This is a genomic window from Silicimonas lutimaris, from assembly GCF_047314965.1.
Taxonomy (GTDB): Bacteria; Pseudomonadota; Alphaproteobacteria; order Rhodobacterales; family Rhodobacteraceae; genus JAVJUV01.
In genome coordinates this window covers 222,230-277,805 of sequence record NZ_JBLBVK010000055.1, presented here as the reverse complement: position 1 = coordinate 277,805, position 55,576 = coordinate 222,230, and the positions used below count along the sequence as shown (strand labels likewise).

Sequence of the window (55,576 nt, the reverse complement as noted above, 5' to 3'; positions counted from 1 at the left end):
CCTCGAAGCCCAGTGTCGAGGAATGCGTATAGACCGCCACGGCGCCCTCGAAGAGGCGCCAAGGGCTGACGGGTTCCGTCACGAAACGCACACGCTCGGGCAATTGGGCGTCGTCGAAATGTCCGCGCCGCGCACCGGCCACGGTTTCGGGATGGGTCTTGATCAGGATCGGCAGGCCCGGATGTTCCTCGGCTGCGAAAGCCAGCATTTCGTTGAACTCGGCCGTCCCCGCGCCCATCAGCGCCGCGTCGCCTTCGGTCTGGTCCAGAACGACGACATAGCCGGGCTCGGGAACGTCCAGTTCCGGGTCGGTGGCCGAGTACTTCCCAAGATGCCAGTACCTTATGGTATCGATGGCCGCGCGCGCCCGGCCAAGAAGCGCACTGTCGTCCAGTGAATGCGTTGCGAGCAGTTTCTCCAGATCCGAAGGCTGTGAGCCGTCGAAATGAACCCCGATCCGGTCAAGGCACAGCCCCATCGGCGCTTCGCCCCGGACACGTCCGGGATGGACAGATCGCAGGAAGGCGTCCTCGACCGTCAGAACAGGCGCATCTCGCCATTCGGCCACGGCCTCGCCGCGCCACGCGGTCGGCGTGCGGCCCCAGACACCGACGAAGTCCTCTTCCCCCGGCAGGCCCACCGAGACGTCCCAGCCGGCAAGGTCCAGGATGCGCTTCAGCCGGCCTTCTGTCAGGAAGCCGCCCGAGTAGACACAAAGCCGCCGCCTGTTGTCAGGCGGCGGCGATGACGCGATGTCTTCCGTCAATTGCTGAGGTTCTGTACCGAAGCGGCGGTTCCGACCGGCGCGACAATAGCCTGCAGCACCTTGTTGAACTGGGTGTACGGAGCTTCGGTGACATAGACCGTGTCCTGGTCGCGGATTTCGAAATCGCGCGCCACGAACACGCCGTTCGGCGTCGTCAGGTCCAGGACATAGACCATGCGCTGCGTTCCCATCAGGTCGAAGCGGTTCAGAACCCGGTTGGCGATTTCGGCCGGTTCGTCCCGGAAGACGAAGATGCCGGTCGGGTCAGCCAGATTGGTATTGATGCCGCCGATGGTCGCCAGCGCCTCGATGGCGGAAACCGTCTGCGTCTCGAAAGGGACTTTTGCCTGAGCGCCGGTCGCGCCAAGCGCGGTATAGAAGCGCTCGTCTTCTTCGACCAGGATCCGGTCGCCCGCACGCAATGCGATATCCAGACGCGGATCCTCGTAGAGATCCTGCAGCCAGATCGTGCCCTTGTGGCCTCCGCGGATCAGCGTGATCTGCGTGATCTCAGGCGGCAGCGTGATGCCGCCCGCTTTCGCCAGCATCGCCGTCAGGGTACGCGTCGGACGCTCGATCGGGTAAACGCCCTGTGCACCGACGCCGCCAATCAGCGAAACAGTCGCGCCATCGCCGGCCAGGCGCTTCACGATGACCTGAGGGTCGGGGGTCTGTGCTTCCAGTTTCTCGGTAATGATGCGGCGGATCGCTTCCGGGGTGTTGCCCGCCGCGCGGATGCGTCCGGCATAAGGCACGAAGATGAAGCCGTCGCCATCGACCTGGATCTCTTCCAGCGCCGAGGCATTCGCGCCATCGACCGCCAGAAGCCCGTCATCGACGTTCTCCCAGATCATCATGCCAAGTGTGTCACCGGGGCGCACCGTATCCGATCCCAGCGCGCCGGCGTTCAGGAAGCCCTGCGAAAAACCAAGCGCCGGATCATAGGCCGTGGCCCGCGTGACGTGATCGTCCGCTGTTACGACGAACGCGTTGCCGTTGCGCTCGAACGATCCCGAGAAGATTTCGTTCTTCGTTGGACCGGAGCGGGGAAGGCCGCAACCGGAAAGGATGCTCGCGGCGACGCAAATGGCGACCCACCGCGAACGGGTGTTTTTTGTAACTGTCACTGCTCGGTCTCCTCGACCTTTTTTGCCTGCCTCGGCTATTTTGCAGGAAGCCTAGATCCGCGTTTCGCGATTTTCCAGTTTTACGACAGTCTTCTACAAGACGATGCGAAGGTGTTGCGGTGCCGCCGCATCTGCCCTGTCCGCCCCAAGCAGCCGTTCGGTCGGGCTTTCGGCGTCAAGCATGAGGTCCGGCAACTGGCGAAGCAGCTTTCTCCGGCTTCGGAAGGCATAGAACCCACCGGGCACCTGCGAGGTCGCCAGCAGGAAGGCGCGATAGGTCAGGTAGGCGTTACGGTCGGGTGTTTTCGGTGCCCGAAAAAAAGCCTCTGCGGACTGTTCCGACACGAAGTCTTCCCGCCGATAGACTGCCTCGCCGAAGGCCTTCAGCGGCAGTCCGCGCCACAAGGCCTGTTCGGCGGCGGTGGAGTTCACGGTGACAGCGCTCCGCGCCGCATCAAGAAGCCGCGCCAGCTTGCCGCCCGAGACGAAATGCACCCGGCCCTGCAGCCCGTGATCGCGGGCGAGGCGCCGGATGAGCGGACGAAGCGGCTCGCGCCCGTCTTCCAGCGGATGCGCCTTCAGGACCAGGTGGTGATGTCCGGGCGCGCCGGCCGCGAACCCCCGGAAGACCGCGTCCAGGAACGCGGCCTGGCTGTCGAATGGCCCGTTGTCACGGAAATTCGCATCATGGGCCAACTGCAGCAGTACCACGTGATAGGGAAACCCGCCCAGCCGGATGCGCTGGGTCGCCAGCCAGCGCCCCAGGCCCCGGTATGGCATCTCGAGAAGCCGGATCATGTGAAGCCTGAATTCGCGCCCGACACCGGGCGCGCGATGCGGCCGGAAGTTGGGATAGTGCCGGGCACCGCTCATCAGCAGCCCGTGATAGACCGCTCCCCAGAAAATATGCGCCTGCATGTCGCCCCAGCGGTCCGGGGCCTCGGTCAGGATCTGCCCTCCGGAGCGAAGCGCGCGATCCATCTCGTCAAGGCTCAACCTGGCCGTCGGGGACGCCGCATTCGCGCCGCCGCGCTCATAGGTCACCCAGTAGGGGCGCAGGTACCCCTCTTCCAGAACATGCGGCGTGAGTTCCCGTGCTTTCGCCAATTCCAGCGCCGCCCGATGCACGGGCCTCGTCGCGCCGTAACATACGATGTCGGTGATGCCATGCGTGTCCAGAAACAAGCCCAGCCAGCCAGGCCAGTCCTCGGGCGAACCTTGATAAGGAACATACCCGGGACCCCGCCAAAGCCGCTGATCTCCCGCGTTGAAACCAACCCGCCAGACCTCTGCGCCGGCGCCGCGCAGCCTTGCGGCCAGCCCCGCGAAGAAGGGTCCGTGCGGTCCCTGAAGGAAAAGAAAGCGCCGGGTGGGGTGGCGTGTTTGCATGGTCATGCCGCTGTCATAGGCAACAGCGCGCGTTCTGTCACCTGTGCGCGCGGCTTGCGCCGCCCCGGGAAGCGCATTACCCCGGAGACAAGAGAAGGAGAGCGGCCATGTTCACCGGAATCGTTACCGACATGGGCGAGGTTCTGAGCCTCGAACAGGCAGGCGACCTGACCGTCAGGATCGCGACATCCTACGACATCGACACGATCGACATCGGCGCGTCGATCGCCTGCGACGGCGTCTGCCTGACGGTCGTCGCGCTTGGCGTTGACCCGAAACCATGGTTCGAGGTGCAGGTCTCGGCGGAAAGCGTGTCGAAAACCAATCTCGATACCTGGGCCACCGGTCGGCGCATCAATCTCGAACGCGCACTGCGGGTCGGCGACGAACTCGGCGGTCACATCGTCTCGGGGCATGTCGACGGCGTCGCCGAGATCGTGGCCATGCGCGCCGAGGGCGACAGTACCCGCTTCACGTTCCGCGCGCCAAAGGACCTCGCGCGTTTCATCGCGCCCAAGGGCTCCGTGGCCCTGAATGGCACGTCCCTGACCGTCAACGAGGTCTCGGGTACGGATTTCGGCGTCAACATCATCCCCCACACCAAGGCCGTCACCACTTGGGGGGCTTCACGGGTGGGCGATCGGGTGAACCTCGAGATCGACACTCTGGCGCGCTACGTCGCCCGTCTGGCCGAGGCCGGATGAGCGGTCTCGGCCATAACAACGGCCCCACGATGGAGCGAGGCGGTTCATGGCGCCGCTACACCTGGACACGGGCGCGGGCCGAGCTTCTGCCGACCCTCCCGATCGAGGTTGCGCGCCGTCGCGTCAGGCGCGCGCAGGAACTGGGCATAGATTACAAATCCTATGCGGGCATCCGCGCCGCTACGGGCCGCGATATCGTGGCGCTCCTGTTCTCTTCGAACGCCCTCAGACTTTTGCGGGACAGCCGGATCGATGCCGCCCGTTCGGATCGGCTGGCGTCCCTTCGCCAGGTCGATTTCCTGGCCCTCGTTCATCCCCCTCACGATCCGGCGCGCACTGCCTCCGCCAACCCGATCCTGCTGGCTGCGGACAGGGCCCCCGGCCTGATCGAGACATGGTCCGAGACCCGCAGGCGCATTCATGCCCTGAAGGGAGGCATTCCCGCGGATGGCATCGTCGTGATCGGCGAGACCCATCTCGAACGCGGCTGGTCCGAAACGGCCCGGCTTGCGGGCTATATCGCCGCCGACCGCTACTTTCTCTGACCTCCGCACCGGTGCAGGGTGGGCGTGCGCAAACGTCACGTCCAAGCCGACCCCTACCTCTGGTCATCCTGCACACCATGGGCTAAGTGCACACCCTGAAAGCTGCCCCGGAACGCACCATGAGTTACGAGAAACCAGGACCCGTCGAAGAGAACTGGCGCGAAGCCATCTCGCCGGTCGATGAGATCATCGAAGATGCCAGGAACGGCAGGATGTTCATCCTTGTCGACCACGAGGATCGCGAGAACGAAGGCGACCTCGTCATCCCGGCACAGATGGCGACCCCCGAAGCGATCAACTTCATGGCTACCCATGGCCGCGGGCTGATCTGCCTGACGCTGACGGGCGAAAGGATCGACGCACTGGGCCTGCCTCTCATGGCGTCTCACAACTCGTCGCGTCACGAGACCGCCTTCACCGTCTCGATCGAAGCGCGCGAGGGCGTCTCCACCGGTATCTCGGCCCACGACCGGGCGCGCACCGTCGCTGTTGCGATCGATGCTGGCAAGACAGCTTCGGACATCGCGACCCCTGGCCACATCTTCCCGCTGCGCGCGCGCGATGGCGGCGTTCTGGTCCGCGCGGGCCATACCGAAGCGGCCGTCGACGTGGCGCGCCTTGCTGGCCTGAACCCCTCGGGCGTGATCTGCGAGATCATGAACGACGACGGCACCATGAGCCGCCTTCCCGAACTCGTCGCCTTCGCTCAGCGTCATAACCTCAAAATCGGCACCATAAGCGATCTGATCGCTTATCGCCGCCGTCACGACAATCTCGTGGCGGTGACGCGCGAAGACACCGTGACGTCGGAATTCGGCGGTGAATGGCAGATGCGCGTTTTCCGAGACACCGCGCACGGCGATGAGCATATCGCGCTGATCAAGGGCGATATCTCGGGCGATGAGCCTGTCCTCGTCCGCATGCACGCGCTCGACCCGATGATGGATGTCGTGGGGCTGGGGCCAAAAGGCCGCCGGAACGAATTCGGTGACGCGATGAACCTTATCGCAGCTGAGGGCAGGGGCGTCCTCGTCCTTCTGCGCGACACCACCATGAAGCTGGCTCCGGCCGATTCCGCCTCGCCCCAGACGCTCCGCCAGTACGGGCTTGGCGCTCAAATCCTGTCGTCTCTGGGGGTGGGGAAGATGATCCTCCTGACCAATTCGCCGAAACCGAAGGTCGTCGGCCTTGATGCCTACGGTCTCGAAATCGTGGGCACCCGCAAGGTATCGGAGCTGGGCTGATGGCAGGACATTCCGACAACGATCTCGGTCTTCCCGAATTCGCCGACCCGGTGAAAGTCGCCATCGTCATCGCGCCCTACTACAAGGCCATTTCCGAGGCCCAGCTGGCATCCGCCCGCTCGATCCTCGACGCTGCCGGTGCCGCGCACGAGACGATCGAGGTCACGGGCTCGCTTGAAATCCCGACTGCCATCGGCATCGCCAACCGGCTGTCCAACTTCGATGGCTTCGTGGCGCTGGGCTGCGTGATCCGCGGCCGCACCTCGCATTACGACGTTGTGGTCGAGCAATCGTCGCACGGCATCATGCTTCTCGGACTTCAGGGCCTCTGCATCGGCAACGGCATCATCACGGTCGAGAACATGGAGCAGGCCGAGGAACGCGCCGACGCCAAGCGCCTCGATACGGCAGGTGCCGCCGCCTCCGCGACGCTCCACCTGATCGCGCTTGCGCGCCGCTTCGGCGGTCAGCGGCGCAAGGCAGGCTTCACGCCCGGCGAATACCGGATCGCGGGCGACAACGACGGACCCGCCAACGCATGACCACCTCCAAACGCCAGATGAAATCCGCCGCGCGCCTTTACGCCGTGCAGGCGCTCTTCCAGATGGAGGCCGCCGGCCAGACCGTCGATTCCGTCCGCCGCGAGTTCGAGGATTTCCGCTTCGGTGCCGAATACGACGGCGAGCAGATGGCCGAGGGCGATATCGACCTCTTCCGCCAGATCACCGACGACGCGGTCAACTGGCAGGCGAAGATAGACAAGATGACCGACCGCGCGCTTGTCGCCAAATGGCCCATCGACCGCATCGATCCGACGCTGCGCGCGCTCTTCCGCGCCGCGGGCGCCGAACTGACCCAGGGTGAGGCGCCTCCGAAGGTGGTGATCAGCGAATATGTCGACGTCGCCAAGGCCTTCTTCCCCGAAGGCCGCGAGCCGAAATTCGTCAATGCCGTGCTGGACCACATGGCGCGCGAGGCCAGGCCGCAGTCGTTCTGAATAGGCGCTCTGCTGCCCATAGGAATACCTCTGACAACAAGCGATTGACGCTACCATGAACTCACCCGAATATCGCAGTGATTTCTGGAGGAGCATCACCCTGTCCGGTTGGCTTGAGAGCTTGGTCGAGACCTATGGTACCTTGGCCGTCTTCGTTGGAACCACCCTCGAAGGGGAGGCTGTCGCCATCGCGGGGGGCGTCATGGCGCACCGCGAGCATCTCTCGTTCTGGCCCGTCGCGCTGGCGGCGGCGACAGGCGGATACCTCTCTGACGTGGTGATCTACAGCCTCGGACGGAAATACAAGGATTCTCCCCGGCTGCGTGGCGCCCTCGAAAATCCCAAGGTGGCCCGTGTCGTGGCGAAGCTCTCGCTGAACATCGTCCTCTTCGCGCTGATTTTCCGGTTCATTCCCGGAATGCGGACGGCGGGGCCTGTCGCTTTGGCCACTCTCGGTATGCCTCCGCTGCAATATGGGTTCTACACCGGTCTCGCCGCGTTCGTGTGGGGCGTGACCGGCGTTATGCTTGGCTACTTCCTTGGTCACTCGGTCGAAGCGCTCTTCGGCGAACTGCATCGAATCGAGCACGCGCTGATCGCCCCGGCAATCGTGGCCGTGGTACTCGGCGGGGCGGTCTACCTCTGGCGGCGGCACCGACGCGCCACCCGCGAGGTCTGACGGCTGCCGGGGTTTCCGCTCCGCGTTAGTCGGCGTCCGTTCAGGCAGCATAGACGGTAAAGGCGGTGATTCACCGTGCGAAACTGATACCGCGCGCCGTCGTATCCCTGCTTGTCCCCGGAATTTGGCTTTTCCCGGCGCGTGCGTCAGGCCGGCATATTGTCGAAAAGGGCCTTGAGCGGACTCCAGCCGATAGCTTCGACTGCGCCAACAATTCCCCGTAATGGTCAAGTTCGTGCCGCAATCCGGAAATCTACGTTGGGTCAGACAAAAAAAGGGGCCGCCCAAACGAGGCGACCCCAAGATGCTTACAAAATTACTCGTTAACAACCTCTGAAGTGTCACCTGGCACGGTGGCACTTTTGAGGCGTCTTCCGACAGTCTTCAGGGCAATTTGATGAGGCGATTTCGCCATAAAGCACGCCCCGGCGTTTGGAAGAGGATTTTGCATCGATCCCGCCGGGGCGCGTGAAACGGGAGATACCCAACACTCACTCGAAAAGCTTACGCAACGTAAGGTTGTTTATGCAATACCATGCGCACCAAAAAGGAGAGTTGACTGCGCTGGAAAGGGATTTCCGGCAGTTTGAAATTTTGAGATTTTTGCGCAGATTTCCGATGTTTGTCGATTTTTCTAGATCCATAGTTAAAAATCGATTTAACCTTGTCCAGTAAGCACACAACGAACGGCATATCGCGACAGGGAGGAAGCCATGAAGCAGATCATTTGTGCGGCCGCAATAGCGGCTTTCGGAGCGGGAGCGGCGATGGCCGAGGAATTGCGGATCGGAACTGCAACCCTCGGTGGCGCCTTCTATCCGATCGGGCAGAGCATTTCGAACCTCGTCAACAAATACGCAGAAGGCGACATTTCGATGGTGCCGGTTGTGACGGCAGGATCGGTTCAGAACCCGCGGCTCATCGCATCGGGCGAAGTCGAGCTTGCGATTACAAACAACAACCTCGCCAGACTGGCCGTCGCTGGCAAAGGCCCCTACAGCGAAGGTGCGCTGGACATCAAGGCAGTCGCCGCTCTGCACCCGTCGGTGCTGCACATGATCACTCTGGAAGGCTCCGACATCGAGACGTTCGAGGATCTCAAAGGCAAGCGCGTCGCCGTCGGGCCGGCGGGCGGAGGAACGCTGGGTTTCCTTGATTTCCTTTTGCCGCTGCACGGTATGACGACCGATGACATTACGCCCAGTTTCCTCAGCTACGCGGATGGCTTCAGCCAGTTGACCGATGGCAATATTGACGCGGCGCTGGCGTTGTCCGGCTATCCGGCCGGCGCGGTTATGCAGGCCGCCGCTGGTGCAAAGCTGAAGTATATCGGTTTCAGCGAAGGCAAAATGGAAGAGGCTCTTGAGAAGAACTCGGCCTATAGCGCTGTGACGATCCCGGCTGAGGTCTACGGCACTGCGGAAGCCGGCACGGTGATTGGCGTGAACAACATGCTGATTGCGCCTGCAAGCGCCGACCCCGACACGATCGAGGCGGTTGTTCGAGCGATTTTCGATAACCTTGACGAGTTCAAGGCCGAGAATGCCAACGCCAAGCAGATCGATCCAGAGGCATCGAAGACCCTCTCCGTCCCACTGCACGAAGGTGCGGCACGCTACTTCGGGGACTGACCGGTTGCCGGAGACGCACTCCTCCGGCTTGAGGCGGAAGGCGCTGACCGAACCGGGCTTCTGGCTCGCGGTGACCGCCTTCTGCCTCGGCGTCTTTCACCTCGCTGTCGTTTCTGGAATTCTCCAGATGTCGACGCTGCCCATGCGCATCATCCACGTTGCGCTGGCCTTCTCCCTGTTGTTCGCGATCAAGCCAATGTCCGAGCGGATGAAAGGGACGGCGCTCGATCTTGCGGTCAAGATACTTCTGATCCTCGCCATTCTCGGCGCATCCTGGTGGATGCTGACGCGGTGGAAGGCCATCGCCTTTAGCGGCGGAATGACCCAGCCGGGAGATTTCTGGGCCGGGCTCGTGATCCTGATCGTCACCTTCGAGGCCGCGCGTCGCGGCATCGGCCTGATCCTCGCGGTGATCGCACTGGTCTTTTTCTCCTACGCATTCATAAGCCCTCTGCTGCCCGGCGTTTTGGAAGGGCGCGGCTACGGCCTCAATCGCATGGTGCTGTTCCTGACGACAGACACGGCGGGTGTGTTCGGCATCCCGATCGGGGTTGCCGCCACCTACATTATCGTCTTCACGATATTCGGGGCGCTCTTGTCGAATTTCGGAGCGGGCGACTTCTTCTTCGAGGTGTCGAGACGGGCAACGCGGGGCCTGCGAGCCGCCAGCGCGAAGTCGGCGGTGCTGTTTTCAACGCTTATCGGGATGGTCTCCGGCTCCGCAGCAGGCAATGTCGCTGTCACCGGGGTCGTGACAATTCCCCTGATGAAGCGGGAAGGCTACGCGCCCCATCAGGCCGGCGCGGTCGAGGCGGTTGCGTCGACGGGCGGTCAGCTGATGCCTCCGGTCATGGGTGCCGCTGCGTTCATCATGGCGGAAATCGTCGGCGTTCCCTACACGCAGATCATGGCGACAGCCATCCTGCCGGCGCTCATGTTTTTTGCCTCGGCCTTCATTATCGTGCATCTGCTGGCCGTCAAATCCGGCATTCAACCCAGCACGGCCGAAACCGCAGACGATCGGCCCCTGTCGAAAGTCCTCTGGCAGGGAATACCTTTCATCGCGGCCTTCGTGACGCTGCTGTCGCTGATGCTCTTGGGGTATTCGCCGTTCAAGGCTTCGCTCTGGGGCATGGTCGCTTTGCTTGCCGGAGACATCGTCCTGCACCGGAAGATCGACGGTAGCTTTCTGAAGCGTGTTGCAACCGGCATTGCCGAAGGAGCTCAGAGCGTTGTGACTATCTCCGCGGCCTGCGCGGCCGCAGGGATCATCGCCGGCACGCTCGGCATAACCGGCCTCGGCTCCAAGATCGCGGTCTTGATCGAAGCGGCATCCGGCGGATGGCTGTTTCTGGCGCTTCTTTTCACGATGATCACGTCGATTGTCCTCGGTATGGGCCTGCCCACCACGGCCGCCTACCTGATACTGGCCACGGTCGTGGCGCCTGCACTGGTCAAGCTCGGTGTGCCCGTCCTGACCGCGCATTTCTTCGTCTTCTACTATGGGTGCATATCGACCATCACACCGCCCGTTGCCCTGGCCGCCTACGTGGCCGGCGGCATCGCAGGGGCCGACGTCAACAAGGTCGGCTGGACCGCCGCCGCCTATGCGCTGACCAGCTTCGTCCTGCCATTTGCATTTGTCTTCGCTCCGTCGCTGACGCTGCACGGCAATGCGATAGAGAACATGATGGCCGTGGTCACCGGTTTCGCGGGGATCGCCGCCGTCGCGATTGGTCTTGTGGGCTGTGTCAGCAAGCCATTGACGTGGCCGCTGCGCATCGTGGCGCTTGTCTCTGGCGGATGTCTTTTGTTTCAGGGCTGGGGCTCGGCGCTGATTGGCGGCGTCTTGCTGGCCGCAGTCGTGATCGCCGACCGGCGCCATGCGATGCAAACCAAGGAGGTATGAGCGATGAGGGAATTCCGCAGGATCGTCACTGGCCACGATGAGAATGGGAAATCGGTCGTGATCAGCGACAGTATCGCCACCCAATACCTCGAGCGGCCAAACCGCCCGGGCGTGCGCCTGACGAATTTCTGGATCGAGCGTGGCAGCCCGGCCGAGTATGATGGCCCAACCGAGACCTGCACCGGCGATTTCGTTCTGCATCCACCGCCCCTCGGCAGCACCTTCCGCTGTGTTGAGTTCCTGCCGGAAGACACGAAGGTGCTGGCCACGCTGGACGGAAGATCGGCATTCGCCGAAATGGGCGCCGGCGACAACATCGTCGAGGGCGCGCGGCATCCATTCCATCACCGAACCAACAGTCTTGACTATGCAATCGTCCTGACCGGCGAAATCTGGATGGTGATGGACTCCGAAGAGGAAGACACGCTGCTCAGGGCAGGCGATGTCGTCATCCAGCGCGGCAACAACCATGCATGGTCAAACCGAGGGACGGAGCCGTGCATTATCGCCTTTGTCCTGATCGACGGTGTGACCCGAAGAGATGCGCCAGAGGCCGATCAGAAGGGAATTCCGCGCCGGTGACGAGGACCGCCGGAGAGTAGTGGGATCAAACACTTTGGACAGGAAAGCGTGTTTCTGGGGCGTCCCGGCCAGAGCCGCGCATCCTTCTCAAATTCGAAATCGCGCAAGCAATCCGTGGTGATCGGATCCGAGCAGAGGCCTCTTTTCGACCTCCGCACCTGAGGTCGACGGAACAAGCACGTGGTCGATCGCCAGCGGGACCAGAGGGCTGAAGCGGGGGAAGGTCACAGAGATGCGACCGACAACCCTCGATCCGGCAGCGCGTTCTATTCGCGCGACGCTGTATCCACTGCGTACCATGTTGAAGTCTCCGCCAACCACGATCTCGCCGTCGAGTTTGGAAATCACCTCTTCGATCCCTTTGGCCTGTGACCATTGCTTGTATGGGAAGGGCCAGCGCAGATGTACGGATGCGACCCAGATCTTCTTGTGACCAAGGTCCACCCGGGCAAGTGCGAGATTGAGATCGGGGTAGCAGCGGGTCTCGACCTCCGAGAGTTTGTGCCGCGTCAGGACGGCGACGCCCCTTGGTCCGTTGCCTCGGCAAATGATGCTGCCCGGGTACTCCACAAGCAGGCTCTCCAACGCGTTCAGGTTCCGCTCCGACAGTTCCTGCAAGGTGACGAAGTCAGGAGCGGTTCTCGCTATGTCGGACCGGACCATCCCGGGCGTGGCGTTCGAGAAAAGCAGGTTTTTCTGGTACAGCGAGTACTCACTATGACCGACCGACCTCGGCAGGGTCGCCGTGGCCAGTTGGGGGATGGCGCTTCCGACCGCGGCTAGAGCGAGAATTGCTCCGAATGCGGTTTTGCCTTTTGCCGGCAAAAGCAGCGCCACGGTTCCGGCCATGATCGCAAGGTGAAGGCGAAAGACCGCCAAGGCATCCGCCAGAGGCAACCACTCGCCGAGATAGCTGAGCAAGAAAAGCGACATGGCAACGCAGCCGAAAGCGTACAGCAGTACGACCGCCGACAAGCGGCGGGTCTTCCGGGAAACGGTTGCCGGGGACGAGAACGACGTCCAGCCGTTGACGGCAGAGGAGAGGTTTCGGGAGACCTGTGCGTACATCTGGCAGTTTTCTTCAAAAGCGGCTGTCGGTGCTCTCTTGAAGGGAGCCGCGCAGAGAGACCAGTCGGCTTTGGTATTGTGTCGCTCTCTTTCGTAGTGCGTGTCCCGCGAAGGTATTGGCAGAGCAGGATGGGGATCGCGCGGAGCCGGTGAACGTCCAACCGGCCGCTGCCTTGATCCGGACTTAACCTTCGTTACCGCGCGCACCACATCTGGTTGCGCGAAAGAGATGGCGCATACCGTTGCCATACGTTTTGCCGACGGATTGCATACGCTTTGCAGACCGGTGCTTGCGCCCGGAATCTCGAAAAAACAAAGGGTTAATCCTTGAAAGGGGGTTGCGCGACGCCCCGACAGCGGACGTTGCGCCCGCTCAGCAGTTTGGCACGTTCACGGCCAGTCCGCCGAGAGCGGTTTCCTTGTATTTCTCGCTCATGTCGGCACCGGTCTGGCGCATCGTCTCGATAGCCGCATCCAGCGGGACAAAGTGCTTTCCGTCGCCCCGCATCGCCAGCGAGGCCGCGCTGACCGCCTTGATCGCACCCAACCCATTGCGCTCGATACAGGGCACCTGGACCAGCCCCTTCACCGGATCGCAGGTCATGCCCAGATGATGCTCCAGTGCGATTTCTGCTGCGTTTTCAACCTGCTCCGGTGTCCCTCCCAGGACAGCGGCCAGTCCTGCGGCGGCCATGGCGCTGGCCGATCCCACCTCTGCCTGGCATCCGCACTCGGCCCCGCTGATCGAAGCGTTGAACTTGACCAGTCCCCCGATTGCCGCGGCCGTCAGTAGGAAATCCCCCAGTCGTTTCTCGGAAGCGCCGGGCACATGGTCAAGCCAGTAGCGGATCGTCGCGGGCACCACGCCCGCCGCCCCGTTGGTGGGTGCGGTCACCACCTGGCCTCCGGCGGCGTTTTCTTCGTTCACCGCCATGGCATAGACGCTGATCCAGTCGTTGATCGTGTGCGGTGCATTCAGGTTCATCCCCCGCTCAGCCTCCAGCGCGCGCCGAATTCCAGCCGCCCGCCGACGCACTTTCAGCCCGCCCGGAAGGATGCCATCCGTCTCTAACCCTTTGTCCATACAGGATTTCATGACCTGCCAAATGCGCGACATGCCGCGCTCCAGTTCAGCCGGACCCATCCGCGAAAGCTCGTTGGCACGCTTCAGTTCGGCCACGGTCTTTCCCGTCGCCGCGCACATTTCCAACATCTCGGCCGCAGTCTTGAACGGATAGGGCACCGGTGCGCCGTCGTCCGTGTCTTTGCCCTCTGCCAGCTCCTTTTCGCTCAAGACAAAGCCGCCGCCCACGGAATAGAACGTCTCCTGAACCGTCACGTCGCCCTGTGCATCCGTGGCCATCAGGATCAGGCCATTGGCATGACCGGGCAGGGGCGGACCATAGTCGAAGATCAGGTCGGCTTCTGGGTCAAAGGATAGGGCGTCGAACCCTTCGGGTGAAACGTGTTTCGTCTCCTGTATTGCCGACAACGCGGACTCAGCCTTCTCGGCGTCGTAGCTATCAGGCAGAAACCCGGCCAGTCCAAGAATTACTGCACGGTCAGTTGCATGTCCCACGCCGGTGAAGGCGAGAGACCCATGAAGGGAGGCCCTCAAGCCCGACACGCGAAACGGCGACACTCGCAACTGATCCAGAAAACGCGCTGCCGCCACCATTGGCCCCATTGTATGCGACGAGGATGGACCGACTCCGATCTTGAACATGTCGAAAACGCTTAGAAACATCAGGCTGATCCATCTTGCGGGCTTCGAGATTGATGCCCTTTTTCTCGCAGTCAAGGACGCTGGTAAACGGCGTAAAGCGACCCATTTTCGCCCTCGTTCCGTCCTTCTTCGGCCCAGTGCCCCGGTTATTCAACCTAAAGATGGTTCACTAGGATTTTTGCTGCATGTCGCTTCTCGAAGATGTCGCCGATGGAATGGCCCAGAGGGCCGTCAAACTCGTTCTCAGCACCGGGAACGACAGTCTCGAACGACGCGTCGCCGATGAGATCGGTGCCTCATCACCGACTTTGCAGGAGGCATTCCTGACCGCCATGCGAATTCGAAAGGCCGAGGCTCGCGGTCACGCTCTCCTGGACAAGTACGAAAGGGGCGAAAACATCCCGAAAGCAGCGATTTCGGCGCAACCTCAGGACAGCGGGCACTGACGTCGGGTCAGAAGCCTCCCTGAGCCAGCCAGACGAGAACGATACCGATCGCCATGGCCCCGAGGCCGATCGTGCGTCGGGTCTCGATCGGCATCTCCGAAATGAGTTTTATCAATTCCTCGAGACGTGAAGGGGCCAGTGCGAACACCAGCCCCTCGAAAACCAGTACAAGGCCAAGGCCGAGTAGAACAAGTTCCAAGCCCGTCCCTCGTCAGTTCGCGTTTGGAGTGCCGGAAAGACCTGCGCCGTCGAGGAATTCGAAGAATTCGCTGTCGGGCGTGATGACCAGCGTCGAGTTCGAGCCCTTGAGCGCGTTCTCATATGCGGTCAACGACCTATAGAACCGGAAGAATTCTTCGTCGGCGCTGTAGGCCGCGGCAAAGATTCCGTTCCGCTCGGCATCGGCTTCACCGCGAATGATTTCGGCTTCCCGCTGTGCGTCAGAGACCAGTTCGACCACGGTACGATCGGCCTGAGCCTGTACGCGCTGCGCGGCTTCTGCGCCCCGCGCGCGTTCATCCGTCGCCTCACGTTCCCGCTCGGCCCTCATCCGGTCGAACGTTGCGCCAAGGTTCTGGTCCGGAAGGTTGGTTTGCTTGAGGCGCACGTCAACCACGTCCAATCCGAACTCGGCGGCACGGCCATCGGCGCGAACCCTGATGCGGTCCATAAGGGTAGAACGCTCTGCGGAAAGAATGGTGTTCGACGTGACGCCCTCGGCACCTAGCACTGCCCGGATGTTGTCATTGAGCACGTCAGCAAGTTGGCTCTCTGCTTCGCGCAGGCCACCAGCGCCGACAGCTTGGCGGAACCGGACCACATCGGCGATCCGGTACCGAGCAAACGCATCGACCACGAGACGACGGTCATCCGACGGCGTTACCTCGATCGGAGGTGTATCGAGCGACAGGATCCTGTCGTCGTAACGCACGACTTCCTGGATGAACGGTATCTTGAAAGCCAATCCGGGGTCTTCCTTGACGGCCTTGATCTGACCGAACTGAAGGACCAAGGCCTTTTCGCGTTCGTCGACGATGAAAATGGAGGACAGAACGCCCACAACGGCTACGAAAAGCGCGCCGACCAAAAATGTTCCGCTACGCATATCAGTTGCCTCCCGTTTGTGCGGTGCCGCGACGGAGTTCGTTCAGCGGCAGGTACGGCACAACGCCCTGCCCACTTCCTCCTGCACCTTCGTCCAGAATGATCTTGTCGACATCGCCAAGCACCTTTTCCAGGGTTTCGATGTAGAGCCGGCGGCGGGTCACGTCGGGAGCCTGAAGATATTCTTGAAGAACAGCTGAGAAGCGGCTGGCTTCACCCTGTGCTTCGTTCACGACGCGAGCACGATAGGCTTCGGCCTGTTCGAGAACTTGCGCAGCTTCACCTCGCGCTCCGGCGAGAACCCTGTTGGCATAGGCATCCGCCTGGCGTTCAAGACGGTCGCGCTCCTGTTCGGCAGCCTGAACATCGCGGAAAGCATCGATAACCTCGCCCGGCGGATCAGCCTTGGCAAGGTTCACACGTACGATGTTGATGCCGGCGTCGTAGCTGTCGAGCGTTTGCTGGATCAGTTCTTCGGCTCGCTGCGCGGTTGCTTCCCGGTCCCGGTTGAGCAACGGGGCCAGCTCGCTGCCCGCTACAATCTCGCGCATCGCGGACTCTGACACAGCCTGTACGGTCTGACGACCGTCACGCAGATTGAACAGAAAATCCGCAGGGTTCTTGATGTTCCAGACCACCTGGAAGTCGATATCGATGATGTTTTCATCCGTGGTAAGCATCAGCCCGTTCCCACCCGGGGACCCGGAGCGGCCCACGCCGATCTCCTCGGTTTGCTGGGTCGTCACAGGAATGACCTCATAGGTCACCACGGGCCAAGGCGCAAAGTTCAGACCGGGTTCACCGATTGCGCTGAACTCACCGAGGAACAATTCGACCGACTGTTCTTCCGGCCTCACCGTGTAGAAGGACGAAAAAGCCCAAAGGCCAACAAGGATCAAAGCTCCGAGCCCAAGTGTACCACGGGTCAGCTTCGGTCCGTCGCCTCCGCCGCCGCCGTTTGGACCGCGCGGAGTGCCTGAACGGCCGCCCATCAGGACCTTCAGCTGCTCCTGGCCTTTCTTCATGATCTCGTCGATCTCAGGGATCTGCGGGCCGTCCTGACCCGGACGTCGTCCCGGCCTGCGGTCGTCGTCATCCCCGCCGCCGCGGTTTCCACCGCCGCCACCCCAGGGTCCACCGTTGTTACTGGCCATTAAGGTCGTTTCCCTTCTCTGGTCTCGTTCTTTCTGGTCTTGGTAGGCTAACTGTAGCCTTCGAGCCGCTTTTTCAAGCGGTTCTGACCGGCGAATGCATTGTCACCAATTCTTCGGACATTGTCGGGTGAACCGCGACGGTGCGGTCGAAGTCCTCCTTTGTCAGGCCAGCCTTTACCGCAATTCCTACCATTTGGATCAATTCGCCGGCATCTGGCGCGACGATGTGACATCCCAGGACTTTGCGGGTGGCCTTCGAGACGATCAATTTCATCAAGACTCGATCAGGCCGCTCGGCAAAAGCTGTCTTCATCGGCCTGAACGAGGTGCAGTACACCTCAATTGGCTCCTGTTCGCGGGCCTGTTCCTCTGTCATCCCGACGGTCCCCAGCTCCGGCTGCGTGAAAACAGCAGATGGGACCAGTGCATGGTCCACGGCCGTGGGGTTGTTTTTGTAGACCGTCTCGGTGAAAGCCATACCCTCGCGGATGGCAACGGGCGTGAGCTGGATACGGTCGGTCACGTCGCCGATGGCATAGATGTTCTCAACGGACGTTCTGGAATATGCGTCGACTTCGATCGCGCCGCGGCGATTAATCCCGACACCAAGGTCTTCGAGGCCCAGGCCGTGGCTGTTCGGTGCGCGACCCGTGGCGAAGAACACATAGTCGAAGACCCTCTCGGTCCCATTCGTCGCCTTTACCCAGACGGTTTCGCCGGGCGCGCCTGCCTGCTTGTCCTCACGGTCGATGCCCAGTTCCTCGACGGGCATCGTCATGCCGCCTTCAGACAAACGTGTGGCTTCGGCTGTCATCTCGACGATATTGGTTCCGAGGTGCAGGTCGATCCCGCGCTCGCGCATCATTTCCGCTACCAGACCACGGGCTTCTTCATCGAAACCACGCAGGATCTGCGCGCCCCGATAGTATTGGGTCACTTCGACACCGAGGCCATTCAGGATGCAGGCGAATTCGCAGGCGATATATCCGCCTCCGACGATCAGGATGGATTTCGGAAGGGAGTCGAGATTGAAGATGTCGTCCGAGACCACGCCAAGATGCGCATTTGGCATGTCAGGACGCATCGGACGGCCGCCTGTGGCGATCAGGATGGTTTCCGCCGTTGCCGTCGTGCCATCCGAGAGACGAATGGTATGGGAGTCTGCCAACTTTGCGCGACTGTCGAAAATCTTGACGTTCGATCCGTTCAGCAGCCTGCGATAAACACCTTCCAGTCGATCAAGTTCGCCATGCAAACGGGTGCGGAAACCTGCCCAATCGAAGGCGCCCAGTTTCGCGTCCCAGCCGTATTCCCGCGCCAGTTCAGACTGCTCCCGGAACTCGGAAGCGAAGACCATGAGCTTCTTGGGTACACACCCGCGAATTACGCAAGTGCCGCCCATGCGGCTTTCCTCGGCGAGAGCGACTTTTGCTCCCGTCGCAGCCGCGGTGCGCGCCGCCCTGACGCCTCCCGAGCCTCCGCCGATAACAAACAGATCGAAATCGTAGGGCATGAAAACCTATTCTGCTATATTGAGAAAGACGTTGTCGTCACCGGCCGTACCCACGCGGGAAGTTTCGTTCTCGCCCGAGTTGATGTCGCGCATCTCGACTTTCCCGTCTCCATGCCCGGTGATGATCACGTCGCAGATGTCTATGAACAAGCCGTTCTCAACGACACCTGGAATCTGGTTGAGGATCAGCGACAGTTGTCGGGCATTTCCGATCCGGCCGAGCTTCAGGTCGATGATGTGGTTGCCCTCGTCGGTGATGAACAACTCGTCGCCCTTCCTCCGGAATGTGCCGGTGTTGCCCATGACGTCTAGACCCTCGAGCATTTCCTCGAGAAGGCGTTTGGTGGTATTCATGCCAAATCCGATGACCTCGACGGGCAGAGGAAAAGCGCCCAGCGTTTCAACCTTTTTGGTCGCATCCGCGATTACGATCATGCGGTCGGATGCCGTTGCCACAATCTTTTCCTGCAACAGCGCGCCTCCACCGCCCTTGATCAGATTCAACTCGCTGTCATACTCATCGGCGCCGTCGATGGTCAGATCCAACCATCCTGCATCGTCCAGAGTAGTGATCGGAATGCCCAGCTCAGTTGCCAGACTGGCCGTCGAGCTGGAGGTCGGAACGCCGGTAAATCTCAGGCCCTCCCGATCTTTGCGCTCCGCAAGACACTTGACCAGCCATGCTGCGGTCGAGCCTGTGCCTAGGCCGACTTTCATGCCGTTCTCAACAAAGGCCGCAGCGCGCTTTGCCGCCGCGAATTTGGCTGTATCTACAGGGGACATTGGCTGTGTCATGGGGTCTCTCCGGCAGCTGACGCGTGCCTTATAGGAAGAATGACAGGGAAGGGCGAGAGGGATGGGCGAGATTTCACTCGCATCCCTCAGAATGCTTTGCTAAAGACCGCGCCCAGTGCGGGTGTGGCGAAATTGGTAGACGCACCAGATTTAGGTTCTGGCGCCGCAAGGCGTGGGGGTTCAAGTCCCTCCACCCGCACCAGACTTCTAGCAAATCTGAGGCATGGCCTCGTTGGGACAGACGTTCACCAGATTGATTTTGCGCGTGTGCGGTTGCCTGTTGCTGGCGCCACTAGCCAATGTCTCTCGCCATGCGTGATGCGAGTAATTGCGGCCATCTGAAGGAAACTCCGGCATTGCCGGTTTCGCCTTGCGCCCTCGCTTTCTCTTGCCTAGAAGGGCCGCTGATTTTACGCCCACCCGGAATCCGTCCGGCCGGGCCATCGAAGAGGTAAGACATGCAGGTCACCGAGACCCTGAACGACGGGCTGAAGCGCGGTTACAACATCACTGTTACGGCTGCCGAACTGGAAGCGAAGGTCAACGAGAAGCTGGCCGAGGCCGCTCCCGAAATCGAAATGAAGGGCTTCCGCAAGGGCAAAGTTCCCATGGCCCTGCTGAAAAAGCAGTTCGGCCAGCGCCTGCTGGGCGAGGCCATGCAGGAAAGCGTCGACGGTGCCATGAACAAGCACTTCGAAGAGTCGGGAGACCGTCCTGCGATGCAGCCCAAGGTCGAGATGACCAACGAGGACTGGAAAGAAGGCGACGATATCGAGGTCGCCATGTCCTACGAAGCTCTGCCCGAAATCCCGGAACCCGATCTTTCCAAGATCAAGCTTGAGAAGATGGTCGTGAAAGCTGACGACAAGGCGATCGAGGAAGCGCTGGGGAATCTGGCGGAGAACGTACAGAACTTTGAAGATCGCAAGAAGGGCTCGAAGGCGAAGGACGGCGATCAGGTGGTGATCGACTTCGTCGGAAAGGTCGATGGCGAAGCGTTTCAAGGCGGTTCTGCAGAAGATTTCCCGCTCGTTCTGGGATCGGGGCAATTCATACCCGGCTTCGAGGAGCAGTTGGTCGGTGTGAAAGTCGGTGAAGAAAAAGCCGTCGAGGTCACCTTTCCGGAACAGTACGGCAATGCCGATTTGGCAGGAAAGGCCGCGGTTTTCGATGTGACAGTTAAGGGTGTAAAAGAGCCGAAGTCCGCTCCGATCGATGACGAATTGGCGAAGAAGTTTGGTGCTGAAGACCTTGAAGCCTTGAAAGGGCAGATCGCGGAGCGCCTTGAATCTGAGTATGCCGGTGCTGCACGGGCGGTGATGAAGCGCGCGCTTCTCGATGCGCTCGACAAAGCGGTCAAGTTCGACCTCCCGCCGTCACTTGTGGAGGCGGAAGCTGCTCAGATCGCTCATCAGCTTTGGCACGAGGAAAACCCGGACGTGCACGGGCACGACCATGACAAGATCGAACCAACCAAAGAACACACCACCCTAGCGGAGCGCCGCGTGCGCTTGGGTCTGCTTCTGGCGGAAATCGGTCAGAAGGCCGCAGTTGAAGTCAGCGATGCCGAGATGACCCAAGCGGTTATGAATCAGGCTCGTCAGTATCCTGGCCAGGAACGCCAGTTTTTCGAGTTCGTGCAGCAAAACGCGCAGATGCGTCAGCAGATTCAGGCGCCGTTGTTTGAGGAAAAAGTCGTCGACCACATCTTCGAGCAGGTTTCCGTGAAGGAGAAAGAGGTGTCGAAAGACAAGCTTCAGAAGGCTGTCGAGGCTCTGGAAGAAGAGTGATCCTCGGGGAGTGCCCGAACATCTTTATGGATAAGGCCGGCCGATTGTGTCGGCCTTTTTCGTTTCAGGCGAACCGCCCGGCGCCGACGTCAACTTTGGCGGCAACGGATTGCAGGCTGCGCGGAAGGAAGGGGTTTGGTGCTCCAGCGTCTACCCATGAGGAGTACCTGCAGATGCGCACAGCCGTCAGAAGATACAGTGCGAACAGCATGAAGGGTGTCAGGCGCTCAAGAACAGGGAGCAAATTGATAAGTGTCACGTCGTATCCTCCAGAACCCACCAAAGAACTATCGATGACACCTTTAAAGCAGCCATTTGTGCCGGATTCGTGATCCGGCCAAGGTGATTTCAGGAAGATTCCCGGTCGTCATTTGTCAGAAGAGGCCGGCTTTCGCCCCAATTGCCGCTTCTTGCCCGAAATGGCACTGCAATTGTTCAGGATTCTAGGACAATTCCCGAAAGCGCGTAATTTTGATCTGATTTAACGAGTTCTAGGGCACTTGGGTTTGCCAACGAGCTATTGATGTTCTTGCACAGAAACTGATGCCGCGTTGGAATCGCAACTGCATTTCTTCGGGTTTACAGACTTTGATTTCGAGTTGCAGCGGGGGCTGCCATCAAATTCTCTGCGCGCCAAACCAAAAAAAAGGCCAATCCGTTTCGATCAAGACAGCGGGTCGCCCCTGAACGCTTTCAGTTTGATTCCGGCATCTTCAAGTCCGTCGCGGACGGACTGTGCAAGGCGGACCGCAGCGGAACTGTCACCATGGACGCAAATGGTATCAATTCGCGTCTCAAGGCGTTGTCCATCGCCAGTCAGGATGGCCCCTGCCTTGACCATGTTGACCATGTTTCTTGCTGCCTCTGCAGGGTCATGGATCATCGCGCCGGGCAGGCGACGGTCGACGAGTGTGCCGTCGGAGTTATAGGCACGATCTGCAAAAATCTCTCCAGCCCATTTGCAGCCAAGGTCTCGGCAGACCTCTTCCATCCTGGTGGCGGCCAGACCCATGATGATGATGTCAGGGGCAACATCCAGCGCGGCCTCATAGCAAGTCCGGGCCATCTCGGCATCGACGCAAGCCATGTTGGAGAGCGCCCCGTGCAATTTGAAATGCCTGACTTCGCCGCCGACGGATCGTGCCATCGCCTGCGCTGCTCCGACCTGATAGCGGACCTGGTTCGCAAGTGTTCCAAGCGGGACTTGCATACGGTTACGGCCGAACCCCATGAGGTCTGCAAAACCAGGGTGTGCGCCTATTCCCACGCCGTTTTCGGTGGCCATAGCCATCGTTTTGGCCATCGTATCGGGATCGCCGGCGTGAAACCCACAGGCAATGTTGGCCGAGGTGACGATCTTGAGGAGGCTGGCATCGTCACCCATTGTCCAGGGTCCGAAGCCTTCTCCCATATCGGAATTGAGATCAACGGAGAGTGTCATCCCCGAAGAATGACCGTGTCATTTAGGATTTGGCAAGTGGCATAAGCCTGTCACCTTTGGTCACACTTCGAAACATTACCAAGCCTTCGAGCGATTCCCGCTTTCACGGAAAAATGCGCTGGCCTAGGAGAGAATTGGTCGCTTCGTCGGAAGGCGAAGGTCTGTTTCGCCGGTCGTCGGGCTGCCGGGGATGCAGTTTCTCCTCTTTGGGCCCGATGCTGTGATCATGAACTCCGACCGGCACCAATCGACGCAATCCTACTCCAACCTGATCTTTCGGGCCGTTCACGATGCGTGGGAAACCCTGCGGAAGGAAGGTCCGGGGCAGTTTCAATTCTGGTTTATTGCGCTTTTGATCGGCATCGCTGCGGGCTTCGCCGCCCTGTTTTTCCGGAGCGGAATCGAATGGCTGCAAAAGGCTATGTATGGCACCACAGATCCGCAGCGAATCCACAGTTTTGCGGAAACGCTTCCTTGGTACATGATCCTGCTGATCCCTGTCTGCGGCGGCGCGGTGGTGGGAGTGATCCTTACGCGCTTTACCAAAGACGGGCGCGTCCATTCCGTTGCGGATGTGATCGAAGGCGCGGCGTTGAAGGATGGGCGCGTCGACACTAGAGCGGGTCTGGCATCGGCTGCCGCCTCGATGATAACTCTCGGCACCGGGGGGTCCACGGGGCGAGAGGGGCCCGTCGTCCACTTGGCCGGGGTGATTGCAACCTGGGTCTCGAACCGGATCGGTGCGAACGGGATCACTGGCCGCGAACTCTTGGGGTGCGCGGTCGCCGCCGCGGTTTCCGCCTCGTTCAACGCGCCGATTGCGGGCGCTCTTTTCGCGCTTGAAGTCATCCTTCGCCACTTTGCCGTCCACGCTTTTGCTCCAATCGTGGTGGCCAGTGCCGCCGGCACGGTCATCAACCGACTGGCGTTCGGCGACGTGACCGAATTTCGACTGATGGAGGAAGGTGGCCTGGCATTTTATGTCGAACTGCCGGCCTTTCTTATCCTGGGTATCGTCTCAGGACTTGTCGCTGTGGCGATGATGAAGTCGATCTTCTTTGCGGAGGATGTTGCAAGCCGGTTCCGGCGCTTTACCAAGATGCCGAGGTTTCTTAGACCGGCGTTTGCAGGGCTTCTGTTGGGCGCGCTGGCGATTTTCTACCCGCATATCATTGGTGTCGGCTATGAGACGACTTCGCTTGCCCTGACCGGCGCGCTCCTCTGGCACGAGGCGGTTATCTTCTGCATTCTCAAGGTCGTGGCCGTCGCAATCACAATGGCAGGGAGAATGGGCGGGGGTGTGTTCTCGCCGTCCCTCATGATTGGAGCGCTGTTAGGGCTCGCCTTCGGACTGACTGCAACGGCGATATTTCCGAACGTATCCGGTTCCGAGACACTCTACGCTCTGGCCGGGATGGGTGCAGTGGCTGCTGCGGTCTTAGGGGCACCGATCTCCACGACGCTGATCGTGTTCGAGCTGACAGGCGACTGGCAGACAGGCCTGGCTGTCATGGTGGCCGTGTCGCTTTCGACTGCCGTTGCCTCTCGAATGATCGACCGTTCGTTCTTTCTGACCCAGCTGGAGCGGCGGAACATCCATCTTGCAGCAGGTCCTCAAGCCTACTTGTTGTCCATGTTCCGTGTCGCAAATGTCATGCGTAGCCCCGAAGACCCGCGAGCCGCGCCGGACGACGCAATGTGGGAGGCGATAGAAGAGGGGCTTTGGGTCGAGCGTAACGCAACGCTCGAAACGGTCCTGCCGCTCTTTGAGAAGACTTCACGACAATTCCTTCCCGTTGTAACCATGGGGGAAGAGGGGAAGGCCCCTCAGATACATGGAGCCTTATTTCATGTGGATGCCTTGCGGGCTTATAACCGGGCGCTGGCCGCTACAGCTGCCGAGGAACATGGGTGATTGCGGTCTCAGACCCGCTCGACGGCCACGAGATCCCCGGTGAGAAACGCCAGGTGTCCTGCAATCTGTCCGACAGCGTCGTTAGGCTTTTCGTAGCTCCAGACAGAATCCTGTAGGGTCGTACTCTTGGTGACAATCGAGAAATAGCTAGCCTCGCCCTTTTCGGGGCTCACCGACTTCTTTTCGGACGCATCCAGGAATTCCATGGCGATATCTTCGCGCGGAAAATAAATGACCGGTGGATTCCCCGACTCGGTCAGTTCAAGAGCATTGTCGCTTTCGCCAAGAACGGCACCTCCGGCCCGGACAACCCAAGTGCCTTCTGCCGGCTTTATAGTGATGTGTTTGGCCATGAACTTTCCCTTTTCCCGGTCTTGTATCAGGCTTTCCCTGACAAGACCATGACACCTGATCAGAGGGGCTGTGTAGCTGCCTCCAGCCAATCCCTGTCCGCTCCATCCACGCGCGGACCGATTTTTTCCCTAACGTTTTTGTGGTAGGTATCCAGCCACTCGATCTCCCATGATGCCATCATCGTAGTATCCACAAGGCGTCTGTCGATCGGAACCCAAGACAACGTTTCAAAGCTCAGTTGGTCCCGTTTGTCGCCCATCTCAGCCGCTGCCTCGACTACGATGAGGTTCTCGATCCGGATACCAAAGGCTCCTTCTCGGTAATAACCAGGTTCATTCGAGAGGATCATACCCTCATCCAGTTTGACGTCCGAGATGCGACTGATGCGTTGAGGGCCTTCGTGGACGGACAGATATGCACCGACGCCGTGCCCCGTGCCATGGTCATAGTCCATTCCGGCTCTCCAAAGGGGCGCGCGTGCGAGCGCATCGATGTCGCGACCGGCAAGACCTCGGGGAAAACGAGCGTTGGAAATGGCAATCATGCCCTGAAGAACGCGGGTGAAACACGCGCGCTGTACGTTGTCGGGTTTTCCGATGACTACCGTGCGGGTAATGTCCGTGGTTCCGTCGGGATATTGCCCTCCCGAATCCACGAGATAGAGCTCGCCGGGGTTCAGACTACGATTGGTCCCCTCGGTCACTCTGTAATGAACAATTGCGCCGTTGGGTCCTGCGCCGGATATGGTTTCGAATGAAATTTCCCGCAGAGAATTCGTCGCGCGCCTGAAACCTTCGAGGGCGACCACCGCATCGATCTCGGTAACGCCGCCGCCGGGTGCCTTGCGATCCAGCCAAGCCAGGAAGCGAACCATCGCGGCTCCGTCCCGCAGATGTGCCTCGCGCATGCCCTGCAGTTCGGCTGCATTCTTCTTCGCCTTTGCCAGAATACATGGATCATCACCCCACGAGACTTCGATTCCGGCGCTTTCCAGAAGCTCCGAGACAGCCAGAGGCGCCGTCGCCCGGTCGACGCGCACGGGTCCCTTCAGCGCTTTGAGGGCTTCCGGAAATGCCTCACGGGGGGCGATATCGATAGCGGGATCCGGGCCAAGCTCATCGAACTTTGCGGGATCGGCGAAAAGTAAAACTCGGGTGTCCGCACGAAGGATTGCAAAGGCTTGAACAACAGGGTTCCGGGGGATGTCGTTTCCGCGGATATTGAGAAGCCAGCAGATCGAGTCTGGCAGGGTCAGGACCACGGCAGACTCCTTTGCGCGCACCAGAACATCGGCCATACGCCGGCGCTTTTCCCCCGAAGTCTCGCCGGCGAATTCGATCGGATGCGCGAATGCCGGCGCCGCTGGCGGAGCGGGCCGATCTGTCCAAATGCGATCGATAAGATTTGCGCACGGCACGAGGGTGCCGACCTCTCCGAGATCGTCGCGCAGTTTGTCGATTTCCTCGGCTGTGTGCAGCCAGGGATCGAACCCGACTTTCGCGCCATTTTCCAGGCGTTCGGCCAGCCATGGGCCCGCCTTCGTGGCGGGCCAGTTGACAGACGTAAAGACGTCCGCAACCTGCGTCCGAACCTGCAGCGTATATCGCCCGTCCACAAACACACCCGCCTCCTTTTCCGTGATCACCGCGAACCCGGCCGAGCCTGTGAACCCTGTCAGCCATGCCAATCGTTCATCACAGGGGGCGACATATTCGCCTTGGTGCGCGTCTGCACGTGGCACGATGTACGCATCGACTCCCTCGGCACGCATCATTTCGCGAAGCGCCTTTACTCGGGGTGGCCCCTGCTCGGGCGAAGTGGAGGCGGTAAAGGTTTGGAACATCGATAATCCCGCTTTGTAATTCGCTGACAGGGAACCGGGAAATCATGAGAAGGGCAAGTGACTCAATCTGCCGAGAGGAAAGACATAATGTCGTCGACATACCTGTCCCAAAGGCGATGGCCGGGGATCGGGACATGGTTCGCTGTGTCGTATACCAGCAATTCGGCATTAGGCAGCCCGGCAGCGATCTTCTGACCTTGGCCAAGCGGGTGCACCGGATCGTGGCGCGCATTGATTACAAGTGTCGGTGCGGTGATCCTTGGCAAGCAGTCCAGAACCGAAGCGTTGTTGATCATGTCGCGATCCAGCAATTCGTTGTGCGTCGTGGTGTTTCTTTGCATGAAGGCCGCACATGACCGGACCATGTCGCTTGGCCCCTCCGGCATGTAGGCCGCCATCATCGCCGCAATAAAAGCGCTGCGGGGCTTGTCCCAGCCTTCGGTGACCATCGTGCGGAAGATCTCGTTCTCGGTCCCGGTATGAGCTCCGCGTCTAAGTCGACCCTCCGCATATCCGCCGACCAGAACCATTCTGCGGATACGGTGCGGATATCGGGCGGCAAATTTGATGGCAGTCAGGCATGCTCCTGAATGGGCGTGGATCGCGAAGCGTTCGACTCCGGCCGCGTCAGCTACAACGCAAAGGTCTTCTGTGACCGTATCTAGGTCTAGGCGCTCGACATCACGCTCCGACATACCGCAGCCACGTTGGTCATATCTGACCAGGGTGAAGCGCGCGTTCAATGCATCGATAAGAGGACGCTCACTGGGCTCTTCCCATGCGCCAAGAGTGTCGGAAGGGAAAAAGTCCACATAGACAAGGGGTGGGCCTGACCCGGTCACTGTGTAGGCCAATGTTGTGCCATCCTTGGCCTTGGCATATCGCAGTTTGGGGAAGCTCGTACTTTTCGAAACTGCAAATTCGCCGGATGTATTGAGATTCTCCTCAATGTTGGCTGCGATCAGTCGAAATCCACGGCGCGACACAGTTTGGATGATGCGCTGTGCTTTTCCGTCGTCGCCAACGGCTTTTCGGGCGGCGGCTATGCGGGCGCTGATTGCGGACTCCGATACGATCCGTCCGTCCCAGACTTTGTCGACGATCTCATCGCGGTTAACCAGCTTGCCAGCATTGGCTGCAAGTACATGCAAAAGGTCAAATACCTGTGGTTCAACGGGCACGGCGACGCCCGAACGGGTCAGCGTCTGCTCCTCAGTATCCAGGACGCAATCGGAAAAGGTGTATCGCATAATGGAGATTAGCGGGGTTTTCGCCGAGTGCTCAACATTTTCGGGCCCTTTATGCGAAAATGCAGAAGATTCGACGTTTCATCTCCCGGCGCACAGGATTTGAGGTGGCAGCATTGGGTCGGCAAGTGGGGACACCCCAAGCACCCAAGCGAGCCGCCACTGTTTGGTTATCTGCGGCCGAACGGTCTGATCGAAAAGCCAGGAAAGGCTTTGTGGCCGGGGCTTACGAGGCTCTGCGCATTCTTTGGGCGCGCTTTCTTTTTCGTGGGTCAGCGTCGAAGAGCGCGGCAAGTTGCTCGGTCATTGCTCCGGCCAGTTGTTCGACGTCCGTGATCGTTACTGCATGGTCATAGTACCGGGTCACATCATGACCGATACCGATGGCCAGCAACTCGATTTGCTTTTTGCGCTCGATCATCGCGATGACGTCGCGCAGGTGCTTCTCGAGGAAGTTCGCAGGGTTGACCGAAAGCGTCGAGTCATCGACCGGCGCTCCGTCAGATATCACCATGAGGACGCGCCGCGCTTCGCGTCGGTTCACCAACCTGCGATACGCCCATTCCAGAGCTTCGCCATCGATGTTTTCCTTTAGCAGACCTTCTTTCATCATCAGGCCCAGATTGGGTCGCGCGCGGCGCCAAGGAGCATCGGCAGATTTGTAGATGATGTGCCGAAGGTCATTCAGGCGCCCGGGCAATTGCGGACGTCCCTCCTGCAACCATTTTTCCCGGGCCTGTCCACCTTTCCATGCACGTGTCGTAAAGCCGAGGATCTCCACTTTGACGTTACAACGCTCCAGAGTACGCGCGAGCACATCGGCGCAGATTGCGGCGATCGAAATTGGCCGGCCCCGCATCGAACCCGAGTTGTCGAGGAGGAGCGTGACAACTGTGTCCCGAAACTCGGTGTCTTTTTCCTGCTTGTAGGCCAGGGGTACGGTCGGGTTGGCGACGATCCTCGCCAAACGTGCGGCATCCAGAATTCCTTCGTCCAGATCAAACTCCCAACTGCGGTTCTGCTGAGCCTGAAGACGTCTCTGCAGCTTGTTCGCCAAGCGGCTTACGGCACCCTTCAAGGGCTCGAGTTGTTGGTCCAGATAGGCCCGCAGCCTTTCCAGTTCGACAGGCTCGGCAAGGTCTTCGGCCTTGATCTCTTCGTCGAACTCGCCTGTGAACACCTTGTAATGAGGATCGGCATCGCTGAAGGGCTGGGGAGGCGGTGGTTCCATCTCGGCTTCGCCGTCGGGCAATTCGGCTTCATCGCCGTCCTCCATATCGGCCATATCGTCCATCGATATTTCGGCCTGGCTGGCGTCATCCTGCGCCTCCTGGCTTTGTTCTGCCGAACTCTCTGAGGCGTCCTCGTTTTCGCCGTCGTCTTGCTTGTCCTGATTTTCGACCTCTTCGGACTGCTCGTCTTCGCTGGCCTCGTCTTCCTGATCCTGGTCTTCCTGATCGGGGTCGTCGCCCAGTTGGTCTCCATAGCCAAGGTCGCTGATGACCTGGCGTGCAAAACGCGCGAAAGCCGCTTGGTCGGCCAATGCTTCCTTCAGTCCGTCAAGTGTACCGCCAGCTTGTTCCTCGATAAATGGCCGCCAGAGCTCGACGACGTTGTCCGCGCCTTTCGGAAGGGGGCGCCCGCTTGCCAGCTGCCTGACGAGATAGCCCGCCGCAGCGGCCAGAGGAGCCTCGGAAGCTTCCCGGATCTGGGAATAGCCTCGCCGCTCGGCCTCATGAGCAATCTTGTGATCGATATTTGATGCCGTTCCCGGCATGTCGCGAGCTCCAACTGCCTCGCATCGTGCCCACTCCATCGCCTCATAAATATCGCGGGCCATCTGCCCCTGCGGTGAATAGCGATTGAAGGTCTTGTCGTTGTGATACTTGCGGCGAAGCGCGAAGCTGTCAGCCGTTCCTCGAGCGAGAAGCACTTCCTCGCGGGTCATGCGTCGGGTTACTTGAGGCAGCCTGATGCCCTCGTTCGACATACCCGGCGGATCTACCGTGAAAGTGACCGACATTTCGGAATCGTTCGCAAGCGTCTTGGCCGTTTCGGCAAGCGCTTTCTTGAACGGGTCCGCAGGGTTGTCTTTCGAGCTACTCATGGCATTGATAAAGCACGCTGTGCGTTTGCCCACAAGGCTCCGCTGCTGGAATGCGTCAGCTTAGGATCAGGCTGTTACACGAACCGATCATCATCTGGGCCTGTCGTTCCGCCCAGGCGGCGTCTTCGGAGTCGTCATTGAATGTGGCCCGGGTCAGTAGCGACGCCAGTGCCATCTTCGCCTCAATTCTCCAGTTCAGAATCTCGGGTCCGCGGTCTTCGGGGGTAAGAGCGTCGAGTATTGCGATCACGGAAATTCGGCGACGTTCGGTGAGTTCGGCTTCGCCGTCTCCCATTAGCCACTGATGCTCCATCGTGGCTGAGAGTCGCCCGGCACAAGTAGCAAACGTGCGTACCAAGTCGTCATCCGCCCTAACGGGCGCTGCAGACGTTGCGGTGACGGCGAGGGCCGCCAGAAGTGTTTTCAAACCGCCCATGAATTCATCTTTGTGGGCAAAAAACTGCGTTTCAATTAGTCAGTTTGAAAACTCTCAGGCAGTGACGAAAAGGCCACTGGCCGCAGACGAAGAACGCCCGGTCCACAAAGGGCCGGGCGTCCGTCGTTTTATAGTTCCTGATTTCCTAGGGTTAGCCTAGGGCGACGTTGGCTGCGCTTTCGGGCAATTCTTCGTCGAAGCAACGCTGATAAAACTCAGCGACAGTTTCGCGTTCCAGTTCGTCGCACTTGTTCAGGAACGACAATCGGAACGCATAACCCACGCTGCGGAATACTTCCGCATTCTGCGCCCATGCGATGACGGAACGCGGGCTCATGACAGTAGAAAGATCACCGTTCATGAAGGCCGTGCGGGTCAGGTCGGCGACAGTCACCATCTGGCTTATGGTTTTCCGGCCGCGTTCGGTATTGTAGTGCGGTGCCTTGGACAGAACGATCGCAGCCTCTGCATCATGCGACAGGTAGTTCAAGGTGCAAACCAGCGACCAGCGGTCCATCTGCGCCTGGTTGATCTGCTGTGTGCCGTGATACAGCCCAGTCGTGTCACCCAAACCAATGGTATTCGCGGTTGCGAACAGCCGGAAATATGGATGTGGATCAATCACTTCATTCTGATCCAGCAGAGTCAGCTTGCCATCGACTTCGAGAACGCGCTGGATGACGAACATAACGTCGGCACGCCCCGCATCGTATTCGTCGAAAACGATTGCAGTGGGATTCCGCAATGCCCAAGGAAGAATACCTTCCTGGAATTCGGTATACTGCACGCCTTTGTCCACCTTGATCTGGTCTTTTCCGATCAGGTCGATCCGGCTGATATGACTATCAAGGTTTACCCGTACACACGGCCAGTTCAGGCGAGCGGCAACCTGTTCGATATGCGTCGATTTGCCGGTGCCGTGATACCCTTGGATCAGCACGCGACGGTTGTATTGAAAACCAGCCAGAATCGCCAGGGTAGTGTCCGGGTCGAATTTATAAGTGGGGTCGATTTGCGGAACCCGCTCGTTCGACTCGTAGAAACCCTTAACCTTCATGTCCACATCGATGCCAAAGACCTCGCGAACGTCGATGTCCTCGAGTGGTTTGGCGTCCGTGTCTATCCGCCTGTAGTCCATGACAAATCCTTGCAGCGTGTGTTCGGGCGGTCAGCGCCCTAGTCTTCAGGTGCCTTATATTGGCGTCGGGTGCAAGGCAAACGACTTAAAGTTCTTTGCAGAGTGGATTTCTTGCCTTGCGCCTCCCGAGTCTTTGTTTCTCGAGGCGCTTGCCGAATGCGGTTGTAACCCAATCGCGCGGGCTTGTGATTTCTTCGTTACTGAGCAGCCAGCTATGGTGTCCGGATGATCAGGAGATAGTTTATGAAGAGAAGAGAATTACTCGGAGCAGCCGTTGTTGGCGCCCTCGTCGGAATTCCGGTCGAAGAGCTGAACGCTGCGTCAGGATCGTTCGAGGTGACGCGCTCCGACAATGAATGGCGGGCAATGTTGACGCCTCTTCAATACAAGGTCATGCGTGAGGAGGGCACCGAGCGAGCAGGTTCAAGTGCGCTCGACAAGCTTTACGATGCGGGAACCTACCATTGTCGTGGCTGTGATCTGCCACTCTATTCGTCAGAGACAAAGTATGACAGCGGGACAGGTTGGCCCTCTTTTTGGGAGTCGCTTCCGAATGCTGTCGGCACGAAAAAAGATAGGCGCCTGCTGATTGTCCGGACCGAGGTCCATTGTCGTCGCTGCGGTAGCCATTTAGGTCACGTTTTCAATGATGGTCCACCACCAACCGGCAAGCGCCATTGTTTGAACGGCGCAAGTCTCGTTTTTCGGGCTGCCTGAAGATTACCGGCTGAAATGTGCGGATTGTCCTTTGCCACTTCGATCGGATCCAAAGATGGCGGTCCTGCTCTCCATGGTAATGTGAACCCGAACAAGACACTTCAACTCTGGAAGTTTCGGCTGTCCTTTATCTGGTCCCATGCCCAAACCACTTCCGACAATTGCTCTTCATGGCCCCTGTCGCCTCCGTTCATGTCGGGGTGCAGGACCTTGATGAGTGCCTTGTAGGATTTCCGTATCTCGGCCTTCGTCCAATGGTCTTTCGCTTCAAGGATATCCAGCGCACGACGTTCGGTCGGCGGTAGCTTGCGCGTGCCCGTTATCGATTTACCAGGGTTCCGCGTGGCGTTCTCTCCAAGGATCTGATGCGGATCGTCGACTCCAAGGCGAGCCCACGCACGGGCCTCTTCACCCTTCTTTCCGAATGGCCGTGTTTCGCGCTCCCAAACCCGGTCCTTGTCGACTTGAGCTGCAAACTCCTCTTCGGTCTGGCCGTTAAAGAAGTTCCATCTCAGATTGTACTCGCGGACATGGTCTTTGCAGAACCAGTAAAAATCATCGAGATCGTCCGGACTCTTGGGTGCGCGATACTGGCCGGTTTCTTCGCAGCCGGCATGTTCGCATACGCGTGTGGATGTTTCGAAAGCGCCCGACATGCCGCGGCGTGTGCGCGAACGCTTTTTCTTGTCTGATGACACACGAAGATCAAAACCGAACGGGTCGTCGTTCATGGGTATCCTGCCTTTCCGACTCGGACCGAAGAGTTTACCGTTTTGCTCCGAAACTTGAAGAGGCAAGGTGTGAAAAATGCGTGTTGCGGATGAGATGAGAAAGAAGCTCGAAGCGGCGTTCGAGCCGCATGTTCTTGAAATAGAAGATGAAAGCGAGCGGCACCGCGGACATGCAGGTTACCAGGAAGGTGGTCAGAGTCACTTCCGGGTGACGATCGGGGCGGGGGCGTTTGGGGGGATGAGCCGGATTGAGAGGCATCGGGCGGTTCATCGGGCCCTTGGCGAGGAGCTTGTGGGGCGAATCCACGCGCTGGCGCTGAAGATTTCCGACTAGTCCTCGCGCGCGGCCCCGAGGGGGGGTGCATGGTTGTCTTCCTCGGGCGGTCGCGTGGTGATCCTGCGAGGAACCACGGGTTCGGACACGGCCCGAGGCGCGACAGGCGCGGGGGGTGTTTCCGGCTCGACGGGCAGCGGGCGGGACGTCGTTCTGGCGTCGAGCGGCAACGGCTGTGTCGTCTGCTTGAAACGCTTGAAAATCAATATGTTCTGATATGTCGTCTGGGTGCCGGTCAGGCCTTTCCGCTCGTCACATGGCAGTGTTTCCGCGCGCACGTATTCCCAGCCTTCGGCGGCCATGTCGTTCAATGTGTCCGTGATCGAAAGAGCGAAGCGCTCCTCGGTGGACTTGGCGGTTTTTGCCTTGGTGCCACGGGTTGGTGCGGGCACGGCCCTGTATTCGAATTTGCTCATCTTGGGGTCTCCCCGACTGCTCGTTCCCGGTTCTAGCAGAGCACGCGGGACGGGGAAAGCGGCGGTCGGCAAAGCGTCGGCGAAACGTCGGCAAAACGTATGGCACGGGCGCGCGGTGGGTTAAGGACATGTGCGGTGGAAGAGCCGATCTCAAGTGCGGCGGGCCGGGCCCACGGGCCCGGCACCTACCTGGGTCAAAGACCGATCACGGTCTCGGCCAGCGCGATCCAGAGCGGTATCGAGAGGATCGCGACCGGCGTACCAAGACCGGTGGAGGCCCCGACGTATGCCGAGGGATTGGCCTCGGGCAGCGCGGCACGAAGTGTCGGCGGGCCGGATATATCGGAACTGGACGCGGCCATGACGCTGAGGAGCACCACGCCACCTGCGGAAAAGCCTGTCAGGTGGTGTGCGGCCAGTCCGAGGACGAAGCCGAACAAGCCGTGCACCAATGGCGCGGTCACTGCATAGACTACGTAGGCGTGTGCGACCTTCCTCAGTTCAGAGAGCCGCGACCACGCTTCCATTCCCATGATCAACATCAGGATCGACAGAAGGCCGCGAAAAAGAAGTTCGTAGAACCCTTCGTAGAGCGCCTTGGTATCGGCAAAAAGGCCGAGGGCGAGGCCCAGGATGAGGGCGGAGATCGCCGGGCTGCGGAAGGTATCGGCGAGGATCTCGCGGATGACGCCTGTGTCGATGCCCGCCGTGCCGTTGCCGAGTGCCAGAGTCGTGCCGCCGCCCGCAGTGGTCGCGCTGGCGCGTGCAAGGCTGATCCGACCGAGGATGATCGCGGTGACCAGCGCCGCGATGTCCATGAACGGGTAGAGCGCACCGATGAAGCCTTCGTAGGCGACGCCCTCGGCGTCGAGAACGGCCATGCCCGCAGCGAGTGTCGAGGCGGAGACCGCTCCGAAGAGACCGGCGGTGGCGAGACCGTCGACCCGAGCCACGCCGCGCCAGCGTGCGAGCGTTGCCGCGCCTATCAGGACGATACCGATGCCAGCCAGAACGGCCGCCAGTGCGGGCGCGGCGAGCGAAACCAGGTCGGCATCGCGCATGGCGAGGCCGCCGGAAAGGCCGACCTTCAGAAGCAGGAGTATGACGATGAACTTGTAGACGGGTTGGGGTATTTCGAAGCGGCTGCCGAGTGCCGCGAGCATCATCCCCCCGAGGAGGAATGCGAGCGTGGGTTTCTGAAGCTGAACGGTCAGCGTCGTTACGATGGTGATGAAGCTATCCATTGGTCTTGCCCTTTGTTCGTGACTGCGGGCACGCCTAGACAAGTCAAAAGAATTTAAAAAATACTTCTTTTGTTAGAAATCGTTCGATAAAAACGAACAATGAATCAGATCAACTATCGTCATCTGGGATATTTCCGCGCTGTCGCGCATGAGGGTCATCTGACCCGGGCGGCGGAAAAGATGAATCTGTCGCAGTCCGCGCTTTCTGCACAGATCAAGGCGCTGGAAGATCAATTGGGACATGCCCTGTTCGAGCGCGCCGGGCGGCAACTGGTTCTGACCGAGGTCGGGCGGATGGCGCTGGACTATGCCGACCGGATCTTCGGTACCGGCGCCGAGTTGCTTGCGACCCTGCGGCGGGCGGGTGACACGGTTCCGCCTTTGCGCGTGGGTGCCATTTCAACATTGTCGCGCAACTTTCAGCTTGAGTTCCTTCGCCCGGTTCTGGCTCGCGGGGACGTTCGCATCGTTTTGAGGTCCGGCGGAGAGGAGAGCCTACTGGATGATCTTCGGGCGCTGGCGCTCGATGTCGTCCTCACAACGGAGCCTCCCGCGGCTGCCGCCGAAGCTGGCCTGATCGCACATCGTATCTCCGATCGGCCGGTTGCGATCCACGGACTTCCGGGGCGGATGGTTCACGCCAGTCTTGCCGATCTTCTGGAGGCGGAGCCGGTGATCGTGCCGACCGAGAGCTCGATCCGCGTCGGATTCGACGCGCTGGTGGCGCGGCTTCAGGTGCAGCCCCGGATCGTTGCCGAGGTGGACGATATGGCGATGGTGCGGCTTCTGGCGCGCGAGGGCACCGGCCTTGCCATCGCGCCGTCCGTCGTCTTCGCCGACGAGATCCGGGCCGGAATGCTGGCCGTCGCGCCGTTCGATCTGAAGATCGAGGAAACGTTCTACGCGATTACGGTGTCGCGGAACTTTCCGCATCCGGTTCTGGACGCGCTGATTTCCGGCACGCTGCCCGGTGCGGGACCGGACGGCGCGCGGTAGCAGAGGGGCAGTTGCGGATCAGAGGCCGAGCTTCTGCTGCACCAGTTGGTTGACCGCGGCCGGGTTGGCCTTGCCGCCCGTGGCCTTCATAACCTGACCAACGAACCAGCCGGCCAGCTTTGGGTTCTGCTGCGCCTTCTCGACCTGGGCCGGGTTCTCGGCGATGACCTTGTCGACGGCGGCTTCGATGGCCCCGGTGTCGGTGACCTGTTTCATTCCGCGGTCTTCGACGATCGCCGCGGGATCGCCGCCTTCGGTCCAGACGATCTCGAAGAGGTCCTTGGCGATCTTGCCCGAGATGTCGCCCTTGCCGATCAGGTCGATGATTCCGCCCAGTTGCGCTGCCGAGACGGGGCTTTCCGAGATGGCGAGGTCTTCCTTCTTGAGCCGGCCGAAGAGTTCGTTGATCACCCAGTTGGCGGCAAGTTTGCCGTCGCGGCCCTGGGCGACCTCTTCGAAATAGGTGGCGTTCTCGACCTCGGCGGTAAGGACGGAGGCGTCGTATTCGGTCATGCCGTAGTCACCGACGAAACGCGCGCGCTTTTCGTCGGGAAGTTCCGGCAGCGAGGCCGCGATGTCGTCGACCCAGGCCTGCTCGATTTCGAGTGGCAGAAGGTCAGGGCAGGGGAAGTAGCGGTAGTCATGCGCTTCTTCCTTCGAGCGCATCGAGCGCGTCTCACCCTTGTCGGGGTCATAGAGCCGTGTTTCCTGGTCGACGCTGCCGCCGTCTTCGAGAAGCGCGATCTGGCGGCGCGCCTCGTACTCGATGGCCTGCTGGATGAAGCGCATGGAGTTCATGTTCTTGATCTCGCAGCGCGTGCCGAGAACGGAGTGGTCGCCCGTCGCCTGATACTTCTCGTAGTCGCCGGGGCGGCAGACCGAGACGTTGACGTCGGCGCGGAGGTTGCCGTTCTGCATGTTGCCATCGCAGGTGCCGAGGTAGCGGAGGATCTGTCGGAGCTTGCCGACGTAGGCGGCGGCCTCCTCGGGGCCGCGGATGTCGGGCCGGCTGACGATTTCCATCAGTGCCACGCCGGTGCGGTTCAGGTCGACGAAGGACATGTGCGGGTCCATGTCGTGGATCGACTTGCCGGCGTCCTGTTCGAGGTGGATGCGCTCGATCCGCACGAGGCGGGCCACGCCGGGGCCCATGTCGACCAGCACTTCGCCTTCGCCGACGATGGGATGGTAGAGCTGGCTGATCTGGTAGCCCTGGGGCAGGTCCGGGTAGAAGTAGTTCTTGCGGTCGAAGGCGGACCAGAGGTTGATCTGTGCTTTTAGCCCGAGACCGGTTTTTACCGCGAGCGCGACGCAGCCCTCGTTGATAACCGGCAGCATGCCGGGCATCGCGGCATCGACGAAGGAGACGTTCGAGTTGGGCTCTGCCCCGAACTGTGTCGATGCGCCGGAAAACAGCTTGGCTTTCGACGCCACCTGCGCGTGAACCTCGAGGCCGATGACCAGTTCCCAGTCGCCGGTCGCGCCGGCGATCACTTTCGGTTTCGGGGTCTCGTAGGTTAGGTCAAGCATGGTTTTCCCCTGGCATCTGTCGCGAGGGTTTCTAGGGCAGCGACCCGCTCTGGACAAGTCGGGATTCCCGATCGCCAAAGGCGGCTTTCCGCCAACGAAATATCGGCGGGCTTGGCGGCAGGGCAATTTGATGCTTCTGTGTCTGGCCAGGGGGGCGCAACGCACGGTTCGATACGCATGAAACTCAAGGTATTTTCCTGCCTTACGTCGCTTTCTATTGTCTTTCTTTCTGCCTGCGGCTCCTCGCCTGAGCCGGAGAAGTCCGCGCCGGCTCAGTTTGAGGCGAGCCTTTTCGGTCAGCGGAGCGAGGCGCGCGTGTGGACCGCCAGTGCGCTGGCGGCGCTTGAGTCGCATGGCAACCCCCTGGTCCAGACCGTGCCGGCCGACATCGATACATATTGCCCGGGCTACCGGGATGCGGACCCCGAAGAGCGCAAAGCGTTCTGGGTGACGTTCCTTTCGGCGCTTGCAAAGCACGAAAGCACATGGCGGCCGGACGTGTCGGGAGGCGGCGGTGCGTGGCACGGTCTTCTGCAGATATCGCCGGCGACTGCCCGGGGATATGGCTGCGGTGCACAGAGCGCCGATGCTTTGCGCGATGGTTCCGGAAACCTGTCTTGCGGCATCCGGATCATGGCTTCAACCGTGCCGCGCGATGGGGTGATCTCGGCCGGAATGGGTGGCGTCGCTGCCGACTGGGGGCCTTTCCATGATCCGTCCAAGCGCGCGGACATTCAGGCCCGGACGCGGAGCGCGTCTGTTTGCCGGGGGTGATCCCGAAGATCGCATTGTCGGGATTGCTGGCCATTCTGGCCGGAGCGGCTCTCTCGGATCCGGTTGGGCCCGAGGGCCGCAGCCTTCCCGTTGTGGAGGAAGAGCCTGTCTCGCGCCAGCCCGGCGACCGACCCGCAGCCCGCGGCAATCATTTGCCCCGGGCGCGCTGGGAGCATAGGCGAAACGGAGAGCTTTGGACACGTGTCGCGCTGTCGGCGGTCACGACACACGGCGCGGCTTTGCTTGAGTCGGTTCCCGAGGACATTGCCGATTGGTGTCCGGCCTATCCCGAAAACGAAAAGGCCGAACGGGCAGCGTTCTGGGCTGGGCTTCTGTCGACACTGTCGCGCTATGAGAGCACCTGGAACCCGAAAGCTGTCGGAGGAAATGGTCAATGGTTCGGGCTGATGCAAATCTACCCGAAGACTGCGGAATTCCGGAGTTGCAGGGCGCGGTCGGCCGACAGTCTGAAGCATGGGCCCTCGAACCTGAACTGCGCCATCCGGATCATGGCCGCTACGGTGCCGCGCGATAATGCGATCTCTGTCAGGGACGAGAGATGGCGTGGCGTTGCGGCCGATTGGGCGCCTATCCGGAACGACAGGATGCGGCGCGACATGCAGCGTTACACCAAGCGTCAGACCTACTGCCGTTTGCTGTCGGAGGTGCGTCCCAAGCGGCGTCCCTGAAGAACTTAAGCCGCGACGCTTTGGGGGCGCGAAGTAACGAAAGAAATCGGCTCTTCAGGAAGAATGTCGGGCGCGACCAGCGCGGCTTCGGCAACCAGTTCCTGAATTTCCTCCACGGAAATCGGCCAGAGACGCGGATAAATGACCTGGAGATGCTGACGGATCATCACCATCAGAGTTTCGCGGCAAGCGGCCGCTGTCGCTTCGTCGGATGACTCGACTTCTGTCAGAAGCGCCGCAGCAGAATTGTTGATCTCGGCTTGGGTCGCTGACGCGGACGCAAGGTCCATGAGCGCAGCGGCATAGAGTTCGGGGTCAAGGTGGTCGCGGGCGGTATCGTACTCGCTGAGCAGTGGCATGAAGAATACGGCATAACCTCCCAGTCCAATACTGCTTTCCGTGCGCAGCATGGCCTGTTCCGCCTCGCGCAGCACGTCCTCGCTGGAAATCAGGTCCTGTGCGACGAGCGCATCGATATGCGTGGCGTATATCCGGGGGTTGGAAGGGTCGAGGTCTATCCACTGTTCGAAGAGTGATGCCAGCCTCTCTTCTACTTTCGGACTTCCGAGCGCCTGGAGGTAGTGCGCTTCAGCCAAAAGTGGCGACATCAGGGCCAGCGCGTCGAAATCCTTGATGATTTCTCCCGCGGCAATGAAATGCTGGGCCATCTTGCGCCATGCGCCTTTTCGTTCGCCTTCCGGCCAGTCGTCGGCCGCGCAAGCTTCGCCGACCTTCATGTGCGCACGGGCGGCCAGAACGGCCAAAACGTGATTGTCGGGCGACTGGCGATGCGTGTCCACGAAATGAGCCAGCTCGGTCAGGGCGTCATCGAGATCGGCGAGGCTGTTGCGCGGAGCATCGCCCAGCAGTCCCTGCAGGCCGGAGAGGCATGTCTTGACCGCAATTTCGTGATAGCGGAACCCGCCGGGAGTAGCGGTCAGGGTTGCCTCCCAATCCGAAATTAGATCAGCGATTTCAATCCATTCCTCGGCAATCATCAGGTCTGCGATGCGATGGGACAGGGCCACGCTCTCGCGCAAATCGGGATCTTCGTGCTCGACCGGCAGGTCTGTTTCGCCAGTCGATATGGCCGTTGTGCGTGTCTGTTTTGCAGAAATGGGGGCCGCGACCGCCGTTTTCCTGCGAGAGTTGCGCAGACGCGGCGTCAAAAATGACAATGCAACTGTCAACAGAAATGCGACAGCCGTCGTTCCGGTCACTAGCGAGTCGATCTCTGGCAATGTGTCTACCCGAATGTCGTTTTTGTTCGGTTCAGACTCGGCTGCTATTTCGGCACAAATGTGGCGAAACCACCGAATTTTCGTGGTATTTCGGGTCTTTACCTCACCCAGCTCGGCAAGCGCGTGTTCTGGACCAGAGACACCGTCGGGGCATGCCTGCCACCAAGGGCAAGGGTCGTACATTTCAGCATGTGGATCGCGTCTTCCGACTTTCGGGGCAAGGCCGTGGCCGAGATCGGCTCGCCGAACGTCAGGCGGTAGGGCTGGCGGTCCTTGTTCAGCGTCTCATGGAAAAGCGTGATGTCCCGCAGGGTCGGATGTATGAGATCGAACAGGTAGAACAGGGCCGAGTTCCGCGCCCGGATATTGAGCGGTACGATCGGGAGGTCGTACTTGCGCGCGATCATCGCCGCCGACGCCATCCAGGGGCGCTCATGAAGCCTCAACCCGCGACGTTTGGCCAGGCGCCCGGATGGAAAAATCACTCCGATGCGACCGGCTTCGATGGCGCGCTTCGTATACTCCATCGTTTCGCGGGTCTTGGCCCGTGTCCGCTTGTCCGTGCGCCATTCGACGGGAGCAATCAGGCTTTCGAGCTGGGGAAGTATCTTCAGGATGTCCGAATTGGCGTAGATGAACATGTCCGGCCGCAGCGGATAGAGGGCGTGGTGCAGCATGATGCCGTCCGCGATCCCCGTGGGGTGGTTGCATACGATGATGGCCGGTCCGTTGCGCGGGACGTTTTCCAGTCCCTTCACGCTGAGATCGCGGGCAAGGATGCCAGCGAGATGATGCATGATGTGGGCGGTGGGCCAGTCGGCGTAGAGTTCGCCAAGTTCGAGGGTGCGTTGGTATCCGAGGAGGGACATGAGCGCCCGCCGCGCTGTCCAGGCAGGACTGCCCTTGTGGAAGAGCCAGGGGGCTCTCTCGGCGATCAATGGGTCAAGTCGGTCCTTCATGGCAGCAAAGTGACCAGTCAACGCAACATGGATATGACAGAAGAATACACTCTCGAGCTGAATCTGCACGCTGGCGGCTTTCATCACCGCGGAAATGGCTGAAATTCGCTGACGACATAGGAGATATTTTTCGGGTTGGTTGGCCAGGAGAGGGAAAGCGCACCTTAAGTTCGAAGTCCGGTCTGGCGGAGCGTAGAACTCGATCTATGTCGCTGCTTTATGAGAAAAAAATCCGATCTCCCCACGAAAATCTGTGCTACTTGCGGGCGTCCTTTCACATGGCGGAAGAAATGGGCGCAGGCGTGGGCCGAGGTGCGGTATTGCTCTGATCGGTGCCGAGGTGCGCGAAATCGAAAAATTGGTAAGAAAATCTAACCAGAGGTGGCTTGCCTCTTTGGCTGCTTTTCCATAGTGTCCGCGCGATTCAGTACACGATCGTATGCAGGGACATGTCCATGACCAGTTTCACCGAAAAGAACGGATTAAAGATCGCGCCGGAACTGGCCGATTTCATCGAGACCGAAGCCCTGCCGGGCACCGGGGTTTCCGCCGATGCATTCTGGGCCGCGCTGAGCGCACTGGCGCATGATTTCGGGCCTCGCAATCGCGCGCTGCTTGAAAAGCGCGAGACCTTGCAGAAGCAGATCGATGAGTGGCACATCCGGCATCGGAACCAGCCGCACGATCACGAGGCCTACAAGGCGTTTCTGCAGGAGATCGGATACCTTCTGCCCGAGGGTGGAGAGTTCGAGATCGACACCGCGAACACCGATCCCGAGATCGCCAGCGTTCCTGGTCCTCAGCTGGTCGTGCCTATCACCAATGCGCGCTACGCCCTGAACGCAGCCAATGCGCGCTGGGGCAGCCTTTATGATGCGTTCTACGGCACCGATGCGACGGACGGGGCTGCACCCAGTGGGCCCTACAACAAGGGCAGGGGCGCGCGGGTTGTGGCAAAGGCGCGGGTCTTCCTTGACGAGGCGTTTCCGCTTGAAGGCACGAGCCACGCCGATGCGCGGCGCTACCATGTCTCGAATGGCCAGCTTCTGGTCGATGACATGCCTCTGGTCGATCCTTCAAAATTCATCGGCTACCAGGGTCATCCGAAAGCGCCCTCGGCGGTTCTCTTGCGCAACAACGGGCTTCATGTGGAGCTGGTCTTCGACCGGACGCATGCCATCGGTGCGCGCGATCAGGCCGGGCTGGCGGATGTGCGCCTTGAATCGGCTGTCAGCGCAATCATGGATTGCGAGGATTCCGTCGCCTGCGTCGACGCCGAGGACAAGGTTCTGGCCTACCGCAACTGGCTGGGCCTGATGAGAGGCGATCTGGCCGATACATTCGAGAAGGGGGGCAAGTCCGTCACCCGGAAACTGCAGGCTGACAAGACATTCACTGCGCCCGATGGCGGCGAGGTGACGGTCAAGGGCCGCGCGCTGATGCTGGTGCGGAACGTCGGGCACCTGATGACGAACCCCGCGATCCTGACCCGTGATGGCGGCGAGATCTATGAAGGCCTCATGGATGCGATGGTCACGACGCTGATCGCCATGCACGATCTTCAAAAGGGCGGCGGCGACAGGAACTCGGTACGGGGTTCGGTTTATGTCGTGAAGCCGAAGATGCACGGACCCGAAGAGGTGGCGTTCGCCGACGAGACCTTCACGAAGGTCGAAGAGGCGCTGGGCCTTCCGCAATACACGGTCAAGCTGGGCATCATGGATGAAGAGCGGCGCACAAGTGTGAACCTTAAGGAATGCATCCGGGCGGCGAAGCATCGGGTGGCCTTCATCAACACCGGTTTCCTCGACCGGACCGGTGACGAGATCCATACTTCGATGGAAGCGGGTCCCTTCAGCCGTAAGGACTGGATCAAGCGCAAGAGCTGGATCACGGCCTACGAGAACCGGAACGTGGATATCGGGCTGGAGTGCGGCCTTTCCGGCAAGGCGCAGATCGGCAAGGGCATGTGGGCCATGCCGGACAAGATGGCGGCCATGCTGCAGGCCAAGATCGAGCATCCTCAGTCGGGCGCCAACTGTGCCTGGGTGCCGTCGCCGACTGCCGCGACGCTGCATGCTCTGCACTATCACAAGGTTGATGTGTTCGCCGTTCAGGCCGCGTTGAAGAAGTCCGGACCGCGTGCGCATGTGGATGGTATTCTTGATATACCGCTCGCCACCTACCAGAAGTGGTCCAAGGACCAGGTGCGCAAGGAAGTCGAGAACAACGCCCAGGGCATCCTTGGCTATGTTGTTCGCTGGATCGATCAGGGTGTCGGCTGCTCGAAGGTGCCGGACATCAACGACGTTGGCCTGATGGAGGACCGTGCCACCTGCCGGATTTCGTCACAGCACATCGCAAACTGGTTGCACCATGGCGTGATCTCGAAAGACGAGACCATGGCCATCATGAAGCGCATGGCTGAGGTGGTGGACCGTCAGAATGCCGGTGATCCGGCCTATCGACCGATGGCTCCCGCTTTTGACGGCATCGCATTCAAGGCCGCGTGTGATCTTGTGTTCGAGGGGCGTGTGCAGCCGTCGGGCTATACGGAGCCCGTTCTGCATGCCCGGAGGCTGGAACTGAAGGCGACCGGGTAAGGCGAACTTTCCCCGGACGGCCCGCCGGGCCGTCCTTTCCCGGCGAATTTTTGATATGATGAAGCGCGGTCTTGTATCTGGCTGTGCGTTTTAACGGAGAATACCATGGCCGAGATCAGCTTGCCGCGCGCGCGGAGCATCATCAGGGGAGCGCTCAAGAAGGGGCGCGAGCTGGGTTTGAACCCGCTGTCGGTGGTGGTTCTGGACGCGGGCGGTCATTTGAAGGCCTTCGAGCGCGAAGATGGGGCAAGCCCGGGCCGGTTCGATATCGCTCGTGGCAAGGCTTACGGCGTCATCATGACCGGGATGACAGGTACCGCTCTGATGCAGCGTGCCGAAACCCAGGCGTATTTCGTGAATGCGCTCAACGGTCTTTATGACGGCAAGATCGTGCCGGTTCCGGGTGGTGTGCTGGTCAAGGACAAACAGGGGCGCGTGATCGGTGCCGTTGGCGTGACAGGGGACACGTCGGACAATGACGCCATCGCCGGGCTGGCGGGCATCGAAGCCGCGGGTTTGACCGGCGAAATCTGAGGCTGGGCCCAGTTCGGGTCGCGGCTTGCTCACCGACCGGTGACATGTGCCGAAAATTCACGCATCGTCCAGAAATTGCACACGGCGTGTGCGATACAGTTGTTTTCGTCCTCGAGTAACGGCACTAGATAGAGAAGGGGAAAGGAACATCGGGAATGGCGCGTCCAGTCGTCGGAATCATCGGTAATCACCACCTCATCAATGATGAGTACCCAACCCATGCAGGCGGCAGAATGAACTGCGAAGCGGTCCGCGACATCTCGGGCGCATTGCCTCTGATCGTTCCAGCCGATCCTTCATTGGTGGATATCGAAGACCTCAAGCGGACCTGTGACGGGTTCCTGTTCACGGGCGGTCGTCCGAACGTGCATCCCGAGGAGTATGGCGAGGCGGAGACGGAGGCGCATGGCACCTTCGACCGGGCGCGCGATCGCCTGACCCTTCCCCTGATCCGCGATTGCGTGGCTTCGGGCCAGCCGATCCTTGCGATTTGCCGGGGCTTTCAGGAACTGAACGTGGCGATGGGCGGATCGCTTTATCCGGAGATCCGCGACCTTCCCGGGCGGATGAACCACCGGATGCCGCCCGACGGGACCATCGAGGAAAAATTCGCGCTGCGGCATGACGTGACTTTCACGACTGGCGGAATTTTCCATCGGATCATGGGCGCCGAAATTGTTCGGACGAACACCCTGCATGGTCAGGGCATCAAGCAGAAGGGCGAACGGATCGTCATCGACGGCGTTGCGCCCGATGGAACCCCGGAAGCGATCTATGTGGAGGGCGCGCCGGGCTTCACGCTGGGCGTTCAGTGGCATCCTGAGTATCGCGCTTGCGAAGACCCTGTATCTCGTCCGTTGTTCGAGGCCTTCGGAGAAGCTCTTCGAAACTGGGCGGCGGGAGAACGTCCGAAACGGCTGAAAAGCGCCTGAGCGGGGGCTAGCCGGTCGCGAGGCGGCGGGTTTCGTTCTCGTTGAGGCATGGACGGCTGACCGGACCGTATGCGCCCGTATCTGCTCGCAAGTCGGGGAAGACTTTGAACAGGCTCTCGAGGGCATGCGCTTCCAGGGTATCCAGACCGAATCCTCCTGGATGGAAGCTTTCGCTCGGCGCGCCATTGGCGATGACAACCTGGTGCCGGTCGAACATGATGTGATGATAGCTCACCATACCGCCATAGATCACGGAAACGCGGAAATCATCGACGAGGGCTCTGGCCGGAGCCAGCACTTGTTCGCGGTCGAAACGGCCCGGTGCGAACTGGCTGGACAGAAGCATCCTGTGTTGCGGCGACACCAACAGGTCCCGGTCGTTTCCGATCGTACCCCGCAGAAAACGGACAGGGGCGAGAGCGCCACTTGCGCGGACGGTTCTGCTTCCGGTCCACCTGATCGGTTGCACGCCGTTGTCGAGGGTCAGAACCATGTCGCCTTCGACGAGGTGCTCGACCCGGCGCTCTCCGTTCGGCGTGCTAATCATGGTGCCCCGTGCAAAGCAGATCAGCGCATCGCCGTTGGATGCGCCGCTGCCTGAATGCGCGGAGTTGCCTGTGACCATCAGCCTGTTCCTTGACACCGTCTCGATGGGTGCCCCGATCTGTTTTTTCTTGGCGAGTCTTAATGAGCACGCTCAGTTGATTTTGCAGTCTTCCAGCGCGTCCCGCAACACTTATGTCCGAAATTGGCCCGACCTACGATATCTGGGGTTGAGTCGAAGTGGTCAGGTGACCGCCTGACGGGTGCGGAACCGAGGTTGGTCCCAGGTTCCGGCCTCCAGGATACGGGAGAGGACCGCGATGGCGCGGTGAATATCGTCGGTCGAGAGATAGAGAGGAGTGAATCCGAAGCGCATGATGTCAGGGGCGCGGAAATCACCGATGATGCCCTCTGCGATAAGAGCCTGCATGAGCTCATAGCCATGCTCGAACCGGAAGGAGACCTGGCTGCCGCGGCGTGAGGGATTGCGGGGCGACGCCAGTTCGAGTTGGGGGCAGGAGGCTTCGACGCCAGCGATGAAGAGTTCTGACAACTCGATCGAGCGCGCCCGGACGTCCGCCATGTTGACGCCGGTCCAGACATCGAGTGCAGCATGCAGTGCCGCAAGCTGGAGTATCGGTGGCGTCCCGACGCGCATTCGGTCGATGCCGGCTCCGGGGCGATAATCGAGATCGAAGGCGAAGGGCGCTTCGTGTCCCAGCCAGCCGGAAAGAGGGGCCGGTGCCACGTCTGCGTGTTCGGGAGCGACATAGATGAAGGCCGGGCCGCCGGGTCCGGAGTTGAGATACTTGTAGGTGCAGCCGACGGCGAAATCGGCATGGCCGGTCGTGACATCGACTGGCAGGGCACCTGCCGAATGGGCGAGATCCCAGATGAACAGCGCGCCAAGTTCATGGGCTCTTGCCGTCAGGGCGGGCATGTCATGTCGCCGCCCGGTTCTGTAGTCGACCTCGGTCAGCATCAGGACGGCGAGGTCGTCGTCCATGGCCGCTTCGACGTCTTCCGGGGGCACGACACGAAGTTCGTGGTTGCCACCGAGCGTTCGGACGAGACCCTGTGCCATGTAGAGGTCTGAGGGAAAGTTCCCCGTATCGGAAAGGATCACACGACGATCCGGGCGCATCTGCAGCGCCGCGGCCAAAGCCTGGTAGACCTTGATGGAGAGGGTGTCACCCATGACGACCGTTCCCGGCGCGGCGCCGATCAATTGTCCGACACGGTCACCAACACGGCGCGGCATCTCCATCCAGCCGGCGCGGTTCCATCCGGTAATCAGCATTTCGGCCCATTCGTCGCGGATCACACTGTTCACGCGCTCGGGAACGGACTTCGGCATCGGTCCAAGAGAGTTGCCGTCGAGGTAGACAACGCCGTCTGGCAGGTCGAAGAGGCGGCGGGTGGCATCGAAATCAGTCATGGTCGAAAGCCATAGCCGAGGGACCAAACCGAGGCTAGGGTTCGCGGCATGAAGTGGATCGATATACCTCCTGCGTGGTTGCTTGCGGCTTTGGCGGTCGCCTGGTCCTGGCGTTGGCCCGAGGCGTGGATGGGCAGCTTCTGGTCCGGGGTTGTCTGCCTGGGCGTCGCGGGAGCTCTTGTCCTCGGGGCAATCCGCGAATTCCTGCGGGCCCGAACCACGATCATTCCGCGCGAGGCGCCCTCGGCGTTGATCACCGGAGGAATTTTCAAATACAGCCGGAACCCGATCTATCTCGCGGATCTTCTGATTCTGCTCGGGGTCTCACTGATTTGGGGCAGCGTGCCGGGTCTGGTGCTGGTTCCGGCTTTGGGGTGGTTGCTGGAATCGCGTTTCATTCGGGGCGAAGAAGCGCGACTTGCGGAGACGTTCGGCCCGAAATTCGAGGAATACCGGTCCGAAACGCGCCGTTGGATCTAGCGCAGAATGATGATGCGCTGTTTGATCCGCTTGTGAAAGATTCATCCGACCGCTAGACAGCGCGGGATTTCGACCCATGTTCGGGCAAAACGAAAGTGACGGGGGACAGCCAATGAAGATCGGTGCGCCTAAAGAGACCGCCGCCGGCGAAGCGCGCGTTGCGATGACGCCGCAGAGCGCCAAGGACCTGCAGAAGTTGGGCTACGAGTGCCTGATCGAGAAAGGTGCCGGCCTCCTGGCCGGGTTCGGCGACGCGGCCTACGAGGCTGCCGGTGTCAAGGTGGTCACGGCTGCGGCGCTTTGGAAGGAAGCCGATGTTGTCGCCAAGGTGCGTCCGCCTTCGGATTCGGAGACGAAGAAGCTGTCCGAAGGCCAGACGCTGATCTCCTTCTTTTACCCGGCCGCGAACGAGAAGCTTCTGGAGGCCGCCAAGGCTCAGAAGGCCAACGTCATCGCGATGGACATGGTCCCCCGGATCAGCCGGGCCCAGAAGATGGACGCGCTGTCGTCCATGGCGAACATCGCCGGATATCGTGCTGTTATCGAAGCGGGAAACAACTTTGGCCGTTTCTTCACGGGGCAGGTTACCGCGGCGGGCAAAGTGCCCCCGGCGAAGGTCCTGATCGTCGGCGCCGGCGTTGCCGGCCTTGCCGCCATCGGTACGGCCACATCGCTTGGCGCGATCACCTACGCCTTTGACGTGCGCCCCGAAGTGGCCGAGCAGATCGAATCGATGGGCGCCGAATTCGTGTACCTCGATTTTGACGAGCAGACGCAGGATGGTGCCGCGACAGGTGGCTACGCCGCGCCATCGAGCCCCGAGTTCCGCGAGGCACAGCTCAAGAAGTTCCGCGAACTTGCGCCGGATATCGACATCGTCATCACCACGGCCCTGATCCCGAACCGGGACGCGCCGGTTCTCTGGACCAAGGACATGGTCGAGATGATGAAGCCGGGCAGTGTGATCGTCGATCTGGCGGCCGAGCGGGGCGGCAACTGTGAGATGACCGTCAAGGACGAAAAAATCGTGACGGATAATGGGGTTACCATCGTCGGTTACACCGATTTCCCGTCCCGCATGGCCACGCAGTCTTCGCTGCTCTACTCGACCAACGTGCGTCACATGATGAGCGATCTGACCCCCGGCAAGGACGGGCAGGTCGTTCACAACATGGAAGACGACGTGATCCGCGGCGCGACGGTGACCCATGCGGGCGAGATCACGTGGCCGCCCCCGCCGCCGAAGGTGCAGGCCATCGCGGCCGCTCCGAAGAAGGAGAAGCCGAAAGAACTCACGGTCGAGGAAAAGAAGGCTGCGGAAATTGCGGCGTTCAAGAAGGAGACGCGGAACCAGTTCGCGCTTCTGGGCATAGGCGGCGCTTTGATGCTGCTTGTGGGGCTTTGGGCTCCGGCGAGCTTCATGCAGCATTTCATCGTCTTCGTGCTGGCGGTTTTCGTGGGCTTCCAGGTGATCTGGGGCGTGGCGCACTCGTTGCACACCCCGTTGATGGCGGTCACGAACGCGATCTCGTCGATCATCATTGTCGGTGCGCTGATGCAGATCGGATCGGGATCGTTCCTGGTTATCCTGCTGGCCGCGCTTTCGGTCTTCATGGCCGGCATCAACATCTTCGGTGGCTTCATGGTGACGCGTCGCATGCTCGCCATGTTCCAGAAGTCTTAAGGCGAGGGGCGGAGACATGGATTTCGGATTCACGACAGCGGCCTATGTGGTCGCGGCGGTTCTCTTCATCCTCGCGCTGGGTGGTCTGAAGAACCAGGAAAGCGCAAAGCGGGCGATCTGGTATGGCATCGTGGGCATGGCGCTGGCCGTGCTGGCCACTCTGATCGGACCGGGCGCTGGCCTCTGGCTTTTGTCCATCATCCTGATCGCAGGCGGAGCGGTGATCGGCGTGATCCTCGCGCAGCGCGTGCAGATGACGCAGATGCCGGAGCTAGTGGCTGCAATGCACTCTCTGGTCGGTCTGGCCGCGGTCTTCGTGGGCTTCAACGCCCATTTCGAGATCGGCAACGTGGCGGGTGTGCTGGCCAGCGGCGGTGACGTCAAGGAACTGGGCACTTTCGGTCAACTGATCGCCAAGAAGACGACGGTCGAGCTGAACATCCTGGCTGTCGAGCTGTTCCTAGGTGTCTTTATCGGCGCCGTGACCTTCACAGGCTCGGTCATCGCCTATGGCAAGCTGTCGGGCCGCGTGACCAGCGCTGCCGAGAAACTGCCCGGCGGACATCTTCTGAATGCCAGTGCGGCGGCGATCTCGGTTTTCTGCCTGATCTGGTACTTCAATACCGGCGGCTTCATCCCGCTGTTCCTGATGACGCTGGCGGCGCTGTTCATCGGCTATCACCTGATCATGGGGATCGGCGGCGCGGACATGCCCGTGGTGGTGTCGATGCTGAACAGCTATTCCGGCTGGGCCGCGGCGGCGATCGGCTTCTCTCTGGGCAACGACCTTCTGATCGTTGTCGGTGCGCTGGTCGGCTCGTCCGGTGCGATCCTGTCCTATATCATGTGCAAGGCCATGAACCGGTCCTTCGTCAGCGTGATCCTGGGCGGCTTTGGCGGCCCGCAGGGCGCGCAGGCGGCGGTCGAGGGCGAACAGGTGGCGATTGATGCGGATGGCGTGGCGGCGGCGCTGAACGACGCCGACAGCGTGATTATCGTGCCGGGCTATGGCATGGCGGTGGCGCAGGCGCAGCAGGCCGTGGCCGAACTGACGCGCAAGCTGCGCGCGGCCGGCAAGGAGGTGCGTTTCGCGATCCACCCGGTTGCGGGCCGTCTGCCAGGGCACATGAACGTGCTTCTGGCCGAGGCGAAGGTTCCTTACGACATCGTGCTGGAAATGGACGAGATCAACGAGGACTTCCCCTCGACCGACGTGGTGATCGTCATCGGTTCGAACGACATCGTGAACCCGGCCGCGCAGGACGATCCGAATTCTCCGATTGCCGGCATGCCGGTTCTGGAAGTCTGGAAAGCCAAGCAGGTGTTCGTCTCGAAACGCGGACAGGGCACGGGCTATTCCGGTATCGAGAACCCGCTCTTCTACAAGGAGAATACGCGGATGTTCTATGGCGATGCCAAGGCTTCGGTGGATAGCCTCCTGCCCAAGGTCGAATAGGATTTTGCGCCGCCTTCGGCGTCGCGAGAGGGCCGTGGCTGACGCCACGGCCCCTTCTTTCGTGCCGTTGGCGGGAGTGTTCCCGAAAGGATGAACGCGGGAGTTGCGCCTTAGAGTGCCACAGCAGAAACCCGGTGCCGTGGCGGCTGCATCACGATCGCACCCTCGGTGAAGGTCGCGTAGTGGCAGGTGAGTTCCGTCCCGGCAGGGATGTCGACGACGGCGAGGCCTTGCACGCCGTCCGAGAAGTCGAGATTGGGCTCGTCCGCATGGTTCATGAAGCGGCCTTCGTCGGATTCGAGTACAAGGTATCCCGGATTACCCCAATCGGGGTAGCTGTAGCGGTCGAGGAATTCGGCCACGTGCGGCGGGACTTCCGCTAGCTTCGAAACGGGGATGCGGTGGTCCAGGATCGGGTCGCTGATCCAGACGTTCTGACCCTTCTTGATATCGTCATGACAAAAGACGCCCAGTCCTTCGATGGAAGACGGGGCGAGGTAGCAGCGCACTATCATCATGCGCCTGATCCTTCTGAGGGCCGGGCCGCCTGCCGGGAGGTTGAGAATCAATTCTGACATGACGCGTGGCGGCGCGCGCGTTGATCAGATTGTGCGATTGCCAGAGATTTACAATAGGTCTTTAACGGTCAGACTTCGCGCCAATCTCCGGGAGCGAGACCGTCGAGCGTCCAGTCGCCGACGCGCCAGCGGATCAGGCGCAGCGTGGGAAACCCGATCGCCGCCGTCATGCGGCGCACCTGCCGGTTCCGGCCTTCGGTGATCGTGATTTCCAGCCAGCGGTCGGGGATCGTTTTGCGAACCCTGACCGGCGGGTCGCGGTCCCAGATGCCTGGGGTATCGATGCGCCGGACCTTCGCCGGGCGCGTCTTTCCGTCCTTGAGCACCAGGCCCTTTCGGAGCGGCTCCAGATCGTCCTCCGACGGGTCGCCCTCGACCTGCACGAGATAGGTTTTCTCGGTCCGCGCCTTGGGCGAGGCGATCCGGGCCTGAAGCCTGCCGTCATCGGTCAGAACCAGCAACCCCTCACTGTCGCGGTCGAGACGGCCGGCGGCATAGACACCAGGCGGCAGGCCGAAACCCGAGAGTGTGGGGCGGGGTGTTGGGTTCTTAGTGTCGGTGAATTGGGTCAGCACACCCATGGGCTTGTTGAACAGGATGACGCGGGGCATGGCGGTTCAGAGGCGTCGAAAAGTGACGATATAGCCGGTGTCCTGGCCATGACCCTCGGGAGCCCGCTCGGGATCGGCATAGACCAACTCCTCGGCCAGGTGGGGCGGCGTCACCAGACCGTCGCTGGCGAGGGCCTCGAAACACGGCTCGAACCCCATCGCCATCCAGACCTGCGGGCGCACGGTGATGACGGCCCGCGCCCCGGGCGCGAGGATGCGCACCAGTTCCAGCACAGCCTCGGCACCGACATGGCCATGGGTGAAGGTGCCTGAACTGACGAGGCCTGCGTAGCTGGCGTTGGGAATGGCGAGAGGCTCTTTCAGGTTGGCCTCGATCAGGGTTCGGTAGCGGCCCTTGCCGCGCGCGACGTCCAGCATCTCGGGCGAAAGGTCCAGCCCGTCGAGAACCGTGCCGTCCGGAAAGTGTTCGGCCAGCGCTCCGGTGCCGCAGCCGACGTCGAGACAGGGTTCTCCGCCGCCGGATTCCAGATAGGTGCGCACGACAATCTCGGGGAAGCGATAGGTGGTCGCTTCGACGAAATCGGTGTCATAGGTTCGGGCCCACGTCCGGTAGAGCCGAAGATTGTCTTCGGCCGTTTCCAGCGCATAGGCGCTTTCGAGATCGGGATCGTCCGGCATATCCCTACCTTAGCGCGGCGGGACGACCTCGTAACCCCTTTCCTCGGGTTCGTCGTCGATCATCTCGGCGGGAAATCCGGGAGCGGTGATGTCGAGCCCAGTCGCCTCTTCCAGCCGCCGGATGATGTCGTCGGACTGGGCGCGGGCGCCATAGCGCTTCTGGCCGTCCTTGAAGATCTCGATCATCAGGGGCGAGATTTCGAGCGGCACGCCATGATCTTCGGCGATCTTGTGGAAGAGACCGATATCCTTGAGCACGAGGTCCATCGTGAAGTCGATGGTGCGCGAACCGTTGAGGATGACCTGGCTTTCGGTCTCGTGGACGAAACTTGTGCCGGAGGAGATCTTGATCGCCTCGTAGGTGGTGCCGAGGTCGAGGCCTGCGGCCTTCATGGTGACGAGCGCCTCGCAGAGGGTCAGCAGGTTCGCGGTGGCGAGATAGTTGGTCATCACCTTCAGTGTCGAGGCCGTGCCAATGGGGCCGGTGTGCAGGACGCGGCGGCCAAGAACGGTCAGGACGGGCAGCATCCGCTCGAAGGTCTCGCGGTCGCAGCCGGCGAAGATCGAGATGTTCCCTGTCGCAGCACGATGGCAGCCGCCCGAGACGGGGCACTCGATGGCGGCTGCCCCGGTTTCTGCGACACGGGCGGCAAGGCGGGCCATCTCGGAAGCGTCGGTGGTGGACATCTCGGCCCAGATCTTGCCGGGGGCGAGGCCCTGAAGGATGCCATCTTCACCCTCCATGACTGCTGCGCAGGCTGCGGGCGAGGGCAGGCAGGTGATCACGAGGTCGCAGTCGCGCGCCATCTGGGCCGGGCTGTCAGCCCAATGCGCCCCCTTGGCGAGAAATGGCTCGGCAACGCTGCGGTCCAGATCCCGCACTGTCAGATCGAAGCCGTTGCGAAGGATCGAGCCTGCCAGTTTTCCGCCGACGTTGCCCAATCCGATGAAGCCGATTTTCATGAAGTGTCTCCCATTTGGAGCTGACAATTGCTGATCACACGACGAACGGATTGTCCGTTTGCGTCAACAAGAGTTTGATTTCGGACATAAGTTGCGATGGGACGCATTACCCGGACCCGTCGATCCGTATCAAACACTTACACCGAAGAGCCTTCCTATCCCGGCCGTTATTGCCATGGCGAACACGCCCCAGGTGACGACCCGGACCGTGGCGCGAAGAACGGGTGCGGCACCGGCCTTTGCCCCCAGGGCACCGAGCGCGGCCAGAGCGATGACCGTCACAACGAGGACAACGGGGATGATCATGCCTTCGGGGGCGAGATATGCCGCGACCAGAGGAACCGCGGCCGCAACGCTAAAGGTTAATCCTGACGCGAAGGCGGCCTGCAAAGGGTTCGCCGCATGGATTTCTGACAGGCCCAGTTCGTCACGAACATGGGCGCCAAGGGCATCATTTGCCGTCAGCTCCTTTGCCACCCGAAGGGCCGTTTCCTCCGACAGGCCCTTTTCCCGGTAGATGGCAGCAAGTTCCGCCAGTTCCTCGTCCGGAAGATCACGCAATGCTTCGGATTCGCGGGCGACATCGGCCCGTTCGGTATCGGATTGCGAGGATACGGAAACGTATTCTCCGGCGGCCATCGACATCGCGCCGGCGGCAAGACCGGCAACGCCAGCGATCATCACTGCGCTGGAACTTGGGTCGGCAGCAGCGACACCGACGACAAGCGAAGAGATCGATACGATCCCGTCATTCGCACCCAGAACGGCAGCTCGGAGCCAGCCGCTTCGGGTCAGGTAGTGGGGGTCTCCCGGGTGGGCAGAAGGTTGAGGCATCGGGCGAACTCTCTGTTGCGCTGACCTTATTTGACTCATGGCGATCGTATCGGTGTCTTTGTGGCGGCTGCAACTCGTGCCGAAGATTCTTTTGGATGAGCAATACGGACACAGTTGCGAGGCTCCGGACAATCCACGTGATTTTCCCACTTGCGCGACTCGCGGATTGGCCCCATATGCGCGTGCAAGACGCCAACGCACGCGCCTCTGGCCACGGGTCAAGTCCCACGCGTTTATGCAGCGACGGTAACGTCTCCCTTGGAACTGAGCGGCCATATATGGCCGGGTCTATTGGAGATGACCATGACACTGCATGCGCTGGGCTTCGAGCCCAAACAATCCCTGTCCCGTGCTGAAACCTTTGCGAACAGTCACAGCTTCGACCGCCCGACGGTTGTTCTGGACCTCGACCAGGTTTCGCGGAACTTCGCCGCTTTGAAGGCCGGTCTTGGGGATGCGCATATCCACTATGCCGTGAAAGCGAACCCGGAGCGCGCGATCATCGAGCGTCTTGCCTCGCTGGGCTGCCATTTCGATGCCGCGTCGCGCGGCGAGATCGAGCTTTGCCTAAGCCAGGGCGCGCGGCCCGAGACGATCAGCTTCGGAAACACGGTGAAGCGCCCTTCGGACATTGCATTCGCCTGGGAAGCAGGCGTGCGGGTCTTTGCCGCGGATGCGGAAGAGGAACTGGCCAAGATCGCGCTCCATGCGCCCGGCGCTCAGGTTTACATCCGGCTGCTGGTCAACAACAGTCAGGCCGACTGGCCACTTAGCCGCAAGTTTGGTTGTGATCGTGCCGGCGCGCTGGAGCTTCTCGACACTGCGGTCCTGATGGGGCTGAAGCCGATGGGCTTCTCGTTCCACGTGGGTAGCCAGACGCGCCGCGCTGACATGTGGGATTCGACGCTGGATGAAATCGCCGAGACTTGGGCGGCTGCGAAGGCCGAAGGGCACGAGTTGACGCTTCTGAATATTGGCGGCGGGTTCCCGGCCTTCTATG

General features: G+C 60.7%; 56 protein-coding genes and 1 tRNA gene (2 of these 57 cut by a window edge). 26 read left to right on the top strand and 31 right to left on the bottom strand.

The genetic code is table 11. The features are described 5' to 3' along the window. From ACKLNI_RS17310 to ACKLNI_RS17300, 3 genes are all read right to left on the bottom strand, one after another. Positions 1-766, bottom strand: partial view of a capsule polysaccharide biogenesis protein gene (locus ACKLNI_RS17310; protein ID WP_413720341.1) — the 5' end (the start) only. It extends 1,232 nt beyond the left edge of the window; 766 of the gene's 1,998 nt are visible here — the first part of the coding sequence; it begins with the start codon at positions 764-766; its stop codon lies beyond the left edge, outside the window. Further along, positions 763-1,893 carry a polysaccharide biosynthesis/export family protein gene (locus ACKLNI_RS17305; RefSeq protein ID WP_413720340.1) on the bottom strand — a complete coding sequence of 377 codons (1,131 nt, stop codon included), beginning with the start codon at positions 1,891-1,893 and terminating at the stop codon, positions 763-765. Before ACKLNI_RS17305 ends, ACKLNI_RS17310 begins: the two co-directional genes overlap by 4 nt. Positions 1,894-1,986: 93 nt before the next feature. Continuing rightward, positions 1,987-3,288: a capsule polysaccharide biogenesis protein gene (locus ACKLNI_RS17300; protein WP_413720339.1), complete on the bottom strand. Its 1,302-nt coding sequence runs from the start codon at positions 3,286-3,288 to the stop codon at positions 1,987-1,989. 101 nt (positions 3,289-3,389) lie between these two features. On the opposite strand from ACKLNI_RS17300, the gene ACKLNI_RS17295 reads away from it, so the two are divergent. The 9 genes from ACKLNI_RS17295 (at position 3,390) to ACKLNI_RS17255 (ending at position 11,573) form a co-directional block, all read left to right on the top strand. Beyond that, entirely contained in the window at positions 3,390-3,986 is a 597-nt protein-coding gene (locus ACKLNI_RS17295; protein ID WP_413720338.1) for a riboflavin synthase, read from the top strand. After that, on the top strand, positions 3,983-4,531 hold the full coding sequence (locus ACKLNI_RS17290) for a hypothetical protein (protein ID WP_413720337.1): 549 nt from the start codon (positions 3,983-3,985) through the stop codon (positions 4,529-4,531). Before ACKLNI_RS17295 ends, ACKLNI_RS17290 begins: the two co-directional genes overlap by 4 nt. A 119-nt stretch (positions 4,532-4,650) precedes the next feature. After that, positions 4,651-5,775, top strand: a complete 1,125-nt coding sequence (ribB, locus tag ACKLNI_RS17285; RefSeq protein ID WP_413720336.1) for a 3,4-dihydroxy-2-butanone-4-phosphate synthase — start codon at positions 4,651-4,653, stop codon at positions 5,773-5,775. Beyond that, positions 5,775-6,317 carry a 6,7-dimethyl-8-ribityllumazine synthase gene (locus ACKLNI_RS17280; RefSeq protein ID WP_413720335.1) on the top strand — a complete coding sequence of 181 codons (543 nt, stop codon included), beginning with the start codon at positions 5,775-5,777 and terminating at the stop codon, positions 6,315-6,317. Before ribB ends, ACKLNI_RS17280 begins: the two co-directional genes overlap by 1 nt. Continuing rightward, entirely contained in the window at positions 6,314-6,772 is a 459-nt protein-coding gene (gene nusB, locus ACKLNI_RS17275) for a transcription antitermination factor NusB (RefSeq protein ID WP_413720334.1), read from the top strand. The genes ACKLNI_RS17280 and nusB overlap by 4 nt, the downstream gene beginning before the upstream one ends. Before the next feature lie 55 nt (positions 6,773-6,827). Beyond that, positions 6,828-7,451, top strand: a complete 624-nt coding sequence (locus ACKLNI_RS17270; RefSeq protein WP_413720333.1) for a DedA family protein — start codon at positions 6,828-6,830, stop codon at positions 7,449-7,451. A gap of 713 nt (positions 7,452-8,164) precedes the next feature. After that, positions 8,165-9,082: a TAXI family TRAP transporter solute-binding subunit gene (locus ACKLNI_RS17265; protein WP_413720332.1), complete on the top strand. Its 918-nt coding sequence runs from the start codon at positions 8,165-8,167 to the stop codon at positions 9,080-9,082. A gap of 28 nt (positions 9,083-9,110) precedes the next feature. Beyond that, positions 9,111-10,991, top strand: a complete 1,881-nt coding sequence (locus tag ACKLNI_RS17260) for a TRAP transporter permease (RefSeq protein WP_413720331.1) — start codon at positions 9,111-9,113, stop codon at positions 10,989-10,991. 3 nt (positions 10,992-10,994) lie between these two features. Further along, on the top strand, positions 10,995-11,573 hold the full coding sequence (locus tag ACKLNI_RS17255) for a cupin domain-containing protein (RefSeq protein ID WP_413720330.1): 579 nt from the start codon (positions 10,995-10,997) through the stop codon (positions 11,571-11,573). 87 nt (positions 11,574-11,660) lie between these two features. Here the strand turns inward: ACKLNI_RS17255 and ACKLNI_RS17250 are convergent, their stop codons facing one another. Then, positions 11,661-12,641, bottom strand: coding sequence for an endonuclease/exonuclease/phosphatase family protein (locus ACKLNI_RS17250; RefSeq protein WP_413720329.1), 981 nt, complete (start codon positions 12,639-12,641; stop codon positions 11,661-11,663). Positions 12,642-13,014: 373 nt separating this feature from the next. After that, entirely contained in the window at positions 13,015-14,388 is a 1,374-nt protein-coding gene (locus ACKLNI_RS17245; RefSeq protein ID WP_413720328.1) for an L-serine ammonia-lyase, read from the bottom strand. Positions 14,389-14,552: 164 nt separating this feature from the next. Here ACKLNI_RS17245 and ACKLNI_RS17240 point away from each other — a divergent pair, with 164 nt between their 5' ends. Beyond that, positions 14,553-14,813, top strand: coding sequence for a hypothetical protein (locus tag ACKLNI_RS17240; RefSeq protein ID WP_413720327.1), 261 nt, complete (start codon positions 14,553-14,555; stop codon positions 14,811-14,813). Between the two features lie 7 nt (positions 14,814-14,820). Here ACKLNI_RS17240 and ACKLNI_RS17235 read toward each other — a convergent pair whose 3' ends face one another. The 5 genes from ACKLNI_RS17235 to rpiA all read right to left on the bottom strand — a co-directional run bounded on the left by ACKLNI_RS17235 (position 14,821) and on the right by rpiA (position 19,379). Continuing rightward, entirely contained in the window at positions 14,821-15,012 is a 192-nt protein-coding gene (locus ACKLNI_RS17235) for a DUF2065 domain-containing protein (protein ID WP_413720326.1), read from the bottom strand. 12 nt (positions 15,013-15,024) lie between these two features. Then, entirely contained in the window at positions 15,025-15,918 is an 894-nt protein-coding gene (hflC, locus tag ACKLNI_RS17230) for a protease modulator HflC (protein WP_413720325.1), read from the bottom strand. A 1-nt stretch (position 15,919) separates the two neighbouring features. Further along, positions 15,920-17,071 (bottom strand): FtsH protease activity modulator HflK, encoded by a 1,152-nt coding sequence (gene hflK, locus ACKLNI_RS17225; RefSeq protein WP_413720324.1) that lies wholly within the window; start codon positions 17,069-17,071, stop codon positions 15,920-15,922. Positions 17,072-17,144: 73 nt separating this feature from the next. Further along, positions 17,145-18,584: a glutathione-disulfide reductase gene (gene gorA, locus ACKLNI_RS17220; RefSeq protein WP_413720323.1), complete on the bottom strand. Its 1,440-nt coding sequence runs from the start codon at positions 18,582-18,584 to the stop codon at positions 17,145-17,147. A 6-nt stretch (positions 18,585-18,590) separates the two neighbouring features. Beyond that, positions 18,591-19,379: a ribose-5-phosphate isomerase RpiA gene (rpiA, locus tag ACKLNI_RS17215; RefSeq protein WP_413720322.1), complete on the bottom strand. Its 789-nt coding sequence runs from the start codon at positions 19,377-19,379 to the stop codon at positions 18,591-18,593. Positions 19,380-19,496: 117 nt separating this feature from the next. Between rpiA and ACKLNI_RS17210 the strand changes: the two genes are divergently transcribed. Continuing rightward, positions 19,497-19,581, top strand: a tRNA-Leu gene (locus tag ACKLNI_RS17210). Between the two features lie 256 nt (positions 19,582-19,837). Beyond that, positions 19,838-21,169 carry a trigger factor gene (tig, locus tag ACKLNI_RS17205; protein WP_413720321.1) on the top strand — a complete coding sequence of 444 codons (1,332 nt, stop codon included), beginning with the start codon at positions 19,838-19,840 and terminating at the stop codon, positions 21,167-21,169. Positions 21,170-21,233: 64 nt separating this feature from the next. Here tig and ACKLNI_RS17200 read toward each other — a convergent pair whose 3' ends face one another. After that, on the bottom strand, positions 21,234-21,428 hold the full coding sequence (locus tag ACKLNI_RS17200; RefSeq protein WP_413720320.1) for a hypothetical protein: 195 nt from the start codon (positions 21,426-21,428) through the stop codon (positions 21,234-21,236). A gap of 405 nt (positions 21,429-21,833) precedes the next feature. Continuing rightward, entirely contained in the window at positions 21,834-22,610 is a 777-nt protein-coding gene (locus ACKLNI_RS17195; RefSeq protein WP_413720319.1) for a LamB/YcsF family protein, read from the bottom strand. Between the two features lie 226 nt (positions 22,611-22,836). Here ACKLNI_RS17195 and ACKLNI_RS17190 point away from each other — a divergent pair, with 226 nt between their 5' ends. Beyond that, the gene (locus ACKLNI_RS17190; protein WP_413720368.1) at positions 22,837-24,525 is read left to right on the top strand and encodes a chloride channel protein; all 1,689 of its coding nucleotides are present in this window, start codon (positions 22,837-22,839) and stop codon (positions 24,523-24,525) included. An 8-nt stretch (positions 24,526-24,533) separates the two neighbouring features. On the opposite strand, the gene ACKLNI_RS17185 is transcribed toward ACKLNI_RS17190, so the two are convergent. The 6 genes from ACKLNI_RS17185 to cobS all read right to left on the bottom strand — a co-directional run bounded on the left by ACKLNI_RS17185 (position 24,534) and on the right by cobS (position 31,650). Then, a complete protein-coding gene (locus ACKLNI_RS17185) occupies positions 24,534-24,878 on the bottom strand; it encodes a DUF427 domain-containing protein (protein ID WP_413720318.1) in 345 nt (114 codons plus the stop codon). A gap of 59 nt (positions 24,879-24,937) precedes the next feature. After that, on the bottom strand, positions 24,938-26,722 hold the full coding sequence (locus tag ACKLNI_RS17180; protein WP_413720317.1) for an aminopeptidase P family protein: 1,785 nt from the start codon (positions 26,720-26,722) through the stop codon (positions 24,938-24,940). A 62-nt stretch (positions 26,723-26,784) separates the two neighbouring features. Then, positions 26,785-27,972: an alpha/beta hydrolase gene (locus tag ACKLNI_RS17175; RefSeq protein ID WP_413720316.1), complete on the bottom strand. Its 1,188-nt coding sequence runs from the start codon at positions 27,970-27,972 to the stop codon at positions 26,785-26,787. 223 nt (positions 27,973-28,195) lie between these two features. Beyond that, entirely contained in the window at positions 28,196-30,076 is a 1,881-nt protein-coding gene (gene cobT / locus ACKLNI_RS17170) for a cobaltochelatase subunit CobT (protein ID WP_413720315.1), read from the bottom strand. A gap of 55 nt (positions 30,077-30,131) precedes the next feature. Then, a complete protein-coding gene (locus tag ACKLNI_RS17165) occupies positions 30,132-30,512 on the bottom strand; it encodes a hypothetical protein (RefSeq protein ID WP_413720314.1) in 381 nt (126 codons plus the stop codon). A gap of 151 nt (positions 30,513-30,663) precedes the next feature. Next, entirely contained in the window at positions 30,664-31,650 is a 987-nt protein-coding gene (gene cobS / locus ACKLNI_RS17160; protein ID WP_413720313.1) for a cobaltochelatase subunit CobS, read from the bottom strand. A 243-nt stretch (positions 31,651-31,893) separates the two neighbouring features. On the opposite strand from cobS, the gene msrB reads away from it, so the two are divergent. Continuing rightward, complete coding sequence (msrB, locus tag ACKLNI_RS17155; protein ID WP_413720312.1) at positions 31,894-32,367, top strand: peptide-methionine (R)-S-oxide reductase MsrB; 474 nt, start codon at positions 31,894-31,896, stop codon at positions 32,365-32,367. 101 nt (positions 32,368-32,468) lie between these two features. On the opposite strand, the gene ACKLNI_RS17150 is transcribed toward msrB, so the two are convergent. Then, entirely contained in the window at positions 32,469-33,098 is a 630-nt protein-coding gene (locus tag ACKLNI_RS17150; protein ID WP_413720311.1) for a DnaJ domain-containing protein, read from the bottom strand. 76 nt (positions 33,099-33,174) lie between these two features. Here ACKLNI_RS17150 and ACKLNI_RS17145 point away from each other — a divergent pair, with 76 nt between their 5' ends. Continuing rightward, positions 33,175-33,432: a BolA family protein gene (locus ACKLNI_RS17145; protein ID WP_413720310.1), complete on the top strand. Its 258-nt coding sequence runs from the start codon at positions 33,175-33,177 to the stop codon at positions 33,430-33,432. Here ACKLNI_RS17145 and ACKLNI_RS17140 read toward each other — a convergent pair. Continuing rightward, on the bottom strand, positions 33,429-33,848 hold the full coding sequence (locus ACKLNI_RS17140; RefSeq protein WP_413720309.1) for a DUF4177 domain-containing protein: 420 nt from the start codon (positions 33,846-33,848) through the stop codon (positions 33,429-33,431). The two genes, ACKLNI_RS17145 and ACKLNI_RS17140, sit on opposite strands and share 4 nt — an antisense overlap. 194 nt (positions 33,849-34,042) lie before the next feature. Beyond that, the gene (locus ACKLNI_RS17135; RefSeq protein WP_413720308.1) at positions 34,043-35,092 is read right to left on the bottom strand and encodes a sodium-dependent bicarbonate transport family permease; all 1,050 of its coding nucleotides are present in this window, start codon (positions 35,090-35,092) and stop codon (positions 34,043-34,045) included. A 99-nt stretch (positions 35,093-35,191) separates the two neighbouring features. Here ACKLNI_RS17135 and ACKLNI_RS17130 point away from each other — a divergent pair, with 99 nt between their 5' ends. Beyond that, entirely contained in the window at positions 35,192-36,088 is an 897-nt protein-coding gene (locus ACKLNI_RS17130) for a LysR family transcriptional regulator (RefSeq protein WP_413720307.1), read from the top strand. An 18-nt stretch (positions 36,089-36,106) separates the two neighbouring features. Here ACKLNI_RS17130 and gatB read toward each other — a convergent pair whose 3' ends face one another. Then, a complete protein-coding gene (gene gatB / locus ACKLNI_RS17125) occupies positions 36,107-37,618 on the bottom strand; it encodes an Asp-tRNA(Asn)/Glu-tRNA(Gln) amidotransferase subunit GatB (RefSeq protein WP_413720306.1) in 1,512 nt (503 codons plus the stop codon). Between the two features lie 177 nt (positions 37,619-37,795). Between gatB and ACKLNI_RS17120 the strand changes: the two genes are divergently transcribed. Together ACKLNI_RS17120 and ACKLNI_RS17115 are read left to right on the top strand one after the other, a co-directional pair. Then, entirely contained in the window at positions 37,796-38,392 is a 597-nt protein-coding gene (locus ACKLNI_RS17120) for a transglycosylase SLT domain-containing protein (protein ID WP_413720305.1), read from the top strand. Continuing rightward, entirely contained in the window at positions 38,389-39,081 is a 693-nt protein-coding gene (locus ACKLNI_RS17115; RefSeq protein WP_413720304.1) for a transglycosylase SLT domain-containing protein, read from the top strand. The genes ACKLNI_RS17120 and ACKLNI_RS17115 overlap by 4 nt, the downstream gene beginning before the upstream one ends. Positions 39,082-39,086: 5 nt before the next feature. On the opposite strand, the gene ACKLNI_RS17110 is transcribed toward ACKLNI_RS17115, so the two are convergent. Both ACKLNI_RS17110 and ACKLNI_RS17105 read right to left on the bottom strand, forming a co-directional pair. Beyond that, positions 39,087-40,250: a hypothetical protein gene (locus ACKLNI_RS17110; protein WP_413720303.1), complete on the bottom strand. Its 1,164-nt coding sequence runs from the start codon at positions 40,248-40,250 to the stop codon at positions 39,087-39,089. A gap of 170 nt (positions 40,251-40,420) precedes the next feature. Next, the gene (locus ACKLNI_RS17105) at positions 40,421-41,281 is read right to left on the bottom strand and encodes a lysophospholipid acyltransferase family protein (RefSeq protein WP_413720302.1); all 861 of its coding nucleotides are present in this window, start codon (positions 41,279-41,281) and stop codon (positions 40,421-40,423) included. A 219-nt stretch (positions 41,282-41,500) separates the two neighbouring features. Here ACKLNI_RS17105 and ACKLNI_RS17100 point away from each other — a divergent pair, with 219 nt between their 5' ends. From ACKLNI_RS17100 to ACKLNI_RS17085, 4 genes are all read left to right on the top strand, one after another. Beyond that, on the top strand, positions 41,501-41,656 hold the full coding sequence (locus ACKLNI_RS17100; protein ID WP_413720301.1) for a DUF2256 domain-containing protein: 156 nt from the start codon (positions 41,501-41,503) through the stop codon (positions 41,654-41,656). 80 nt (positions 41,657-41,736) lie between these two features. Then, positions 41,737-43,884, top strand: coding sequence for a malate synthase G (locus ACKLNI_RS17095; protein WP_413720300.1), 2,148 nt, complete (start codon positions 41,737-41,739; stop codon positions 43,882-43,884). Positions 43,885-43,989: 105 nt separating this feature from the next. Beyond that, the gene (locus ACKLNI_RS17090; protein ID WP_413720299.1) at positions 43,990-44,418 is read left to right on the top strand and encodes a GlcG/HbpS family heme-binding protein; all 429 of its coding nucleotides are present in this window, start codon (positions 43,990-43,992) and stop codon (positions 44,416-44,418) included. Positions 44,419-44,573: 155 nt separating this feature from the next. After that, on the top strand, positions 44,574-45,350 hold the full coding sequence (locus tag ACKLNI_RS17085) for a gamma-glutamyl-gamma-aminobutyrate hydrolase family protein (protein WP_413720298.1): 777 nt from the start codon (positions 44,574-44,576) through the stop codon (positions 45,348-45,350). Positions 45,351-45,357: 7 nt separating this feature from the next. Here the strand turns inward: ACKLNI_RS17085 and ACKLNI_RS17080 are convergent, their stop codons facing one another. After that, entirely contained in the window at positions 45,358-45,975 is a 618-nt protein-coding gene (locus ACKLNI_RS17080; protein ID WP_413720297.1) for a Hint domain-containing protein, read from the bottom strand. Between the two features lie 162 nt (positions 45,976-46,137). Further along, positions 46,138-47,331: a kynureninase gene (gene kynU / locus ACKLNI_RS17075; RefSeq protein WP_413720296.1), complete on the bottom strand. Its 1,194-nt coding sequence runs from the start codon at positions 47,329-47,331 to the stop codon at positions 46,138-46,140. 48 nt (positions 47,332-47,379) lie between these two features. Between kynU and ACKLNI_RS17070 the strand changes: the two genes are divergently transcribed. The 3 genes from ACKLNI_RS17070 (at position 47,380) to ACKLNI_RS17060 (ending at position 50,951) form a co-directional block, all read left to right on the top strand. Beyond that, complete coding sequence (locus ACKLNI_RS17070) at positions 47,380-47,811, top strand: methyltransferase family protein (RefSeq protein WP_413720295.1); 432 nt, start codon at positions 47,380-47,382, stop codon at positions 47,809-47,811. A 112-nt stretch (positions 47,812-47,923) separates the two neighbouring features. Then, positions 47,924-49,495, top strand: a complete 1,572-nt coding sequence (locus ACKLNI_RS17065) for a Re/Si-specific NAD(P)(+) transhydrogenase subunit alpha (protein WP_413720294.1) — start codon at positions 47,924-47,926, stop codon at positions 49,493-49,495. A gap of 16 nt (positions 49,496-49,511) precedes the next feature. Further along, positions 49,512-50,951, top strand: coding sequence for an NAD(P)(+) transhydrogenase (Re/Si-specific) subunit beta (locus ACKLNI_RS17060; RefSeq protein ID WP_413720293.1), 1,440 nt, complete (start codon positions 49,512-49,514; stop codon positions 50,949-50,951). Positions 50,952-51,061: 110 nt separating this feature from the next. On the opposite strand, the gene ACKLNI_RS17055 is transcribed toward ACKLNI_RS17060, so the two are convergent. The 5 genes from ACKLNI_RS17055 to ACKLNI_RS17035 form a co-directional block, all read right to left on the bottom strand. After that, on the bottom strand, positions 51,062-51,469 hold the full coding sequence (locus ACKLNI_RS17055) for an SET domain-containing protein (RefSeq protein WP_413720292.1): 408 nt from the start codon (positions 51,467-51,469) through the stop codon (positions 51,062-51,064). A 128-nt stretch (positions 51,470-51,597) separates the two neighbouring features. After that, positions 51,598-52,140, bottom strand: a complete 543-nt coding sequence (locus ACKLNI_RS17050) for a pseudouridine synthase (RefSeq protein WP_413720291.1) — start codon at positions 52,138-52,140, stop codon at positions 51,598-51,600. A 6-nt stretch (positions 52,141-52,146) separates the two neighbouring features. Beyond that, positions 52,147-52,779 carry a class I SAM-dependent DNA methyltransferase gene (locus ACKLNI_RS17045; RefSeq protein WP_413720290.1) on the bottom strand — a complete coding sequence of 211 codons (633 nt, stop codon included), beginning with the start codon at positions 52,777-52,779 and terminating at the stop codon, positions 52,147-52,149. A 9-nt stretch (positions 52,780-52,788) separates the two neighbouring features. Then, entirely contained in the window at positions 52,789-53,742 is a 954-nt protein-coding gene (locus tag ACKLNI_RS17040; RefSeq protein WP_413720289.1) for an NAD(P)-dependent oxidoreductase, read from the bottom strand. A gap of 129 nt (positions 53,743-53,871) precedes the next feature. After that, positions 53,872-54,576: a VIT1/CCC1 transporter family protein gene (locus ACKLNI_RS17035; RefSeq protein WP_413720288.1), complete on the bottom strand. Its 705-nt coding sequence runs from the start codon at positions 54,574-54,576 to the stop codon at positions 53,872-53,874. A 297-nt stretch (positions 54,577-54,873) separates the two neighbouring features. Here ACKLNI_RS17035 and ACKLNI_RS17030 point away from each other — a divergent pair, with 297 nt between their 5' ends. Beyond that, on the top strand, positions 54,874-55,576 hold the 5' portion of the coding sequence (locus ACKLNI_RS17030; RefSeq protein ID WP_413720287.1) for a type III PLP-dependent enzyme. It continues 464 nt past the right edge of the window; 703 of the gene's 1,167 nt are visible here — the first part of the coding sequence; it begins with the start codon at positions 54,874-54,876; the stop codon falls past the right edge of the window.

Coding starts and splice junctions, on each gene's coding strand:
- ACKLNI_RS17090 (WP_413720299.1), top strand. CDS start 43,990: ATGGCCGAGATCAGCTTGCCGCGCGCGCGGAGCATCATCAGGGGAGCG.
- ACKLNI_RS17250 (WP_413720329.1), bottom strand. CDS start 12,641: ATGTACGCACAGGTCTCCCGAAACCTCTCCTCTGCCGTCAACGGCTGG.
- ACKLNI_RS17105 (WP_413720302.1), bottom strand. CDS start 41,281: ATGAAGGACCGACTTGACCCATTGATCGCCGAGAGAGCCCCCTGGCTC.
- ACKLNI_RS17080 (WP_413720297.1), bottom strand. CDS start 45,975: ATGGTCACAGGCAACTCCGCGCATTCAGGCAGCGGCGCATCCAACGGC.
- ACKLNI_RS17070 (WP_413720295.1), top strand. CDS start 47,380: ATGAAGTGGATCGATATACCTCCTGCGTGGTTGCTTGCGGCTTTGGCG.
- hflK (WP_413720324.1), bottom strand. CDS start 17,071: ATGGCCAGTAACAACGGTGGACCCTGGGGTGGCGGCGGTGGAAACCGC.
- ACKLNI_RS17300 (WP_413720339.1), bottom strand. CDS start 3,288: ATGACCATGCAAACACGCCACCCCACCCGGCGCTTTCTTTTCCTTCAG.
- ACKLNI_RS17035 (WP_413720288.1), bottom strand. CDS start 54,576: ATGCCTCAACCTTCTGCCCACCCGGGAGACCCCCACTACCTGACCCGA.
- gatB (WP_413720306.1), bottom strand. CDS start 37,618: ATGCTTGACCTAACCTACGAGACCCCGAAACCGAAAGTGATCGCCGGC.
- ACKLNI_RS17290 (WP_413720337.1), top strand. CDS start 3,983: ATGAGCGGTCTCGGCCATAACAACGGCCCCACGATGGAGCGAGGCGGT.
- ACKLNI_RS17185 (WP_413720318.1), bottom strand. CDS start 24,878: ATGGCCAAACACATCACTATAAAGCCGGCAGAAGGCACTTGGGTTGTC.
- tig (WP_413720321.1), top strand. CDS start 19,838: ATGCAGGTCACCGAGACCCTGAACGACGGGCTGAAGCGCGGTTACAAC.
- cobS (WP_413720313.1), bottom strand. CDS start 31,650: ATGGACTACAGGCGGATAGACACGGACGCCAAACCACTCGAGGACATC.
- cobT (WP_413720315.1), bottom strand. CDS start 30,076: ATGAGTAGCTCGAAAGACAACCCTGCGGACCCGTTCAAGAAAGCGCTT.
- ACKLNI_RS17280 (WP_413720335.1), top strand. CDS start 5,775: ATGGCAGGACATTCCGACAACGATCTCGGTCTTCCCGAATTCGCCGAC.
- rpiA (WP_413720322.1), bottom strand. CDS start 19,379: ATGACACAGCCAATGTCCCCTGTAGATACAGCCAAATTCGCGGCGGCA.
- ACKLNI_RS17165 (WP_413720314.1), bottom strand. CDS start 30,512: ATGGGCGGTTTGAAAACACTTCTGGCGGCCCTCGCCGTCACCGCAACG.
- ACKLNI_RS17245 (WP_413720328.1), bottom strand. CDS start 14,388: ATGTTTCTAAGCGTTTTCGACATGTTCAAGATCGGAGTCGGTCCATCC.
- ACKLNI_RS17240 (WP_413720327.1), top strand. CDS start 14,553: ATGTCGCTTCTCGAAGATGTCGCCGATGGAATGGCCCAGAGGGCCGTC.
- ACKLNI_RS17120 (WP_413720305.1), top strand. CDS start 37,796: ATGAAACTCAAGGTATTTTCCTGCCTTACGTCGCTTTCTATTGTCTTT.
- ACKLNI_RS17195 (WP_413720319.1), bottom strand. CDS start 22,610: ATGACACTCTCCGTTGATCTCAATTCCGATATGGGAGAAGGCTTCGGA.
- ACKLNI_RS17065 (WP_413720294.1), top strand. CDS start 47,924: ATGAAGATCGGTGCGCCTAAAGAGACCGCCGCCGGCGAAGCGCGCGTT.
- ACKLNI_RS17130 (WP_413720307.1), top strand. CDS start 35,192: ATGAATCAGATCAACTATCGTCATCTGGGATATTTCCGCGCTGTCGCG.
- ribB (WP_413720336.1), top strand. CDS start 4,651: ATGAGTTACGAGAAACCAGGACCCGTCGAAGAGAACTGGCGCGAAGCC.
- ACKLNI_RS17140 (WP_413720309.1), bottom strand. CDS start 33,848: ATGAGCAAATTCGAATACAGGGCCGTGCCCGCACCAACCCGTGGCACC.
- ACKLNI_RS17095 (WP_413720300.1), top strand. CDS start 41,737: ATGACCAGTTTCACCGAAAAGAACGGATTAAAGATCGCGCCGGAACTG.
- ACKLNI_RS17055 (WP_413720292.1), bottom strand. CDS start 51,469: ATGATGATAGTGCGCTGCTACCTCGCCCCGTCTTCCATCGAAGGACTG.
- ACKLNI_RS17190 (WP_413720368.1), top strand. CDS start 22,837: ATGAACTCCGACCGGCACCAATCGACGCAATCCTACTCCAACCTGATC.
- msrB (WP_413720312.1), top strand. CDS start 31,894: ATGAAGAGAAGAGAATTACTCGGAGCAGCCGTTGTTGGCGCCCTCGTC.
- ACKLNI_RS17100 (WP_413720301.1), top strand. CDS start 41,501: ATGAGAAAAAAATCCGATCTCCCCACGAAAATCTGTGCTACTTGCGGG.
- ACKLNI_RS17180 (WP_413720317.1), bottom strand. CDS start 26,722: ATGTTCCAAACCTTTACCGCCTCCACTTCGCCCGAGCAGGGGCCACCC.
- ACKLNI_RS17175 (WP_413720316.1), bottom strand. CDS start 27,972: ATGCGATACACCTTTTCCGATTGCGTCCTGGATACTGAGGAGCAGACG.
- ACKLNI_RS17150 (WP_413720311.1), bottom strand. CDS start 33,098: ATGAACGACGACCCGTTCGGTTTTGATCTTCGTGTGTCATCAGACAAG.
- ACKLNI_RS17265 (WP_413720332.1), top strand. CDS start 8,165: ATGAAGCAGATCATTTGTGCGGCCGCAATAGCGGCTTTCGGAGCGGGA.
- hflC (WP_413720325.1), bottom strand. CDS start 15,918: ATGCGTAGCGGAACATTTTTGGTCGGCGCGCTTTTCGTAGCCGTTGTG.
- ACKLNI_RS17135 (WP_413720308.1), bottom strand. CDS start 35,092: ATGGATAGCTTCATCACCATCGTAACGACGCTGACCGTTCAGCTTCAG.
- nusB (WP_413720334.1), top strand. CDS start 6,314: ATGACCACCTCCAAACGCCAGATGAAATCCGCCGCGCGCCTTTACGCC.
- kynU (WP_413720296.1), bottom strand. CDS start 47,331: ATGACTGATTTCGATGCCACCCGCCGCCTCTTCGACCTGCCAGACGGC.
- ACKLNI_RS17045 (WP_413720290.1), bottom strand. CDS start 52,779: ATGCCGGACGATCCCGATCTCGAAAGCGCCTATGCGCTGGAAACGGCC.
- ACKLNI_RS17050 (WP_413720291.1), bottom strand. CDS start 52,140: ATGCCCCGCGTCATCCTGTTCAACAAGCCCATGGGTGTGCTGACCCAA.
- gorA (WP_413720323.1), bottom strand. CDS start 18,584: ATGCCCTACGATTTCGATCTGTTTGTTATCGGCGGAGGCTCGGGAGGC.
- ACKLNI_RS17040 (WP_413720289.1), bottom strand. CDS start 53,742: ATGAAAATCGGCTTCATCGGATTGGGCAACGTCGGCGGAAAACTGGCA.
- ACKLNI_RS17145 (WP_413720310.1), top strand. CDS start 33,175: ATGCGTGTTGCGGATGAGATGAGAAAGAAGCTCGAAGCGGCGTTCGAG.
- ACKLNI_RS17060 (WP_413720293.1), top strand. CDS start 49,512: ATGGATTTCGGATTCACGACAGCGGCCTATGTGGTCGCGGCGGTTCTC.
- ACKLNI_RS17085 (WP_413720298.1), top strand. CDS start 44,574: ATGGCGCGTCCAGTCGTCGGAATCATCGGTAATCACCACCTCATCAAT.
- ACKLNI_RS17255 (WP_413720330.1), top strand. CDS start 10,995: ATGAGGGAATTCCGCAGGATCGTCACTGGCCACGATGAGAATGGGAAA.
- ACKLNI_RS17295 (WP_413720338.1), top strand. CDS start 3,390: ATGTTCACCGGAATCGTTACCGACATGGGCGAGGTTCTGAGCCTCGAA.
- ACKLNI_RS17270 (WP_413720333.1), top strand. CDS start 6,828: ATGAACTCACCCGAATATCGCAGTGATTTCTGGAGGAGCATCACCCTG.